This is a genomic window from Pseudovibrio sp. W64 (genome assembly GCF_001623145.1).
Lineage (GTDB): Bacteria > Pseudomonadota > Alphaproteobacteria > Rhizobiales > Stappiaceae > Pseudovibrio.
Window position 1 is genome coordinate 656465 of the sequence record NZ_LMCI01000038.1, and the last position, 57017, is coordinate 713481.

The window sequence follows — 57017 nt, forward strand, 5'->3', positions numbered from 1 at the left end:
GGGATACTTCTGTTGTAGTTGGGGCACAACGGAGGTGAAGATATCCTGACCCAGCTCAGCAGGAGCAACGATCTGTTTATTAATGTCAGCTTCGATTGTGGCGACCTGATCGCCGTTTCTGCGGTGCACGTATCCGGGCACATAACGCGCTTCGATGTTGGCGACTGATTGCAGCGTGACCCAGTTGTCGTTGGCCCCGCGCAGACGGGACTGCAACAGGTCCTCAATGGCATCACGTGCATCCAGCGTGTTGCGAACAATCACGCGAACCTCTGAATCTCCACGTTGGATGCGCTGTGCCTCCCCGTCACCAAACTGGTGCGCCACCTGACTTGCCAGTCGCTCTGGTGTGAAACCGAGATGACGTGCTTCCGGTTTCAGCGTCAGGCGAAGTTCTGGCTGACTTGCTTTGAACGTGTCGCGCAGGTTGCTGACACCGGCCCGTTTGCCAAGCTCTGCCATGAGCTCTTCACTTACCAGTCGCAACTGCTCAGAGTTTTCGCCGAACAAACGGATCTTGAACCCACCACCGATCTCTTCAAAGCCCGAGAAGGTGAGTTTGGAAACACCTTCCAAAGTACCGGTGCGGTTCTGCCAGTCGCGCAAAATGTCACTTGTCTTTGCATCCCCGCGCTCGTCCAATGGGCGCAGCTCAGCATAAATGGTGGCATTTGTGCTGTCGGATACGATGCGGAAGATGTTTTGGAACACACCGCCCACGTCCGGCTGCTGCTCGGCATATTGCCGGTCAACAGCATTTGCGATGTTTTCAATCGTGGAGATGTTGTTCTGTGTCAGATCGAACGGTGCGCGTGGATCCATCTCCATGTTCACCACGATGTACTGACCGGGAATCTCCGGAAAGAATACAGAGTGGATTTTGCCCTTCCACATCAGGCCGAACACGAGCACTGCCACAGAAATGAAGCCAACCAGAACTGCATAACGTTGCCGGATGGCCCATCTAAGCACCGGGAAATAGATGGTGTCGCAGAACCAGAACAAGCCACCGCGCGCCACGCCCTGCACCTTGCCCCAGCCTCGCGAGAAGATGTTCTGCTTCTTATCCTCCAAAGAGATGTAAGCGAGGTGAGCGGGCAGAATGAACTTGCTCTCGAAAAGGGAGAACAACAGAGCCAGAATAACAATGCCTGAGAAGCTGCCGAGGATCTTACCCAGCTCACTGTTCATCAGAAGCATCGGGAAGAATGCCGCCGTGGTTGTCAGCACGCCAAATATCGTCGCAACGGCTACTTTATGCACGCCTGCCGCCGTACCTTTGCGCGGGTCCGCATAGCGTTTGCGTTGTTCAAAGACGCTTTCACCAACCACCACGGCATCATCAACGAGAATACCAAGTGCGATGATGAGGCCGAACGTGGTGATGTCGTTGAGTGAATAATCGACCCAGCCAGTCGTCGCCACAGCAAACGCACCAGCCAGAGAGATTGGAATGCCCATGGCGACCCAGAAGGCCAGCTTAATGTTGAGGAACAGCGACAGGATCAACACCACCAGAGCCAGACCCTGAAACGCGTTGGAGCTAAGAAGGCTCAGGCGATCCTCGATGTAATCACTGGAGTTGCCCCAAATCCCCACCTGTACACCAGTCGGCAGAGTTGTGCGGAAGTCAGCTATGATGGCCTGCACATCCTCTGAGACATGAATAAGGTTGTCTTTGCGGCCAATCAGCACTTCCAGTCCAACGGACTCTTTGCCGTTGAAGCGTGCTTCCATATCAATGTCAGCAAAGGCGTCCTCCACCTTGGCAATGTCGCCAAGAGTGGTTGTGGTGCCGTCTTCCCACTCAATGATCGGAATGCGCTCAAAGTCGGCTTTATAATAGGCCTGAGTATCTGCGCGCAAAGAGATATAGCCGCCTTCGGTCTTCAGCGTTCCGCCCTGATAGTAAAGAGAAGACTCGCGGATACGGTTCATGACCTGCTCAGGGGTCAGGTTCAGACGTTCCAGCGTATATGGCTCTAAACCGATCTTGATCTGTTCGGTCTGCAAACCCCATTGCTTGAGACGGGAAACTTCTGGGCTGGCCAGCAGCTTGTTGCGCAATTGGCGGGCGATGCGTTGCAGGGTTTTAAAATCCGCATCGCCGTAGACCTGCACAAACATGGCTGGCATATCCATGCTCTGTTTTTCAATGACAGGCCGTTCCGCTTTCTTCGGCAGATTGTAGATGCCATCAATTTTCAAGCGGATGTCATCCAGCAGGGTGGAGAGTTTGGTATCGCTTGTCTTTTGGACGGAAACAACAGACGAACCTGGTTGTGAAATTGAGCTGATGTTCTTGACGCCGCTCAGGCCTTCCAGCGCCTTTTCCACCTTGCGGGTGATTTGCTTATCAACCTGCTCCGTGTAGCCGTTGGGCAGTTCGGTCGTGATTGTCACGGTATCCGCAGGCAGCTTGGGAAAGCCCTCAATGCGGATGTTCATGAGAGAGGATACCCCGACAATCAGGATGAACGCCATGATGAGGTTTGCTGCGACCGGGTTTCGAATAAACCAGTTTGTGAGCCACGCCATGTGCTAGTGCCCCGCTGGAGTTGGGGCGACGTGCTGGCCCGGTAAGAACGCGGCCATCGGCAGCTGAACAACGCGCTTCTCATCCATCTCTTGCAGCTCATTCGGCATCTTCACGATGATGTCTGTATCATTGCGGAACACGACAGAAGCTTCAAAGCGCTGCAGCTCGTCCTTGTTGTTTAAGAACCAGATGAACCCTTCCTGAGTGAGCACAGTCGCAGGCAATTTCAGGCTGTCGTTGACTGTTTTACTCTGCAGTTCAACTTTCACGAACTCGCCCGGCAAAACAGTGGTTTCCGGTGATTTCACGATCTCGAGGAAGAGCTGATAACGGCGCGATTTAGGGTCAAGGAAGCCGCCACCGCGCTGGATTCTGGCAAGCCCGACCAGTTCCTTGTCAGCATTATAGATCTTCGCCGGAAATTCCTGCCACGCCTTTTCCAGCAGGTTCCATTGGGCTTGGTCCAGAGAGACGGTGATGTCCAACTGCTCAGCGTCCAACAGGGTGAACAAGGTATCGCCTACAGAGATGCTTTGGCCGATGCTCACATGGCGTTTTGTCACAAACCCGCTGAAGGGGGCCTTGATGGTGGTCGTGTTCACATCATACTGCGCGACTTTTACCTTCTGGACAGCAGCTTCCAATGCTTTTTCTGCAACGCGCAGTTCCGGAATATGGACGGCCATTTCCGGTGGGGCTTCCTTCGGGTTCACTGCGCGCCAGTTTTTCAGCGCAAGCACATGCTTGTTCTGCTTTTTCTTCAGATTGAATTCTGCAGTCGACTGCTGGTATTTGGCATCTTCCAGCTGGGCTTCGTAAGTGTGCTTTTCCAGCTGCGCCATCACCTCATTCTTGGAGACTTTCTTACCTTCAAGGGCCTGAGGAGCCACGGACAACAGCTTGCCAGAGACCTGCGCCTTTAGATCCGCAGTCCAACGTGGGCGCACTTCGGCAAAAACAGAAATATGTCCGGTGTTATCGGCTGCCTGCGCAGTCACATAGCTGACCACAGGCAGAACAACGTCCTTTTCTCCGATGTCGACATCACTTGTGTCTTCAAGCGAAAGAACATAGGTACCGACAGTTCCCAGTAGCACCAATGCCGCTGACAACCACACAATCCGTTTGGACATTCAGTGCTCCTGAGCAATATGTTTAATTGAGGCAGGTTTCAGAGTTTGGTTTAGGCCTACGGAATGCCCGATTATCGCTGAGTGAACGCCTCTAGATCATCTCTGATCTTGATTTATGAGACGGTTGTGTATCATAATAATTATATGTGAGACAAGTGCGTCTCATAAAATGAGGGTGAAATGTTAATGCGTGATAAAAGGGCTGTTAAGTCCCGCAGAGCCCTGATTGAAGCTGGCCTGGCAGAATTGCCAGTGAATCCAATGGCTTCATTAACGGAGATCGCTGAGGTTGCCGGGATTGGTCGCGCCACGCTGTATCGACATTTTGCGTCTCGGGAAGCGTTGATTGAGGAGGTCCTGAAGGTCAGCTTTGAGGATATTATTAACGCGCTGACGCCTATTGAGAAAGAAAACCTTCGCGGGAAGCAAGCGATGATGCGGGCTGTTGAGCTGATGCTTCCGCTCGCTGACCGGCTGCGTTTCCTCTCATCCTTCTGGCTGGATGGGGAACGCGTTTTGAGCAAAGATCCACGCTATGCCTTTATGGAAAAAGAGACAATCATTACGGTTGAGCAGGCGAAAGAAGATGGTGACATTCGTAAGGAACTACCGACGCGGTGGGTGATGAACACCTACGACGCACTGCTTTTTTCTGCCTGGGATATGATTGTGAAAGAAGAGGCGGATATCCGCGATGTCACGGCATTGCTCATGACGACCTTCTTTGACGGCGTCGGACCAAAGCCTCGCGAGACTCAGGAGTGATCAAGCCGCATCTCGCGCTGTGGTGCGCGTTTGAAAGGGCCGGTGGCTGTTGCGATCAGTTGATCGTTCTCGTCAAACAACTGTGCTTCTGCAAAGAGCGTTGATTTACCGCCGCCAACAACTTTGCCCTTCGCAACCAACCGCTTGCAGATGGCAGGTGCGATGAAGTTGACTGTCAGTGACAGCGTCACAAACGGTTGCTTACCAGTAGGATCCACCGTTGCGCTGCAAGATCCACCGCAGGCATTGTCCAGCAACATGGTCACAATCGCCCCATGCACAAACCCACTGCGGTTGGCAAACCTGGCATCAATATCCAACGCACATGTCGCCGTGCCATCCTTAGGGAAAAGCTCCAGCTCATACCCAATAAACCGCTGAAATTCGGTCTCATCACGAATGGATATGGAGTTGTCGGTGTTGGATGAGTACGTCACAGCGGCCTTGTTCCTCCCTACAGGTGCAAGGCATATCAGTAACTTACTCCTCCCAAGAAATCTATTTGGCCTTCTGGCTACGGTGTCAGCATTTCCATACGCTTATGGAAGGCGTTCCAGTTGCGGGTGAAGCCAATCAGAGAATAGTTGAGGGCCAGCTGTTTTCTGTCGCCTGCCTTGCGAACGAGGATCGACATTTTGTCTCCCCGCTTCAGAAAATCCACCACCGTCTGGTTTGCAGTAAAGGCAGCTTCGCACCCATCAGGATTGCAGGTGATCAGCTTGGCCTGAATGATTGCCGCTTCGTCAATGCCGATGTTGATGCCGCTTGGGATGTGAATACCGAGGGGTAGCTTAAGGATGCCCGCGTATGTGGTGGCATTGAGTTTGCGAAACGCGATGTTGTTAAACAAGGTGCCGTTTTGCAGCCGGATCTCGGCGTACATTTGGCATTGTTGCCTGCTGCATTGAACAGACCATTCCTCTTTTGCCTGAGCTGAGGAAGGTGCGAGAACACCCCCGCCATGGAAAACCATGGCGAAGGCTACGAAGAAAAATGAAAGAAGTCGGCTCATGTGCCTCTCCTTGAAAACTTAGAATGAGAAACCGAGACCCGCGCCAGCGGCGACGTTGTCATCAAAGTCGGTTGCGACGGAGGCGGTGATCGCCATGTTGTCCATTGGCATGAAAGCAGCTTTCATTGAACCTGCAGACTTGCCTTTGAAGTGCCCGAAACCACCAGAGAGGGAGAGGCCGTTGTAACCGCCCTGAATGATCGGCGCGTTGGCAATCGCGATTGCCATGGCAACACCGGACTGCAGCTCATCAACGTCCTCTTCCAATGAAACGATGCGGGAGCTGTTGTCAGAAATAGCTGCGCTGTTGGCAGTAATACGCTCAGCATTGCTGTTGACTGCTGCCACAACACTGTTGCGAGCTGTGCCGGTAAAGGTGGAGTTCAGATCAGCCAGAGAGCCGACCTTCTCGTTGAGCTTGGTCACAGCCGAAACAACGGTGGTGTCTGCCGGAGTTGGTGCCTGCAGATCGCTTGGCAGTGTGCTGATGTCGCCAATCTTAGCATCTACCGCGTTGAAGGATGCCAGAATGCCATTCGCTAAGCCTTCGCCGCTTTCCAGTGCCTGAGCTGTTGCACGGCCAGATGCATTGGCGCCATTGGCCGTGGTGAAGGTGCTGTAGTTCTCGTGTGGTAACTGCTCCGCCGCGTAGTTGTCTACTGCAGTATCAAGCGTACCCAGATCTGCCGCCATGTTCGCAGGCAGAGCGCCGCTCGTGAAGTCAGCCGCCGCTGGATCTGTCGGAGCATCCATAGTGATCTCTTCGCCAGCAGCAGCTTTTGCCTCTACGTGGTCCAGGTAAGCTTTCCACTCGGTTTTGGCTGTTGTGCCATCTTTGAGTGCAGCTTCAATATCGCGGACTTCCTCCAGAGGCGTGCCTGTGTTGTTCTTCAGCGGATCTTTAACACCATCAGAGATTGCCGCTGGTGCTGTTGTCTGCACTGTTCCAAACAGGGTCTCAAAGTCGGAAATAGTTTGGCTGTTACTGGCAATATCTGCGGCGTTGCCTTTGATTTCATTTGCGAAAATGCGATCAACGTCTGCGCTGTCGGCAATACCGGTTTGCGATGTCTCAACAAGGGCTGTGTCAGCGTTGTCTGACGAGCCTGTGTAATGAGTCACCACATTGCTGCCATCTGTGGTGATAGTAATTGTGCCTGCGTGTGCCATGCCTGCACTCGCCAGCAAGGCGACCAAAGCACATGAATATTTGAGATGAGTCATAGTATAAACCCTGTTTTAAACAATAGAAACTGAGCTAAATACTGCTGCCGGAAACTGTGTAATTGGCATGCAGAAATTGTTCTGTCGCGTCAGGCGAGCAGTTGTTTGTATGCAATTTGTGTTTGTGTGAAAGAAGCCTGCGATCAATGGGCTTCATCATGTGCTTACTTATATTCTCTGGAATTCGTGAAGAATATTAGTGAAACTGAGCCCGTAATATTCAACGTTATTAAAAGTCGGGAATGAGAAGCCAGAGATATCTTGGTTTTCACTGGTGTGATCCTGCAAAAAATATCTGCAGACTGGGGTTTTCCACCTTTTCTAATCCGCCTGAATCAAGGGGGTATAGCTGACAATAACTAAGGGAAGCTGGTCTGGATCTTTGGCGCTACATATGAAAAAGACAAAATAAAAACCCCGCCTCATAAAGAGACGGGGCTTTTTGAGTGTGCGAGCGCCACATGAACACGTGCCCGTGTGGGGCCTATTATTGTTATTGTTCGTTCTTATTGTTTTTATTTGGCTCTAAATGGCTTCACCCATGGCAAAGCCGCTTAGATTAGTCGCTCGCAGGAAAGTTTTTCTGCACGTTGTCCAAGTCGAGGACGGTTGGCAGAGAGGCCTCGTTGCCGAGGAACTGAATGGCATGTGCGGAAGCCGCACGAGCCAGTTTGAAATGGTCTTCCCAGGTCCCCTGAGGGTCTGCCAGGTAGCCGTAAACATAGGCGCCGTGGAAGGTATCACCCGCACCGTTGGTGTCGATGACGCGTTCTTTTGGCACTTTCAGAGCTGGCAAACGCTTGATTGGGCACTTGTCTTCGTACCACAGCAGGCCCTTTTCGCCCTGAGTGACACCACCGACCTTCACGCCTTTGGCACGCAGGTATTCCAGTGTGTCTTCCGGGGATTTTTCCAGCTGCTCACAGAACAGCTCAGAAACGATCGCCACATCAATGTAGTCGAGCAGTTCCTCGGTGTTCTCACGAACGGCACCGCCATCCAGAGACGTCAGGATGCCATGTTTGCGGCATAGCTTTGCGTAATGCAGAGCAGCGTGTGGGATGTGACCATCGACGTGCAGCGCCTGACAACCTGCGAGGTTGAGTTCAGGAACCGGATGCAGGAAGTCGTTATCACGGCAACGCACGATGGCACGCTTGCCATCCTTTGGCATGATGAAGGAGAGGGAACTTTCCTTCACTTTAGCGCCGTGGATCGGAATGGAATACTTGGCCGCCATGTCGCGGAACATGCGAGACAGCCAGTCGTCTGCCATGGAGCACAGCAGGTCAGGTGAGATGCCCAGCTTTGCGCAGACGAAAGCCGCGGTGACAGCGTTGCCACCAAAGCTGACGGCGTAATCCTGAGCAATTGCCTTCTCATCACCTTCCGGCATGGTCTCTGACAAAAAGGTCACGTCAATATAGGACTGGCCAATAAATAGCGCTTTCATCCTGTACTCCATTAAAGTCCAGGCCACACCCCCAACGTGTGGCCTGTGAGGTCATTCTTACTGCGCCAGGGATTTACCAGTGCTGCGAAGGTCTTCAAAGGCTTCTGTCAAACGAGTGACGATTCCTTTTTCACCTTCACGCAGCAACTTGCGCGGATCGTAGACCTTCTTATAAGGGACACCGGTCTCTGGGTCGATCTGGTGTTTGAACGCATTTGGCGTTTCGAACACATAAGCGCCCGCCTGTTCGGAGAATGCGAACTGGGTGTCGGTGTCGATGTTCATTTTGAACACGCCGTAGCCCAGGCTTTCTGCGATTTTTGCTTTTTCAGAGCCGGAACCACCGTGGAACACGAGTGGCAGTGGGTTTTCACCCAGACCGTGGGTTTCGCGAACCAGTTTCTGGCTTTCACGAAGAATCTCAGGGCGCAGCTTCACGTTGCCTGGCTTGTACACGCCGTGCACGTTGCCGAAGGATGCTGCCACAGAGAAGTGGCCCAGTGGGTCGAGGCGGTTGTACGCTTCCAGTACGTCTTCTGGCTGGGTGTACAGTTTCGGATTGTCAGATCCGATGTCGTCGTCGGAACCAACGCCGTCTTCTTCACCACCGGTGCAGCCGAGTTCAATCTCAAGGCTCATCTGCAGTGGAGCCATGCGTTTCAGCAGGCGTTCACTTTCCGACAGGTTGTCTTCCAGAGTTTCCTCAGAAAGGTCCAGCATGTGAGACGTGAAGAGTGGACGACCATTTGCACGGAAGTAGTCTTCACCGTGCGAGATAAGAGCTTCCAGCCAAGGCACCAGCTTACGGTTTGCGTGGTCTGTGTGGAGCACAACGCAAACACCGTAGTGTTTTGCCAGCAGGTGCACGTGTTGGGCTGCGGAAACCGCGCCAAGAACACGGGCCTGGAAGCTATCCGGCAAGGCTGCTCCAGCATAGAACTGTGCGCCGCCGTTTGAGAGCTGTACGATTACGTCGGATTTGTTGGCTGCTGCAGCTTCGAGCACTGCGTTGATTGAGTTGGAGCCAACTACGTTTACTGCTGGAAGAGCGTACTGCCCTTCGCGTGCTGCCTGAATGAGGGTTTTGTATTCTTCGCCAAAAATGACGCCTGGACGCAGCTTCGTCACCTTAAAGGTCTCCCGATCGCATGTTGAGTGAGTAAAAAGCGAAGCCCGGGAGGAGGGAATGCTGTCTATAACAGCAGGGAACGGACTTCGCTTTTACTCATGTGGTTCGGTTGTTACGCACCAGCTAAAAGGGGGTATAGCTGGCAGTAAGGCCCCGAATTAGGCTTGCCGAGGGTGGCGGCAAACCTTGCAGGTGAAAAACTTTTCACCGGGTGCAAAAAGATTTGAAGGGAAAGTGCATCGAAACGCGTTGGAATGAAATAAGTAGGAATACGTAGTTGATGCAATCGCACGAAAGCGTGGTTTGACCACGTTATAACGATTTAAAATTCCCTCAAATGACAAATCACAAACTAACTGAGGGGAACGTGCGGGTTAGTTGCAATATTATTTGTACCAAAGCGCTTTGGCGAGACATATATCAGTATTACCTCGAGTAATAGGTATTGAACCCCATGACAGATTGTCGCCGAATATTGTGCGCTTAAGGGGAAAACCCGGGTGATTTTTAGGTTTTGCAGGCATTTTGCCGGGACACTACAGAAAAACCACCCGAATTGACGATTAGGTCAACTTGATGAGACGCTTACTTTATTCGTTTAAACGACTCGTATTCTCCGCGTGTTTGCAGTGATAAAGTAACAGGGCTGTTAGTTCTGTTACGCCAGAACCAACCATGGTTGCCATCAAATGCCGCTGTAATCTGTCCTTCATCTTGCGGCACACCGCGCCCTTTCACGTAGGAGATGGAGCGACCACCCCCGTCACCGTGTGTGTCGAAGTTCAATGTGCCTCCGTTTGCCGTCCAGCGAAACGCTGCACTCTTGCCGGCCTTCATCACCAGCTTCACCTCAACACCCTGACCGGGATCAAGTTGAATGGTGGTCTGATCGCTTTTGATGGCAGGTGTCGGGGCAACAGGTTGAGCCGCGGGTACTGCAGCAACAGTTTTCGCTGGTGCAACAGTCTTTGTGTCAACTCGGCGGGAGGTGGCAGTCACACGCTCGCGCAACTGCTGTTTCAGCATCACCTCAGCCAGCTTGCGTTCAATCTCGTCAACGCGGTTGGTCAGTTCCGGTGAAGTGGTTGCCGCTGGCTGAGTGAAGGCTGTCGGTGCAGAAGCCGCAGTTGCAGCTGCATCGGCTGCACTTTCCTCTGCCAGCTGGGATTTGATCTCACCCATCTCTGTCAGGCCCAGAACGCGGCCCATGCCGGTGGCATCTACCCCGTATTCAGAGGGCAGGATAACTATGATGAGAAGAGCCAGAGCAGACAACGCTGCGATAATGGTGGAGCGTTTCAGCTGCGCGGAAGATGGCAGCTCAGTGCGCTTTGGTGGAGTTGTATTATGCATGGTGCCTCACATTAAAAAGATAGAATGAGGCCCGTGAGCTGGTATCCTACCAACGCAAAGCCTGCTGTCATCATGGTGGTGTTCAGGGAATAGGCGTAACGCCAGAAGGTCTGCGTGCGCCGCCAATAGCCCATGACAATGAGAATGCCGCTCAAGGCCAGTAACTGACCCAGCTCGACGCCCACATTGAAGGCGATGAGGTTTGGCACCAGACCATCCGGTGAGATCTCGTATTCGAGGATCTTGGTGGACAGCCCAAAGCCATGAAAGAACCCGAAGACCAGTGTGGTGAGGCGGGTGTTGGGCTGATACTTAAACCAGACCCGGAAGGCACCCATATTATCAAGCGCTTTATAGACCACTGAGAAGCCAATGATGGCGTCAATGATGTAGGCGTTGATGCCAATGTTGAAGTAGACTCCAAGCAGCATCGTGGTGGAGTGGCCGATCGCGAACAGGCTCACATAAACGCCGATGTCTTTGGTCTTGTAGAGGAAGAACACGATCCCAAGCAGGAACAGGATGTGGTCGTACCCCGTGACCATGTGCTTGGCCCCCAGATACATGAAGGGGATGATGTTGATCCCGGAGATCTCTTGAATATAGCCCTTGTCACCGGTCGCGATGCCATGGGCTGCCGCAGGCAACGTGAGTGCCAGCAGCAGGATGCAGGAAAGCAGCAGCAAACGCGCGGGCGTCCACCGCTCAGCGCCTGCGCGCTGAAGAGGAAATGTCATGGAAAATCCATCTGTAGTTTATAGGATTGGTGCTACAGAAGGAATGGTCGGGGAGGGCGCTCCAGCCTTGAAGCGAGGTCATATCGCAAGCTTTTGACGGGCTGCGCTACATGCTTGCCAACCTCAGCAGAAATCACAGGACGCGTGAAACGTGCTTCAGCCGGTGCTTCATGAGAGTGATCAGCAGAATTATGTCCGTGCAGATGTCCGGAGATTTGCAGGTCATCTTCAAGCACGTCGTGGCTGTGGCCTGCTTCCTGATCATGCGTGTCCGTAACCACATGCTGCTGATAGGTAGTTTGCGCCAGAGCACCCAGATCATGCGAAGGCGTTGACCGGCCCATGACAGAAAACACGAGCATCAGAGTGATGCACGTGAGCAGGGCAGATCTCAGCAATGTCACAACACGAAACGGCATGCAGCTGTCGGTCAACTCTCAAACATGGAATACGCTGAATAGTCAGAGGACTATGGCAATACCATGGACCTTGGCAGAGAAAAAGACAGGAAAGTTGAGTGCCTTGGAAAACCCATGCTACCACGATAGCTTATCAATGATTCTCGTATTTATTGCCAAGAAAAAGTTAGAAGCTTCATGCCCAAAATAAACAATACCGATGCCGTTGCGGCCAGCAAGTACCTAAGTTTCATCCTTCGACATAAGCCAGAGGAAATCGGTTTGCAGCTTGACCCGGAAGGTTGGGCAAACATCAACGAGTTGATCGAACGTGCAAAACCTCAGGTCGAGCTGACATTTGAAATGATTGAGCAAGTGGTGATTGAAAGCGACAAGCAACGTTTTAAGCTGTCAGATGATAAAATTCACATCCGCGCAAATCAGGTACATTCCGTCAAAGTGGATCTGAAACTTATCCCCGTGACGCCGCCAGGCGTCCTTTATCATGGTACAGCTGAGCAAAACTGGGACTCAATTATGAAGCAAGGCCTGAAGGCCCAATCGCGTCATCACGTTCACCTTTCCCAAGACAGAGCGACAGCGATCAAAGTTGGTCAACGCCATGGCAAGCCCATTGTGCTTCTGATCGATTCAGAACGAATGCATCATAGCGGTGTGCAGTTCTATCAATCCGACAACGGGGTATGGCTGACAGATGTTGTCATACCCGAGTTTATCTCGAGATAACCTTCGCTTAGGGTCTCTATTCATCGCCTGACTGACGTTGTATGCATAGGGGGTATTACTGACTCGCGTTTCAGTTCTTGCGCTTGGCGATGATGCCAGAGCGTAGGTGATTGAGCGTGGAGGTCACTCCTTCTCACCAGATTTCAGCCGGTACCCAATGAGCAAACCAAACATTCTGATATTTATGGTCGATCAGTTGAACGGAACTCTGTTTCCTGATGGTCCGGCTGATTGGCTGCATGCGCCGAACCTTAAGAAGCTGGCGGAGCGTTCGACCCGTTTTAAGAATGCCTATACGGCTTCTCCACTTTGTGCGCCGGGACGGGCTTCGTTTATGTCAGGTCAGTTGCCAAGTGCGACTGGTGTTTATGATAATGCGGCAGAGTTTGCATCCTCCTTGCCGACGTATGCGCATCACCTGCGCAGGGCAGGGTATCAGACCTGTTTATCGGGTAAGATGCATTTTGTTGGCCCCGATCAGCTTCATGGATTTGAAGAGCGGTTGACCACAGATGTTTATCCGCCTGACTTTGGTTGGACGCCTGACTACCGCAAGCCCGGTGAGCGGATTGACTGGTGGTATCACAACATGGGGTCTGTAACCGGATCTGGCACCGCCGAGATCACCAATCAGCTGGAATATGATGATGAGGTCGCCTACAACGCCACGCGTAAGGTTTATGATCTGGCGCGGGGCAATGATGAGCGGCCATGGTGCCTGACGGTATCATTCACTCATCCGCATGACCCTTATGTGGCACGGAAGAAATATTGGGATCTCTATGAGGATTGTGAGCATCTTCTGCCAGAGGTTCCTGCAATGCCTTACGAGGAGCACGATGCGCATTCAAAGCGTATCTTTGATGCCAATGACTGGCGTTCCTTTGATATCAAAGAGGAAGACATCCGCCGGTCCCGCCGCGCTTATTTTGCGAATATCTCGTATATCGACGATAAAATCGGTGAGGTGATGACTGCGCTGGAGAGCACGCGGCAAGAAGCGATCATCCTGTTTGTCTCAGACCATGGCGATATGCTGGGTGAGCGCGGTTTGTGGTTCAAAATGTCGTTCTTTGAAGGCTCCGCACGCGTGCCCTTGATGGTTTCTGCTCCACAGATGGAACCCGGTTTGGTGACGACACCCGTAAGCAACATTGATGTGTGCCCGACGTTGTGTGACTTGGCGGGCATCAGCATGGCAGAGGTGATGCCGTGGACCACCGGAGAAACGCTGGTTGGCTTGGGGCAGGGTGAAACGCGCACATCTCCTGTTGCGATGGAATATGCGGCAGAAGCGTCTTATGCACCCATGGTGTCACTGCGCGAGGGCCGTTGGAAGTTCAACAAATGCCTGCTGGATGAAGATCAGTTGTTTGATCTGGAAGCAGACCCCCATGAACTTCACAATCTGGCTCAAGACCCTGAACATCAAAGTGTCGCAGACGAGTTCCGCACAAAAGCCGCCGCACGCTGGGATCTGGACCGTTTTGATGCAGATGTTCGTGCCAGTCAGGCGCGTCGATGGGTCGTTTATGAAGCGCTTCGTCAGGGCGGACATTACCCTTGGGATTACCAGCCCCTGCAAAAAGCCTCCGAACGCTACATGCGCAACCACATGGATTTGAACATTTTAGAAGAAAGCCAGCGCTTCCCAAGAGGCGAATAGTTTTAGTTGGAGGGGGTGATTGAGGTCCTACAGAAACGACCTCAATTGACTTCAATAGTTTCGCTGAGCTCCAGCTTTTGCGTAGAAGCAAGTACAGCATGTATTTGCAGCAAGAGAAGCCCGAAGCAACTGATGGCGAAGACGAACCAATAGTAGTTTGAGGCCGGAAACCCCACGATGAGCAGGGAGAGCAGGAAACCGAAGAGGGTTCGCTGGACGTAGGTCAGGGAGCTGATGACAGAGAGGTAGCTGCCAAAAATATCCTTTTCAACCTTGCTCATAACATATGTGTTGAAAGCGACGCGATTGGCTGACCCCATAGCACCAAGTATTCCCATGCCAATTACAATGGTTGGAAGAGTTGGGAACAGGCTGATTGTGAGCAGCGCAAGACTGAAGACCGTTAGGCAAATGCGCATTATCCTTATGGCGGACCCTGTTGAAACGAACCGGCTGATGAGAAAGCCGGAGAGGGCTGCTCCTAAGCCATAGGAAATAGAGAGTTTTGCAAGGGCGGATACATCCAGTTTGAGTACACCGCTCAAATAGATGGGATGCACTAGGTTGAGCATCATAACAGCCACGAATGTAATGTTGGCGCAAACTCCCAGCAGTACCAAATCCTTCCGTTTGAAGATACTGCGGAAGACGGTGCGGGAAACGCGTGCACGGGCCGGTCTTGCTTGCTGTGTGTAAGGAATGAAGCAAAACAGTAGGGCGGAAAGCAGCATCAGGCCGCTGTTCAACTGCAACAGGAACTGGAAGTCGTTGCTGTTCACAGCGTAGATCATCAACAGACCCACCACAAAGGTGGAGGCCTGCATTTCCACCTGCATCCAGCCATTGACTTTTCCGCGCTCACCTTCCGCAAACACTTCCTGAATGAACGCTGTCAGGGCGTTGTAGAAGAACAGAAAGAAGACCTGTGAGGCGAAGTAGAACGTGCTTAAACTGGCGATTTTAAGAAATGAGTTGCCATAGGCGACGGATGCAATCTGTAAGACACCTGCCATTATCGCGATGCAAATCATCAGGGTTGAGCGACGTGAGAACCTGTCCACCACTCTGCCGGAGACTGGTGCGAGAAAGATCAGCAAAGCAGTGGCATAGGTTGCTGTAAAGGCAAGGACTTTCTCACCGCCAAGAGACCTTGACAGTTCCCAGGGGACGATGGTCAGCGCGATCCCCATGGCAATGGATGCAATAAAATTTGCGAACACCAAAACAGACAGTTTCATCCCGTTTCCCCCTTGCAGTTCAATGGAGCATATTTAGAAAGAAAAAACTATCTTTATTTAATTGGGCAGGTATCACGCCGCTATTATCACTCGAATAACTGTTCTATATTTCTCAAGAGTTGGTGAGTTCGCAGACTGTTCAGCCTCAAGAAACCTATGGAGCATATAGGGCTTTGTCCGTATGCTGGATGTGTTGGATTGAGGATAAATCAAAATGGAACTCTGGATTCCAATCACCATTGCAGCGGCGTTTAGCCAGAACCTGCGGTCGGCACTGCAAAAGCACCTAAAAGGCAAAATTGGAACCACAGGAGCCACGTTTATTCGTTTCGGCTTTGGCTTCCCTATTGCGGTGTTTTACCTTGCTGTGATCCTCAAGCTAACAGGAGAATCCGTTCCCGATGTGGGGACAACATTCTACTGGGCTGCTGCGTTTGGCGGTTTGGCGCAGATAATTGCCACCTTCCTGCTCGTACACCTGTTCTCTTACCGCAATTTTGCTGTCGGTACGGCCTATTCCAAAACTGAGCCGGTTCAGGCGGCACTCTTTGGCTTTATCTTGCTGGGAGAGCAACTGACACCGCTAGGCATGGGCGCGATTGCGCTAGGGATCATCGGGGTGTTGTTCATCAGCTTTGGGAAGCAACGTCCAACAGGGGCTATGGTGCTGTCCACTCTGGTTGGGAAACCAGCATTGATTGGTCTGGCATCGGCAGCGTTCTTTGGGGCATCCGCCGCGTTCTACCGCACAGCTTCGCTTTCCGTTGAGGCTGACTCTTTCTTGCTGCAGGCGGCGTTTACGCTGGTGTGTGTGACGGCCTTTCAGACCGTTGTCATGGGCAGTTGGATGACTGTGACGTGTCCTGCAGAGTTACGCGCAGCGATCCGGAACTGGCGCTTGTCCGGTCTGGTTGGGCTTGCGGGTATTGCCGGGTCCATCGGTTGGTTTACAGCAATGACATTGCAGCAAGTGGCGTATGTGCGTGCACTGGCTCAGATTGAGCTGGTGTTTACGCTGGCTGCATCATGGATGTTCTTCCGCGAGAAGATTACGCCGATTGAGCTGGCAGGGTGCGTGCTTGTTGCCCTCGGTGGGGTAGGCATCGTCATGGCTGCCAGCTAAGAGGCTTTAACTGCCTGAACGACCAACGGCGTTGGTTGGTGTGCCCTTCTGGAAGCTTTCCATGTGAGAGATCAGCTGGTCCCAAAGGGTCTGCATGGCTTCTTCTGATGCCCAGGCCACATGCGGGGTTACGATCACGTTCGAGCGCTCCAGAATGCTGAGAAGGGGATTATCCTCCTGCGGTGGTTCTGTGGTGAGCACGTCAAATCCCGCTGCTGCGATCTGGTCGTTGTTGAGCGCCTCCACGAGTGCAGCTTCATCCACCAATCCACCACGAGACGTGTTGATGAGGATTGGCTTTTGATGCATCGCGTCAAACTCAGGCGTGGAGATGATACCGCGTGTTTCTGGAGTTAGCGGCGTGTGCAGGGAGATGACATCACTGGTCGTAATCACCTCTTGCCAGGCGGTGTAGCCAGAGCGGACATCTGTTGCTCCCTTGCGCTCGGCAAATACAACGTCCATACCCAGAGCTTCGCCGATCCGCGCGGTGCCCTTGCCCAATGTACCTGAGCCAATGATGCCCAGGCGCGAGCCGGACAGATCTTTGATCGGGTGGTTGAAGAAGCAGAATTTGCCTGACTTCTGCCATTCGCCATTGACCACGTCCTCGCGGTATCCCACCAGCGAACGACGCAGAGCGAAGATGAGAGCGAAGGCATGTTCCGGAACGGTATTGACCGCGTAACCGTGCACATTGGACACCACGATGCCCAGCTCGTCACAGGTCGCGATGTCCACCTTGTCGTAGCCTGTTGCTGCAATGCAGATCAGCTTCAGGTCTGGCAGCTGCTTCAGCACATCGGCGGAAAGAGGCACCTTGTTGGTGATGCAGATCTGAACCCCGTGCAGCTTCTCCAGCACTTCCTCAGGAGAGGTGTTGTCATGTTCCACCCAGTCATGCGGAAAGGTTGGTTTGGAGATGTGGACGCTCGGTCCAATAGTGCTGCGGTCCAGAAAAGCAATCTTCATAAGGTTACCCTGAAAATGTTGGAAGCAATGCGTCAAAGATGGAGGATGGTTCGGCACTCTCATCATCCACGCCATTGCGGGCCTGCCCCCAATCGCTCAGGGCATTGAGAACCGGAATAAGCGAAAGGCCGTCTTTGGTCAGCGAATATTCCACGCGCACGGGCACTTCAGCAAACACCTCACGGCGGACGATGAAGTGCTCTTCCAGTTCTCGTAGAGAACGGGTGAGCATCCTGTCGGAGGCGCCGGGCATGAGCTTCTTCAACTCGGAAAAACGCTTGGAACCGGTTACGAGATGGTAGAGCAGGATCGGTTTCCACTTGCCGCCGATGATTGCTACGGTGGTGGCGACTGCTTCTATTGAGCCGATATGAGCTGCACTGTCACTTGTCATTTTTGCTTACACGCTTGTTCGTATCACTCGTCATGCGGGTAGGACGCACACTTACAGGTGCTATATCAGCTTTTAATCAAAATCAAACGAAGTTTCAGTGAGCTAGAGCTGAATATGCTCAGCCTAACAGTTAGCCTTGCGTAAGGCTTGAGCCCGCTCAAAACGCTCTGGACACGCCTTCAGGTTCCCGCCAATATCCGTAGCTTCGATTTATATGATTTGAGTTGGATGGTCTTTTGGCGAGATACCCGGAAATTTTCGTGCTTCGGCATGGTCAAACAGAATGGAACGTAGCGGGCAGATTTCAGGGGCACCAGAATTCTCCACTCACGGAGAAGGGCAAAGAGCAAGCTCTGCTGCAAAACAAGCTGCTCTCAGGTGTTGAAGCCCTGCCGTCTACTGCGTTCGTCAGCCCGCAACCCCGCACAGTGCACACGGCGCAGTTGGCACTGGGGCCAGAGATTGAGCAGAAGCTGGATGACCGGCTGAAGGAGATCTACTTTGGCGCCTGGGAAGGGCTAACCAAGGACGAAGTAAAAAATCTGGTCGGAGATGACTACGAAAGCGGCCTCTGGCATTTTCAGAGCCCGCAGGGTGAAACCTTTGAGGCGATCTCAGGCCGCGTTCAGCACTTTCTGGAGGAGCTGACCGAGCCTGCCGTTGTTGTCACACACGGCATCACCTCCATCATCCTGCGCGGACTCTACATGGGCCTCAACACACTGGAACTCCTGCAACTCCCCCGCAAACAAGGCTGCATCTATCACCTTTCCAACGGGTCAGAGCAGGTGCTGGAATAAGAACCAACTTATCAGAGAGCGTTATGCATGGCTGTGAAATCAAAGCTGTCGTGCTTGCTCTCCCAATTCAGCTCTTGTTTCGCATAACTGGGGTCGTAAACGCGGTCGATTGACCTTGGCAATGTCCAGCCTTGCGATTGAAATAGTTTTACAATCGCGGGGGATCTCCGGGCGATAACGGCAGGTGCATCTGTTTTGAGCTCCTCTGCGTCTTCGGGCAGGAAGGGTGTTTGGCCGGAGATGATGACGCGGCCAAAATCGTTGCCGTCATCAGTGAGTGCAGCCACGTGCGCTGTGGCAACGTCGCGTTTATCGATACCTCTGTGAAGCCGATAAGCTGCCATCAGGACGGGGTCCTCTGGAAAGCATCGTGACATGCGCAGGGCTCTCACCTTGAACCTACCGCTTGCCAGTAGTGCCAAATGGTTTTCGGCTTCTAATTTGGTGCGGTGATAGATCGTGCGTGGCTGTGGTTCCACCTGCTCTGTGATCCAGGCTGCTTTGTCTGCAAGCGTGTTGGCCTGTCCGTAAAGAGCTGTGGTGCTGGTGAAAATGAAACGCTGAACACCTTCCGCACGCGCCATGCGAGCCAGCGCAACTGTACCCTTTAAATTGATCCGGTGAAATTCATCCTCCGAGAACACGCCTACATGTGGGGCATGCAAGGCTGCTGAGTGGACCACCGCGACTGCTCCCTGACAGAGGCGCTGCAGAGTGTCTGCATCAGAAATGTCAGCAATGTGTGTTGTTGTTGATGCAGCGAGGCGGTCTATACCGACGACATCGTAAGTTGGCTTGAGAGCTAAGACGATCTCGCTGCCAATGCGACCGGAACTTCCTGTGACAATGACCTTCTGCATTTCTGAGGCTCCTGAGACTTACCGCACCATCAAATAAGCGCCGGAGATCAGCAGCATGGCGGCGAGGGCGCGGCTGAGGTCTATGGAGCGAATGGGCAGATTGAAGAGGCCGAAGTGGTCGATGACCATGCCAGCCATTAACTGCCCGACGATGATGAGCAGCACAGCAGAGGTTGCGCCCAACTTTGGCAGGGTTTGTGTGATGGTGAGATAGAGGATGAGGCCAAAGACACCGCTGGCCAGCATGTACCACGGAATGGTGCGCCACTCACTGATCTGCTCACCCTTGCGCGCAAACAGCAGGGCAAGCGATGCAATCAGGCCGCCTGCATGAATGATGACACTGGCGGCAGCTCCGCCAACGCGTTGGCCCATAATACCGCCCATAGGCGCTTGCAGGCCAACGGCGACACCGCCCAGCAGACCGATAAAGCAAATCGCGAGTAGTTCCAGCACAGATAGAGATCCGATTCTTGTAGAGATTAGAGCAGCTAATCCCCTCTGTATCGGTCTCCACCTGCTCTGCCTATGCAGAAATGCTGATCAAACCCTATAGGTTCGCTAAACTGCCGAAGCGGGTTGCTTGCCTGTTTTCCACGCGGCCTGGCCGTGAAGGCTTGGTCAGATACCGGATGTTGGACTTCCGGTGTTTCTGAACAGCCTTTATCTTCTTGCTCAGCTGAATGTGAACGATCTCCAACAGCAAACCAAAGGCCATCGCAAAGTAGACATAGCCCTTGTTGATGTGGATCTCGAAGCCCTCAGCCATGAGAAGACCACCGAGCAAAATAAGGAACAGCAGGGCCAGCGCTTTTAGGCCCGGGTGCTTTGTGACGAGCTGGTTGATTGCACCAGCTGTCAGCACCATGACAACGGCAGATGCCAGAATTGCGGCGACCATGATTGGCAAATCATCCGTCAAACCAACAGCGGTGATCACCGAGTCCATGGAGAACACGGCGTCCATCGCCACGATTTGCAGCAGCACGACTGTCATGCCGTTTGCCAGGTGAGGTGCGTGCTCAGTATCACTCGCCACCAACAGGTGTTTCAACTCCGCCACGCTCTTGGCCAGCAGGAATGCGCCGCCGCCAATAAGGATCAGGTCACGACCGCTGATATCAACGGTGCTGACCTGAAACAGCGAGTAGGTGAGGGACATCACCCAGCTGATGGAGAACACAAGCCCCACACGGGCAAGCACGGCCAGTCCGATACCAAGGTTTCGGGCAATCGCGCGTTGGTGTGCAGGAAGGCGCTCACACAGAACCGAAATGAACACGACGTTATCAACGCCCAAAATCAGCTCTAGTCCAAACAGGGTAAGAAAGATTAGCCAAACCTGTGGCTCAAGGAGAAGCTCTATCATTGGTAAGGCTCCCTGATCAGAACCTCACCGGTGATCGGTCGACAACCAGAAGCGTCGTCCATTGTTTTTTGTACCTCGACAAAGGAAGATAGCCGTATCCGCTGGCATTGGGGGCTATCACCTTATGCTTCACTTGCCAGCGGCGGGCATTTTGACGGAAATTTACTCACTCATAAATAGGTGTAAGTACTTATTTTGCGAGATGTGATGCATGTAAAGGCTTCGCATAAATGGCAGAAATGCCTAAGATTTTTATGGATTCGGGGTGCTATGTCACATTGTGCAACCTGAAGTGAATATGAGTATGATAGATCTATAATTTTGGAATAGATTTTTATGGAGGTAATTATGACTGCTCAGGAAACAAAACTGCTTCTGGTATGCGGAAAGATTGCTTCCGGCAAATCCACTCTTCTCACGCATCTGGTGAATGATCATCATGCGGTGCTGATCAGCGAAGATCATTGGAACGCGACGCTCTTTCCCGATGAGTTGAATACGCTGGAGGATTACGTGAAGTATTCTGCCCGCGTGAAAAAAGCGCTTGGCCCGCACATTGTGGGCCTGCTGCAGCATGGTGTTTCTGTTGCGTTGGACTTTCAGGCCAACACGGTGCGGGATCGCAAGTGGATGAAGAGCTTGTTTGAGGCTGCTAATGTCGCCCACGAGCTGCATTACCTCTCCGTGCCTGATGAGGTGTGCAAGGAACGCCTTTGGGTGCGCAATGAGGCAGGCGAGCATCAGTTTACGGTCAGTGAAGCTCAGTTTGAGCAGTTCACCAAATACTTTCAGGCGCCAACCGTTGATGAAGGTTTCAATGTCATCCTGCACGACTTTCAGGCCGCCTGACGAAAAAGGCCCCTCGGCAAAGAGGGGCCAGTTTTGCAAAAGTCGTTGAGACAACAGTTTATGCTGCTTGGCGTTTTTGTAGGGTCGACTTTTACGTTGTCAGTAAAGCCTTAAGCCGTTGCTTCCAGCTCTTGTGGTTGAGTGGCCGGAGCCTTGCCCCAGCGCAGGGATGCTTCCGCAATGCGCTTGCCAAAGGATTCTGCCGTGCGATGATCTGCATTTGGTGGCGCCACATCTGGCCCTTCATCCACGTTAGCTTGTGCCATCATGCCCAGATAAGAACCGAGGCGGTTGATGTCTTCAACGGAGCCAGCACTGGAGTTATTACCTGCCATATCGTTGGCGCCAACCCAAATCATACCCTGCTGAGCTGCAAAGACAGACATCTGCACGAGAGTAGTCATCTTATCGCCAGACTGTGAAGCCGATACCGTGAAGCCAGCCGCCAGCTTATTTTGCCAACCACGGTCAAACCAGACCTTGGAGGTTTCATCCATGAACATCTTAAAGGGACCGCTGACAGAGCCCAGATAGGTTGGTGAACCGAAAATGATGGCATCAGCGTTGTTCAAAATGGCAAAGTCGCCGTTTAAACCAGTGACATCGACCAGCACACCATCTGCGTTTTCAATTGAATTGATGCCATTGACGACAGACTTCGCCAGCGTTTCGGTGTGACCAAAACCAGAGTGGTAGGCAACAGCGACAGAAACTCTCTTATCCTGCATATTTTGTTCCTTTGAAATTGAGAGTGTGCGTTCTGCCGATACATGAGGGGCTGGCTTAATGAATACAAATGCATTAATTCAATAAGAACTATGCAGAAAATGAATTATTTAGGTCTTGATGGCCGCGCCCTGATGATGTTGAAGCTGATCCATGAAAGCGGATCAGTGACGCAGGCTGCGCAGATGATGGGCGTAAACCAGTCCACCGTCAGCCATGGATTGGAGCGGGTGCGGGGTCTTTTGGGAGATCCGCTGTTCGTCAAAGCAGGCCGCAATGTGGTGCCGACAGAGCGTATGGATGCTCTGATGCCCATGGTGGAAGAGCTGCTGCAAACGCTGGCGTTGATCGGTGAACCGTCAAAGTTTGATCCGTCCACCGCAACCAACCGCTTTGTGATTGACTGCCGTGATGAAGATCATAACCTGCTGATCCCCTCAGTAATCAAGCGCTTACGGCAGGAGGCTCCTGGCGTAACTCTCCGTTGTCGCCTGTCTCATCGTCACGAGGTCGCTTCACTGGTGGATGGCGATGCCGACCTGCTGTTCACCCCCCTGCAACCACCAGACTCCCATGAGTTTGTTGCGCAAACGCTGTTTGATGATGAGTTTGTGGTGTTCTACGATCCTAAAACACGAGATGCTCCGGACACGCTGGAAAAATATGTCGCCGCACCGCATGCCAACATGCTGGTAACTGCTGATGAAGTGACGTTCATTGACCGCGCATTGGCTGAGTTGGGCCACAAACGCCAGACGGTTTATTCCGCCCCCAGCTTCAACGCCCTTGCTGCGACATTGCCAGGCACAGACCTGATTGCGACCATGCCCCGCAAACTGATCTGCGGTGGCATAAAGTCCGGCCTCGCCTCCTGCAAGTGCCCAGCCCCTGTCGTCGACGTTGGCATCAGCGCCATCTGGCACATCCGCAACCGAACCTCTCCCGCCCACAAATGGTTCCGCGACCTCATCCTGTCTCAGGCACAAGCGCTGTTTGGCGGTTAAATCCTTCCACCGTTCTGCTTTTGATCACCAGCATGGCGCCCGTGTTGCAGATGAACTAAAACAGACTTGCTTGGCTAAGAGATAAAGTGATTGATATGACCCTGACAACAATCGGTTTCACCAAAACAACAGCAGAGAACTTCTTTGGCCGCTTGCAAAGTGCGGGCGTCAAGAAGGTGATTGATGTGCGCCTCAATAACACTTCTCAGCTGGCTGGTTTTGCCAAGTCTAATGATCTGGCCTTCTTTTTGGAAGCCATTGGCGGCATTGGCTATGAGCACGAGCCATTGCTGGCACCGGATCAGGATATGTTCAAAGCCTTCAAGAAAGAGAAGGGCGACTGGACCATCTTCAAAGACCGCTTCATGGGCCTGCTCTCCCAGCGCAAGGTAGAGAGCAAGTTCAAGGCAGATATGTTCGAGGGCGCCTGTCTCCTCTGCTCCGAACACCTCCCCCACGAATGCCACCGCTCCCTCGTCGCCAACTACCTCAACAGCCGCTGGGGCGGAGCGCTGAAGGTGACGCACCTTTGACTTAGGGGTAGTTGGTCGGTTTCAGATTTCGTAAGAGTACTAGGCAACCCAGTAGTCAGAGAATCGATTTCTGCTAATTGCGACCGATGAGAAATATTTATCCAAAACTCCAAAAATAAAACTTGATTATATTACTCATGTTTTATAGGTAGAGGGCAGCCGCAAGCCAATACCTCTTTCTATAAACATCGGTAAAATAATGAAGTTCTCTCCGAGGCCGGAGCAGGCTTGCAGCACCTTTGTGCTTGTTGCCTGCGCCCTTTCGCTATCTGTGCAATCTGCTCAAGCTCAATCCAATAAATCGAAAGAAAGCGAAGACGTAGACGCGCTGGATCCAATCGTGGTGACTGGGTCTACGGACAACAAAGACACTATTGCGCAGTCCGAAATCACAAGTGACCTGATTGACCGCACTCAGTCTGCGACGATTCCTGGCTTGCTCTCCAGCCTCCCTGGTATTGAGTTGATCGGTAACAGCCGCGTTCTGGGGCAATCCATCAACATGATGGCTTTTGGCGACACTGAAGATATTGAAATCACCATTGATGGCGCTCAAAAGTCCTTTGAGAAGTACCAGCAGGGATCGGTCTTTATCGACCCTGAACTGCTTAAGGTCATCGATATCACCAAGGGTACTTTTTCCGCCGAAAAGTATGGTGCATTCGGAGGCTCTGTTGAGATGACAACTAAGAGCGCTTCGGACATGTTGCGTGATGGCCAGTCGTATGGCGCTTTTGCGAAAGTCGGCTTTGCTTCCAACGGCAATGAACTCGTAAAATCAGCTGCCACCTTTGCCCGCTCGGAGGAGCAAGGCTTTGAAGTGTTGGTTGCCGGAACACACCGCACCAATGATGACTACTCAGTTGCAGGGAATGACGAAGATCTGACTCTTTCTGCGGGTAGCATGTTGACAGGCCACTTCAAAGCAAACCTGGAGCGTGAAGATCATTTTTTCGAGTTTAGCGGAATGTACTCTTACAGTGACGATTTCAAGCCCTGGGCTGCCAGACGTGGTTTGATCAAGCCTAAGCAAACGTCATTAAGCAAGTACGGGTCTTTAGATGAATACCTGAAAACACAGGCTGTTGATCGCGAAATGAAGGACACTTCGTTGAGTGGGACTTATGAATACAACCCAGACAGCGATCTTATTGATTTGGCATTCAAGGCTTCTTATTCCAAGACAGCCCAGCATGACACGCGCCGGGTTCCACTCGCTAATCCTGACTATAGTGCAGACCTTTATGTTGGTGGTGATGACAGTACGCTAGACTATTCCATTTACAAACTGGACCTCCAAAACACCTCTGCTTTTAATTGGGGTGAATTTGAAAATACGCTGAAATATGGCGTGCAAATGCGTCATGAAATTCGTGACAGTATGGCTTTTAAGAAGAGCTATGTCGGCGACCCTGATTACAATAACGGATACTTGCAGCCCTATAACATTCCGAGTGGAACGCAGACAATTTGGTCAGCCTGGGGCGAATACACTATTGGGTACGGTGGCTTGGAGCTTACTCCGGGGCTGCGTTACGACTACATCCATACCAAAGGTGAAGCCAACCTTGCATCTAAATACAACGATCCAGAGATAAACCATGATTACGGCACCGTAGAGCGCTTTGGCTTTTCTCCAAGCATTAGTGCTGTTTATTCTCTGACACCCAACATTAAGCTCTTTGGTGATTACGCCTATAAGCTTCGTGCCCCACTGGTTGACGAACTCTATGACGTAGGTAGCACTCGCGCGACGGCCACTCAGTTACAAAATGAGAGAGTTTCTGCAAAGCGCATTGGAGTCGCGTCGACCTACACGAACGTGCTGATGCAGAATGATACGATCACTGGTCGTATGTCAATCTACCGCAATGATGTCTCCAACAACATCTATCGATTGTTGAGTGATAATAAGGGAAGCTATGACGCTCCTGCGCCAACATATGGCAATCTTGCTGGCTACTATACACAGGGCTTTGAAGCTGAATTGTATTATGACAGTGAGCAGTTCTTTGGCAGCATTGCGTATTCCAGAATGCAGGGTAAGCATCATGGGACACTTAAAAACGACAATGCAACGACGGACCAGTATGTGTCTGAAGTTGCACCAACAAAGTTGATCGTTAGCCTGGGTTACAAGGTGCCAGAGGCGGATATCACATTTGGTTGGAAAGGTCGTTTTGTTGATGCTCAGGACCGGGTGCCAGATAACTACACCAGCCTTTATAGTCCGAGCAAAGGCTATGCGGTTCATGATGTGTTTCTGACATGGACTCCAAAAGAGGGGCGTTTTGAGGGATTGGAGGCCCGTGCTTCTATTGAGAATATGTTCAACAAGAACTACCGCCCTTACTTTGCTGATGGAGCCGCGCCTGAGAAAGGTATCAACTTCAAAAGCTCAGTGAGTTACAAGTTCTAAGCGTTTCGAGAGCGGAGGTGATGAGCCTCCGCTTTTTGCTTCACCTTCACACCCTCACCGTTTCCCCCAACACAACCTCTCTCGTCACCCCAACATTCTCCAGAAATGCCGTGTCGTGGCTGACTATGAGGAGGGCGCCGTTGTAGGTGGTGAGGGCGGATTCTATGGCCTCAATAGCAGTAAGGTCCAGGTGGTTGGTGGGTTCGTCCAGGATGAGCAGTTTGGGGGGCTGGGCTGCGCCGAGGACGCAGGCTAGGCCAGCGCGCAACATCATGCCACCACTGAGGGTTTGGACTTGCTGTGTGGAGGCATCTCCGCGGAAAAGAAAACGGGCGAGGATAGCACGGCAAGTGTTTTCATCCTGCTCCGGGTTCAACAGGCGGAAGTTTTCCAGCACCGACAGGTCTGGGTTCAACAGGCTGACACTTTGGTCCAACACGCGGGCAGAGGGGTGCAGCTGGCAAGTGCCGGACAGGGGCGGGAGCTTACCCGTTATCGTCTTCAGCAGCGTTGTTTTGCCAGACCCATTCGCGCCTTTGATGGCAATACGTTCTGGCCCTGTTATCACGAGTGAAAAATTGCGGAGCAAGGGCTGATTTTTGTCATAGCCAACACTCAGTCCGTTGGCTGCCAGCACTCGTTGGCCGTTTGCAATGCCAGAGGAGGCGATGCTGATGCTCAGCTGTTCCAGCACCTCGATCTTCTCGCGGGCGGCTTTGGAACTTTGCTCTGCCTCCTCGCGCATTCGAGATGCAAGATTGGCGTTTTCTCCAAGGCTGTTTTCAGCTTTGTTGCGCATGGCGTTGAGGAGGATTTTGGGCTGGTCGCGTTTGGCACGCGCACGGTGGCCTGCACCATCCTTGCGGGCTTTGCGCTCAGTGACACTCTGGATCTTGCGGTTAAGGTCGCCAATGCGCTTTTCAGCAGATGCCAGATCTTGTTCAGCAGCAGCCAGTTCCAATGCTTTTTGCGCCTTGTAGAAGCTGTAGTTGCCGCCAAACACTGAGGCTCCCAGTGTGGTCAGCTCAACGATGCAGTCCATCTGCTCCAGCAAGGCACGGTCATGGCTGACGATGATCGCACCCTTGCGCCACTTGGCGAGGAAGGTGCCTAGGGCCTCCCGGCCATCTGCATCCAGATTGTTGGTGGGCTCATCCAGCAGCAGAAAATCAGCATCATGAAACTGAAGTGCCGCCAACCTGCAACGGGTGATCTGCCCGCCGGAGAGAGCGGAGAGTGGGTGATCAGCGGAGATTTCCAGCCCCATCTGGGCAAGGGCCGCTTCCATGCGACTTTCCAGCGTCCAGTCTGCGTGAGCCAACTCGTCCATACCGGCAGTTCCTGCCTCAGCCTTTTGCAGGACGCGCAGAGCTTCGGTGATGCCAAACAGGTCTGCAAGTGTTTCTTCTGGTCCGCTTTGCAGCTGCTGCTTTAGCAAGCCGATGGACCCTTGCACGGAAACTGAGCCGGAAGCAGGTGTCAGCGCACCGCTGATGAGGTTCAGCAGTGTTGTTTTGCCAGTGCCGTTGCGGCCAATCAGGCCAGTGCGGTGTTGAGCAAACTGAAGGTTGAGATCAGAAAAAAGTGCAGTACCGTCAGGACGTGCGCAAGACAGATGATTGAGTGAGATAGATAAAGGCATGGTGATGAACTCTTACAGAAACAGGGCAGGTTGAATGTGTTGTCCTGTTCTTGTTCATCGCTTTATCTCCTCGCGTTTTGATCGGGCCAGAGATTATGCGGTTTGCACGGGAAGTCAAGGCACATACAGCTTGCCCGTCATTGCCCCGCATCCTGTGTTGCTTTTGCCTCACTCCGCCGTGCGCTTAGCGCAAGCAACAGGAGGAAGGAGATGAAGAGCACCACAACACCGGGAATGATGGAGGCGCTGGACAGGCTGAGGGTGGTGATCAACACGCCAGTTATAAGGCTGCCAACAGGAGCACCGCCTTCATCACCCAGATACATGACGCTGAGCACGCGGGATTTGTGGGTTGAGGGCGCATGTTCCTGCAAGATGGTGCGACTCATGTTGAGGCAGATGCCATCGCCAACGCCCCAAAAGAAGATGCTGCCAAGAAAAACCCAGTAAGGTGGAGACATCGCCCAAAACAGCAGTGCAAAGCCGCCCATACTGTAACCCACAACAAGCGGTGGGACTGGATTTCTGATTGCTCCCAGTTTGAGGAGCAAGCCGCTGGAGCATGCGCCGCCAACCATGAAGACAGCGAAGGCAAACGCAAAGTCAAAACCTGTGGCGTGATAGGTATCCCGTAACATAAGCGGTACCAGAACGGCATAGGGACCGCCCAGTATGAGGCCGGCTGAACTCATCAGAAACACAGGCAATCTTAGGGTTTTGGAAGACAGCACCAAAGCCAGTCCCTCACGAATTTCGCTAAGGATGCTGGGTCTTTCTTTTGCCGCAAGTGCTGGCGTGTCTGGCAAACGCAGGCTTGTTGTAATGCCAACCAGAAAGAGCGTGCTGGAGATGGCAAGCAGCGGTGCAACACCAACCCACTCCACACTGCTGGCAAGTGCAAAGCCTGCCAGCGTGACGAGGTAGAGCATCCCCACGGAAAGCGTCACGCTGCGCCCGATGTGCATGGATGAGATGTGATTGAGCATACCATCCAGCGTAGGCTGAACGAATGCCAGTGTGGGGCCAGAGAGCAGTGCAAAGAGGAGCAGGCCTTCAAACCCGACAAAGCCGAGATGAAGCAGCACAGTCAACGCTATTACGGGGACCGCATTGGCGATGTGTAGCAAAACAAGCAGCTTGCGCTTGTTGAAGCGATCAGCGACGGCCCCGGCAAACAGCAGCACAAACAGGTTGGGCAGCATAGAAGCCGTCATTGCATAGCTCACCCGTTCCGGGCTCTCAGCAAGGTAGACAGTTACAAGGTAGGGAAACAGCACACCCAGCATGGCACGGGGGAACTGAAAGCTGGTGAGGCTGAGTTGATAAAACAGGATGGGGCGTGAAACAGACATCAAAAAAAATGACCCTGAGCAAAGAATCGTTAAGCTTCACGGTAGGCCCGCAGAGTATTTGTTTTAAACTTGGAGAATGGTGTTTTCGTAGAAGAGAAAAAACATGTATGAAGCGTAGTTCCTCTTCAAATTTGTGAATGAAAATAATATTTTCCCTGAAAGAACAACTGTAGGTTACTGAAATGAATTTTAGAACAGACCACTTGTATCGACTCGAGGCAGAATCTATTGATATCCTTCGCGAAGTGGCAGCTGAATTCAATAACCCGGTGATGTTGTATTCCATCGGTAAAGACTCCTCCGTAATGCTTCATCTTGCACGTAAAGCCTTTTACCCAGCTCCCCCACCATTTCCTCTTTTACATGTAGATACGACTTGGAAATTTCGTGAAATGATCGAGTTTCGAGACCGTATGGCCAAAGAAGCTGGGATGGAGCTTATAACGCACACTAACCCAAATGGATTGAAGGATAATGTAAATCCATTTGATCATGGTTCCAGCTTGTATACGCATGTGATGAAAACTGAAGCACTCAAGCAAGCATTGGATATGCATGGTTTCGATGCGGCATTTGGTGGTGCACGACGAGATGAAGAAAAATCTCGCGCAAAAGAACGTATATTTTCATTTCGGACAAAAACGCATGGATGGGACCCAAAAAATCAACGGCCTGAGCTTTGGTCAATATTCAATACGCGAGTTAAGTCTGGTGAATCTATACGTGTGTTTCCGCTTTCCAATTGGACAGAACTTGATATCTGGCAATACATTCTTTCAGAAAGTATTTCGATGGTACCTCTATATTTTGCGAAAGAGCGTCCAGTCGTAACACGTGATGGGCAGTTAATCTTGGTAGATGATGAGAGATTGCCACTGAACGATGGGGAGATTCCTGAAAAGCGCATGGTACGTTTCCGTACGTTGGGTTGTTACCCGCTTACTAGTGCATTTGAATCATCCGCAGCAACACTCGAGGATATTGTTGAAGAAATGTTGATCGCGCGGACTAGCGAACGTGCGGGACGTTTGATCGATCACGATGAAGCTGCTTCTATGGAAAAGAAGAAAAAAGAGGGGTATTTTTGATGGAACAGGTATTAATTACCCCCAAAACAACTGTATCAGAATACTTGCAACAGCAGAGTAATAAATCGTTACTTAGATTCATAACATGCGGTAGTGTAGATGATGGTAAATCAACACTTATCGGGCGATTACTTTATGATTCAAAGCTGTTGTTTGATGATCAACTTGCTACGCTGGAGCGTGAGTCGAAAAGACGAAGCTCAGGTGGTGAAGATATTGATTTTTCACTACTCGTAGATGGATTGGAAGCCGAGAGAGAGCAGGGCATCACGATTGATGTTGCTTACCGTTTTTTTACAACGGACAAGCGGAAATTTATCGTTGCAGATACGCCAGGGCACGAGCAATACACTCGAAACATGGCAACCGGAGCGTCATCAGCTGACCTTGCCGTTATTTTGGTTGACGCTCGCAAGGGTATTTTGCAACAAACTAGACGACATTCATTTATTGCATCCCTTCTCGGCGTTCAACACGTAGTGCTTGCAATAAATAAAATTGATCTTATTGATTTTTCTGAGCGACGGTTCGCAGAAATCCTCGAGGATTACAAGACATTTAGTTCTGGATTCGACTTCTCCACGTTTCAAGCGATTCCAATTTCCGCTAAGTGCGGAGACAATGTGACTTTGCCTTCTGAGAACATGCATTGGTATTCTGGTCCCACATTACTAGACCATCTGGAGCACGTGTCAGTTGATATGAATCGTAATGCAGGACCATTTCGGATGCCTGTGCAATGGGTGAATCGTCCCAACTTAGATTTCCGTGGGTTTGCAGGTACCGTTGCTGGTGGAACAGTGCGGCCAGGAGATGAAATCGTTGTCGCTAAGTCTGGAAAAACCTCACGAATAGCTTCAATTGTTTCGATGGATGGCGATTTACCGGTTGCGGTCGCTGGTGACGCCGTCACACTCACATTAGTAGATGAAATTGATGCCAGTCGAGGCGATATGTTTGCTTCTCCTCAGCATCGTCCGGAGGTCGCTGATCAATTTGCAGCGCATCTTATCTGGATGGAAGAACAGGCCATGCATCCTGGCAGGTCATATTTGTTGAAGATTGGCCGTAAAACAGTTACTGCAACCGTTACTGAGATTAAACATAAAGTTGATGTCAACACCTTCCAAAATCTGGCTGCTAAGAATTTGGAGTTAAATGAAATAGCTTTTTGCTCGTTTTCTCTATCGGAACCAGTAGCGTTTGATCCGTATGAAGCCAACAAGCAGACTGGTTCTTTTATTTTGATTGACCGCTTCACTAATCAGACTGTGGGAGCGGGGATGATTTGGTTTGCACTGCGGCGCTCGTCCAATATTCATTGGCAAGCGCTAGATGTAGACAAGCAAGCTCGCTCAATGCAAAAGCAACAAAAACCCGTAGTCCTTTGGTTTACAGGCCTGAGTGGTTCAGGAAAGTCTACAGTCGCCAATCTGGTTGAAAAACGGCTGTGCGAAATGGATAAACACACGATGTTGCTTGATGGCGACAACGTTCGGCACGGTTTAAATCGTGATCTCGGATTTACTGACAGTGATCGTGTGGAAAACATCCGGCGAGTTGCAGAAGTCTCTAAGTTGTTTGTTGAAGCAGGTTTAATAACACTTGTGTCTTTCATCTCTCCTTTTAAGTCAGAGCGGAAAATGGCTCGAGAGATACTTGAAGCTGGCGAGTTTGTAGAAATTTTCGTCAATACTTCAATCGAGGAATGCCGTAAGCGTGATCCGAAGGGTCTTTACGCAAAAGCTGATCGAGGCGAGTTGAAAAATTTCACTGGCGTTGATGCTACGTATGAACGTCCGGAGAGTGCTGAAGTCGTACTATATGGCGATGAAGGAAGACCAGAAGCGCTAGCAGACCAAGTTTTCAATTATCTAGAGCAAAAGGGTTACTTGTAGTTTGGATGTTGGTTAAGAGGATGAGTTAATGTTCGTATAGTTGTAAGAACTAGATGAACTTAGAACTGATGTCCCTTCCAGCTATCCGCTAATAAAATTACTCTCAATTCGGCTTTTTGTGATGCCTTTTTCTTTTAAGCCATCCAATGAGCGAAGTGGGTAGATGCTCTCAAGCCATAAGAATAAAATAGCTTACGAAGGTGTGAAATGAGAATTTTGATTTGGACCTCTCCTTGGATTTTGCAGGGCGGTACTGTTTTTTTTGCCAAAAATTCTTACGAAAATCATTTATTGAAACAAGCAAATACACTTGCCCAATTTGGGCACGATGTCTATTTGCTCGTACCAGATGCGTACAAGCCCCTTCGTACAGTTATTAATTCTAAAGTGAAAATGATTGACGTTTCTGTACAGGATGGCATTCGTAAAGTAGGAGGGTGGTTCGACCCTTCTCAAAGTTTGTATGAAGGTAATGATGAACTCTCACAGAAGCTGCAAAATTGGGTTGAGAGTATTTTACCTGAGAGCTTAGATGTTGTTCTTACTTGGGAAACGCCGGTTCCCTTTCTGAGGTCATTGTACCCAAATGCGCTAGTTGTTGAACAGATGCCTGGTGCATTTGCACGTTCTCCGTACCCTCACACGGTTGTCTTTGATCCAAATGGTCTATATCGAAAATCAAGTCTTAGTGCCTTTACTGATCAGTTGGTGTCACGTGAAGAATATAACCAAGAGCTAGTTTCAGATTTTAGAAGAAAAGCAATTCAATCATTCAAAGAGATGACGTATCGGTCAAAGGATGATCTGAGAGTTGCAACGAGGTCAGATAAAGTTTGCTTGTTGCCATTGCAAATATCAGATCATTACGCCTTTAAAGCTGACACAAAGTTAAACAGTCAACGTGAATATATCTTCAAAGTTTTGGAAAATACACCTGAAGATATTGGTATATACTTTACTGAATACAGCTCTAAGCATGCATCTGAATTGTTGTTTGATGATGAATATATATCGTTTTTAAAGCGTTATAAAGAAAATATAGCATTTGAGAGAACTTCACGAGAACTGTCTGCTGTATCCCAGCACCTTCTTCAAAGCGTAGATATGCTAACTGTTGCGACTAGTGGTTTAGCGCTTCAAGGTTTGATTTGGGATTTGGATATTTGCTCCTTTGGAAACACAAATTATCAAAAATTAGATTACCGAAATGAGCTTACTAGAAAGTGCAAAGATAAAGTGTTGTCATTTGCTCTCGAGCGAAATCAGCCTCTAGCATCAAAGGTTACTCTAGATGGTACTTTCATCACATCTATGTTGGAAGAGCTTGTTTCGAGGCGTTCAAAAATTCAAGATCTTGAACTACCCAGATTTTCAGACATTGAGCAAGATTATAACTCAGAATTATTGGGTAGCTTTAAGCATAAAGAAGCAAAGGGTATCTTTTTGCGTAAAGGATTTACATCGAAGCAAAATAAAGCGGATCAGTTTTCTGATCATATTGAACAACGTAAGCCTAAATTAATTTCCTTTGATCTTTTTGATACGCTGATATCGAGGCCTTTTGAACAGCCTGCTGATGTCTATCGATATCTTGAGAAACGCATTTCTGGAACTGAACTTCAGCAATTTAATTTTGCTGAAAAACGGTTACTAGCAGAAGTTGAAGCTCGGAAAAAATCATCCAGGGATGAGATTACGCTTGATGATATCTACGATGAGCTTCGCCCAATAACGGGATTGTCCTACCAGCAATTGAACTTAATCAAAGAAGTTGAGATTGAGATCGAAATTGAAATTTCGATGCCTCGTAAAATCGGTAGGCAATTGTGGGATGCCGCTGTCGCATCCGGATCGACGATTGTAATTACAAGTGACATGTATTTGCCTGAACATGCGATCTTGAAGCTTATCGAGAAACATAGATACACTCGTTTTGATCAGCTTTTGTTGTCATCTTCTCTTATGAAAACTAAGAAGTCTGGGACTTTGTTTACTCATCTCCTAGCAGAATACAATCTTAGCGGTTCTGATGTTATTCATGTTGGAGATAATCCTAAAACTGATGTTAAGCCAGCCCAGGACAAGGGTATAACAGCATTTCACCTTCCTAGATCTGAAACGTACCTTTGGGAGAATACCCAATATAAAAAGTTATTTAGAGGTCGGAAACCGATTGAATCTCTAGCGAGAAGCACGATGTGCTCAATGGTTGCAAAACGAGCATTTGTAGATCCTAAAAATGTTTCAAAAGACACCCTCTTTAACTCGGATCCATTCAACATAGGATATTGCGCACTCGGACCGCTGATGTTCTCCTTCACGCATTGGATTAGAGAAGAGTGCATTAAAAACGATCAAAATGACGTCTACTTCCTTTCAAGGGAAGGGAAAATAATTTCGGACTTGTTCGAAATTATGGAAGATTATCAAAATACAGGAATTAAGCATACCTACCTCTACGCGTCGAGGAGAGCGACACGCATACCGCAATTATTTGGATTTGAAGACATCCATGATGTAGCGAAAGCCGTTGTTGACCGAAGCGCTACAGTTCGGAGCTTGTTGGAAAATCGTTTCGGATTATTTGTTGGTGCAGAGACAGCTAAAAAGGCACGCACTTGTGGTTTAGCTAATATAGATAGCCGCATTTCCGAAAGAAACATGTCAAATGTCATGGCTCTTCTTAAGTTGTTGCAGGATGATATACTTTCAAACGCTGAGATAGAACGTGAAAACTATCAGGCCTATTTGAAATCTGTCGGTTTTGGGCATCACGGCGATCCTACAGTAGTAGATGTAGGTTGGAATGCAAATATGCAGGGTGCGCTTTCGAAAATCTCTGGTGGAGTTGTTAATGGGCTATATTTTGCGACCCTAGATAAAGCGCAGCTCTGGAGCTTCGCTGGCCTGAAGGTCAATGCCTTTCTTCGGAATTTTGCGAATATCACAAAGGATAGCCCTATTTTGTCAAATAGGCTTCTTTTTGAATACATGCTGTGTGACACAACGCCTTCAGTTAAAAATGTTACAAAAAATGACGAAGGGATGTTTGACCCTGTATTCGTAGATTCCACTGAAGCAGCATCACGTAATAGCTATGTATCCCAAATCCATAAGGGGATTTTGGAGTATGCGTTGGACTATTTAGAAATCTTTGGAACTGAAGCATTTGATTTTTGCAACGACAAGGAAGTTTCGCAAAGTATCTTGAATTTATTTCTTTCTGATCCGGCAAGAGGCGATGCTACCCTTTTTGAAGGACATAGCGTGGAAGATTTGTTTTCCGGATCGGAAGGCATCCCGTTGGTTAAAAATAGTATTTCCAGCCCGGGTTATTGGCGAGCAGGCAGTGCGACATTAGCGAACCCGCGTCCTAAAAAGAAAATTGCGAAGATTCAAAAAGTAAAACCGCTGCGGACTAAACTTGTACTTGCAGTTGCCACGCCAGTACTTTCTCGATATCTCGCGCCGAAGCAAGCGAGCGAATTGAGAGAAGATCCTGACGCGTTCTTTGAAAATGCTCGTCATCCAGTAAATATAAATATTGGCAAGTTGGCTGGAATTATATCGTAGGGTGAAGACGTTTTGGAAGAAAAAATCACAGATACAACGCGTCTGGTTGAAGAAGGTATCGAACTTCAAAAGCTATCGCGCATTGAAGATAGATTGACTACAGAGGCGCCGGTCCGTCTGACAAACGCAGGTATTCAGGGCTCTTGCAGTGTCGGTGCGTTCACTTACTTCTGCCCCGATGGGGAGTTCAGAAATACTGATATCGGTCGTTTCTGCTCTATTGCGCGTAATGTCGCCATCGCTCCTTCGGAACATCCATTGGATTGGGTCTCCACACATCCATTCCAATACAACGGAATACCTTGGTTTGATAAGCATCCTAATTGGCCAGCCTATGCAGGGAGCAACCTTGAGTGGGACGGAAGATGCCTGAGAACAACCATTGGCAATGATGTTTGGATAGGCCGCAACGTTGTTATTCGAGAAGGTGTTACAATTGGCGATGGTGCTGTGATTGGTGCTAATAGTTTCGTTAACGAGAATATCGGCCCTTATTGCATCGCAGTAGGTCAACCAGCAAAAGTTGTTCGAAAACGCTTTAGTGACTCTTTGATTTCTGAATTGCTGAGGATTGGATGGTGGAACTTGGTTCCGCCAGAAAATATCAAGAATTCATATAACAACATCAGAAGCTTCATTGATACATTTGATAGAGATCACCGAGATGGAAACAATTGGCCAATTCTATCTGTAATGCGTTATGAAATTTTGCGGAGCGGTAATGGTTATCGTTTGAAATCTCTAATAAGTTTAGGTGTATAGTTTATTGGTTCTGTTTTTTTTGAAGGCGTCAATCTTTAAGTAGGCTGATGCCTTCAAACATGGCTGCTGCGATTCAGGCTCAATTTTGGCGAAGATTGTCGAACGCTTTGCCGATCAGCTTAGGAATAGACGGTCCGTCCTTTTCTTCAGACGTATAGCCAAACTCTTTGGAACTGTGTTCAGGGATGAAATCTGCAAATAGTCTCATGTTGCTATCATGATGAGTTTTCATAATAGCACTAGCGAGAATTTTGGGCATTTTACTTGAGTCTTTACCTCGGCTAGCTAAAACAGTGTTTTGAATTTGCTTCATTGTGGAGCCATTTGCTCTCATTGCCATGGCATCTAACATTGTTGTTAAATCTAAGCTGACATTTGAATTGCCGACGTTGGCTAGATTAGGCAACTTTGTGCCTGGTAAAGACTTCTCTAGAATGTCTTGAAAAAACTTTGTGCCACCTCTAGTTTTTATCTTTTCGTAAGGTGTAACCGACAACTTCCTACCTGCGACTTTTTGAATACGTTTCGACAAATCGTGCCAATCTGCATCTTTTGGCCTGGCTCTCTCTAGAAATTCCTCGAGCAATAATGGTCGACCAAGCTGGTACATTTGCTTGTAGCAAGACCAAAGGAAGGTGTCTTGTCGCCGAGTAACTAGAGAGATTGAGATACTTTTTGGCTTCAGTTCATCCAATATTGCTTCTAAGATATTATGGCAATGGGGATAAAAGCCGATCATTTGTCCAGGCATGTCACCTAATATGGCTTCATCTGATAGAAAAATAGTGTTTGTTTTATCTTCATTGCAAACTGCTTGAATAGCGCTTGCTGCTGCTTTCCCCAAAAGGCGTATTTCATTCCCTGAGTAGGCTCGTTTTAGAAGAGGAGCAGTTTTGGAGTAGTATAGCTCCTGACCATTCTTCTTTGAGCGTTTGCCGATAACGCTAACGCCAGCCTCTTTCAGTTCACGTGAACTGGCACGTAGTGAACGCTGAAATGAGGTCGTTGCGGTTTTGTGTGCGCCGATATGAAATGCAAAATGCACGTTTTTTCCAATGTTGTCCGAAGGCTGTTTTCTAATGCAAGTCCGCTATACAACTTAATAATTTTTAAGTCAAAATTCTAGTGATTTAAAATCATTAATGTCATCTATATACTTCAGTTATACTCTGATCAAAGGCGTGTTTATTTCTGAGTAGTAATAAATAAATTACGTAGCTTCAAAGAAGATTGATATATATTAAATGTTAGTCTTTCTCAAAGTGCCAATTACATGTGAAGGATTGATTGGTCACTAGAGCGCAAAATGTGGCTTATAAATCAAATGTAGCAAGTCAATGCTCGAGATGCTGGAGCGTTTGGGCTGCTTTAGAGCATGATACATTTAAATATCATGCTCTAATTCAATTCTTTCATGCGTATCCTTATGCAAAAGTCAGACCTTTTGGGGGATGTGATTTAGACGCTGGATTCCACAGCAATCGTGAAGTTCGGCGGGATTACGTCTGTGCGAAGGTGTTTGATTGCCTGATATTCAGGGGAGTTCCAGAGCGTCATGAGGGCTTCCATACTTGGGAACCTGAAAAGCGTCAGTTGCGCGTTTGTGTTCCATACGCCTTCCAGATGTTCAAAAGGCTGATCGGGTCCGCCAAAGATGATGCATTCCCCGCCTGCCGCTTCGAATAGTGGGACGGCTTTTTCGCCGTATGCGTCTATTGAGCCATGGTCTTTTGGCATAAAGCTGCTGGCAACAAGGTAGGCGGCTTTGGGTTCACTCATGTCATTACTCCGGTTTAGTCAGGTGAGGCAAAAGCGTAAAATTGCGCCAATTTGGGGGAACAGCCTCAGCCCGCTTGTGATGAGATGACACTCAAGTACTTCCTCAAGTTAAGTTGAGGTCAAGCACTTTTTCGGGAGAATTGAAAAATCTGGTGCGCATAAATGTCACGCTGTCCTACGCAGGAGATTACAACAGTTTAACTTGAAACTGCCGTAATATGCCCTTAGGTTGCAGCCATGTTTCGTGTGCTGATCATATTATTGACGCTGTTCGTCACCACGCCCTATGCCATGAGCATGCAGGGCGAGATGGCGACTAACAGTGCAGCACAAAAACTCGCTCTGGCTGAGCAGAATGCGTCAGCCATGGAGCATATGATCTCTGACAAATCATTCTGTTGTTGCTGTGAAACTGAGGCAGCCATGGCAACAAGCATGACCGCCTGCCTGACGACACTTGGGCTGCTGGATCTGACGAATGCAGTCTCTCCTTTGTATCGCAGTACCAGCATATCTGTACCGGCTTTGCTGCCAGTGTATTCTGCCCAGATCAGCGGCATAGACAGGCCTCCAATCCATTTAGTTGCTTAGATCTCAAAACTCTAACTGACTGAAATAAATAATAAACTGGATTGGATAGACTCATGATCTCCAAAACTAATCTGTTTGCTGGTGTGTTCTCTGCTGTTCTTGGTGCAAGCGCTATAATGCTGCCTGCGCATGCTGAAGGTGAAAAGGACGTAACCCTTTACAAATCTCCGAGTTGCGGGTGTTGCACAGCTTGGGGGGATGCGCTTGAAGATGCGGGCTTCAATGTGACTGTGAAGAAGACGGATGATCTTTACCGCGTCAAACAGCAGGTGGGCGTGCCTGAAAATCTTGAGGCGTGCCATACCGCTATCGTGGATGGATATGTGATTGAAGGGCACGTGCCGCTGGATGCTGTAAACCGCATGCTGACGGAGCGTCCGGACATCAAAGGCCTCTCAGTTCCGGGCATGCCAATGGGCTCTCTGGGCATGGGTGAACCGGATGAGGACACTCAGTACACCGTTTTTGCGCTGCCTAAAGTGACTGGCGGCAAGCCTGCCGTTTACCAGAAGGTCGGCAACTAATCTTTTGCGACTACAGGCAGGAGCGGCGTGCTTCTGCCTGTTTCTATGACGGCATCCCTCCTACAAATCCCAATGGAAATTGGGGAGATTGCGCTTGTCTCTCGCCTGTTTGACTCTTCCAAAATCGCCAAATCAAAAGGATGCGAATTATGGATGAGAACTGGCTCCCAACGCTGCAAACAGCCAACCCGCAAGAGGGCTATGAGCTTGCAGTCAAACTGTCCCGTATGGCGATCAAATTTATGCAGCCGGATGCCGAAGTCCGCTCTGCCATGCGCTTGATGTATGAATATGATTCAGAGTCTCTGATCGCAGCTTCACAAACCATCGCTGAGCACTTCAGCACTGTCGCTGCGGCCAACAACTACTGGAAATAAGCTCAGTTTTTCTGCGCTGAAATACATCCCCGATGGCCCAAAGGTTTTCGGGGAGATGCTCTGTCACGCTCCCACGAGGGCCGGGGATTTCAGCTCACACAGGTTGCCATCCGGATCGGTAAAGGCTGCGATTGTGCCCCAGTCGAATGTTTGAGGCTGAACATCCAGTCCTTTGGCGTTCAGGAGCTCAATGGCTGTGTCCATGTCGTCTGTGTTGAACCGCAGGACGCAGGGGTTCTGCCTCCGCGGTTTTTGTGTGGGGCTGCCGTGCCCGCCGCGCTCAACCATAAGATAGCTGCTACCAAAACGAAAACTGACCAGATCCGGCGTGCGTTCAATAACTTGCAGGCCCAGAGTGTGCTCATAGAACTGCACACAGGCCTCAAAGTTTTCCGTAAACAGGATCACGCCAAACTCTGCTGTCAGCTCAGAAATGCTGGTGGGTTTCATCTCAAAATCACCTTGTTCAAACAACTTGCCGGCGCATGATGCGCCTGAAAATACAGGCGGTCATGCTAAGCCAGCTGATAATCCTGAGCAAGAAAGCCGATTGCACACCGCTTGAAGAGGTGCGTGCAACCGGCTGAACTGCTGCCAAAGAGGCGCGCGATCCAAGCGATTAGCTCAGGGGTTTGAAGATGAAACCATCGCCGTCCTGCGTGACATGGCCCATGCCGGGATAGCTCAGGTGTGTGGCTGCCAGTGGGGTGCCGCTTTCTGCAAGGCGAGTGAGCAGTTTTCTGCGTGTTTTGATGGCTTGCTGTGGATCGATATCGAGACCGTATGTGATCTCAGGGTTCCTGAACTGCAAAACCTCCGAGATGATGGCGTCGCCGATGATCCAGAGTTCCTTGCCGCCACCAGCAATGCGCAGACCGCTGTGTCCTGGTGTGTGGCCGGGAAGTGGCACAAGCACCAGTCCGTCCCCTAAATCTGTTTCACCTTGATAGGTCATAACGCGATCTTTGATAGGCGCTGCGATCGTTTGGGCGACTTCGACGAGGGGTTTCATTTCATCTGGAACGCGTTTTGCCAATGCCGGGTCTGTCCAGAAGGTCCATTCAGCCTCTGCCATATGGATTTTTGCATTGCTGAAACCACCGGCATTCGGACCCAGCAATCCACCAATATGATCAGCGTGCATGTGGGTGATGACGATATCGGTGATTTCATCCTGCTTGATGCCCTGTGCGGCGAGCAAGGCATCCAATTTACCAACATTTGGGTCTGTCTCAGCAAAAACGACACCTGATCCCGTATCAACCAGCACCAGCCGTTTTCCCGCGCGGATCAGCCAAACATTGGCGCCAACAACAACAGGGTCACCTGCTGTTGCGAGGATTTCCGCATTCGCATTGCCAAACCAGTTGTTGGGCAGGTTAAAGTAACCATCTGAGAAGGTGGAAAGTTCCAACCCACCAAGCTTCATGGTGGCCAACTCACCTGCAAAACTGATGGGTGGCAGCATGGTGCTGGCAGCCGTGGCAGCCAAGGTCAGCATCACGCGCCGGCGGGTCATTGTGTACGGTGTCATTTTGATCTCCTGTTGTCTTGTGGGTGAGATGAGTGGCGGTTACGCACGCCAGCTTTCTGAAAAGGCCAGAGCGCCGGTGGTGAAGGGGTGACCATCCAGATCCATAGGCCAGATTTGGCCGCGGGCCTGTTGTCCATTCACTGTGAACACTGCCTTTTCCGCCGGGATCATCACCGCGCTCACGCCATAAGGGCGGAGCGGCAGATCGCTGACAGTCTCGTCGCTGACGAGCAGAGGCTGGTGCATATCGAACCATGACATCACGATCTCATCTTCTGCGCTGCGGATGGTCTGGCTCCATGTTTTTTGGGTGTCTCCGCTTCGGTCAAACTCGGCGTTGATGGTTGGGATGCTCTGGTCTTTGGTGTCTGGCCCCAGCATGCCCTGCACAGTGGATTGCAGCCAGCGGGTCATCTCCACATTGTCGGTGTAGATGCGCCATTCATCGTTGGTCAGTTCACTCTTGATGAACAGAGCGTGGCCAGCCCCTTTGGGGGAATATGTGATGGTCCAGAGACTTGCCTCGGATGTGCTTGGGCCGTCTTTGGTCTCGCTCAGCCAGATGAAAGGATTTTCGCCGTTGAGTATGACAGTGCCGGGATTGACTGATGGCATGATGTAAAACCTTGAGAATGTTGAATGAGAAGCCCACCCCGCTTGCGGGATGGGCGAGCATGTCTAAGCCGCTATCAGGACGCGCGAGGCAGCCTGATCTGGTTCATGCCTCCATCCGCCTGCACATCTGCGCCGCGCATGAAGGAAGACTCTGAGGAGGCGAGGAACACAGCGACGGCTGCCATCTCCTCTGGCTGTCCAACGCGGCCTGCGGCCAGAAGGTTGCCAAAGGCTTCGTTTGTGGCCTTCACCTGCTCGTCTGTAAGCCCGCCGTTGGAAAGAGCAGGCGTATCAATGGGGCCGGGGCTGAGAACGTTGATGCGTGCGCCAATCTCAAAAAGGTCTGGCGTCAACGTGCGGGCGAGGGAGCGCACCGCAGCTTTGGAGGCGGCATAGGCTGAGTAACCCGCTGTGCCCATTTCGCTGATGCAGGAGCCCACGAGCACCACGGAGGCCTCAGGTGCCAAAAGCGGCAATGCGTACTGTACGGTGAAGAAAGCGCCTTTGAAGTTGACGTCGAACACACGGTCCAGCTGTTCGGCGCCGGTTTCAATCAGCGGGGTGGCCGGTGCAACACCCGCATTGGCAAAGACAACATCAATTCGGCCATAGACTTCTTTGACTTGCTCAAAGGCTCTGCGCAGAGAAGGTAAATCGGCTACATCACCAACAACACCCATTGCGTTTTTACCAATTTTGGCGACTGCCTGATCCACTTTCGCCTGTGTGCGGGCCAAAATGACGACGTTTGCACCTTCAGCCACAAAGGCCTTCGCGGTGGCAAGCCCTATCCCGCTGTTGCCTCCGGTGATGAAGGCAACTTTGTTTGCCAGACGATTGCTCATAAGAATTCTCCAGTGAGGTTCAAAAAGAAGGCGAAACCGCCATGAGCGCATGCTTTCAGGCTCCGGCGCGACCAGAGAGCGGAGGAACCTCTGCTCCGCCACGGTGTTGACTTAGGGGCGTCCCCTAAGTCGCTCATTGGAAGGGAAGTCTTGCTATCAGCTGTCCAGCGGCTGCATAAAGATTGCTTCGCGCAGCACTTGCCAGCGACCATCTTCAAAGCGCCATTCAATGTTGCAGAGCAGCTTCATTTCTTCGTTGTTCATGCCGCTGTGTTTGCGGGTTAGCACAGAAACGCCGGTGTCACCGAGAATATGGAAATCGTGCCATTCTGCCCATGTGTTCAGCTGGTGCTTGCCTGCTTCAGCCTGTTTGCGGAAGTGCTCGATAAACTCTTGCTTGTTGAAGGTGGTCACGCTGCTGTCTGGCGCAACAAGCGTGGTGTGGAAGTCATCGTGATAGATGGTTTGCAAGGCGTCAATGTCATAGTTGGTGGCGCGGTCGATCAGGTGATCCATTGCTGCGCGGATGGCTTCTGCGGTGTGTGTTGCCTTTGTCATTTTCTTATCTTTCTTCGTCTTTTCACGACCAGCAGAGTGTTATCGAGTGTTCCCAGACCTTGTTGCGGCTGAGTTAAGTCGTCATATAGAGCAGTGTGTTAGTTGAGTTTTACGAGGTTGGCAGTTACAGAAAACGGCTCAAAAAACCTCGGATTTACTTAAACGTGCCACGCACTGGATACGCGTTGGCGGGGCTGCGGATAAACTCCAGCCCACCCAGCAACGATCCAAGATCTGGCCGTGTAAACGGGGCGTTGGAGATGTCTACCAACTGCAGCTCCTGCTTGTCGTTCACCACAAAAAGGGCAGGCTCCGCAAAGGGGGCTTCAGCTTCCAAAGGTGAGCGAGGCTTGGAGATGTAAACGCCCAGTTCCTGCATCTGCTCAAGGCTCAGACCGTACCCGACCGGAAACTCCGGCTGCACATCTGCCAGTTGGCGCTGTGCTCTTTCAAGGCTGTCTGCCGAAACCGCCAGCGCCTCAATGCCAAGGCGATGCAAGTCACTCAGCTTTTCGTTGAGCTGCTTCAGGTAACGGGTGCAAAGTGGGCAATGAGCCCCGCGATACACCACAATCAGCTGCCAGTCGAAGCCAGCATCAGGTGTGCCGAGCGAGAGTTCGCCGCCACCAACAGCCTTCACTGTAAGCTGCGGAAACGGCTGTCCCGCTGCTAATGCTGTATGTTTCACAAAAGCCTCCTTGAGTTTTGTAATGAACGTTATTAAACTCGAATTCAAACAAGAGTCAATCATTTTGTAATGAATGGTACAAAATAAATGGGACGCCCAAGAAACTTTAACCGAGACGAAGCCCTGCAAGCTGCCATCAATGTGTTCTGGAAAAAAGGCTACGACGGAGCCTCCATGAAGGACCTGACGACAGCCATGGGCATCAACAGCCCAAGCCTGTATTCGGTGTTTGGAGATAAGCATCAGCTCTATCTGGAAGCGATCGACCGCTATTCCAATGATGACGGATGCGCACCGCTGGTCGCGTTTGAAACAGAGCCGGATATTAAAAAGGCAGTGGTCGCCTTCATGCGCTCAACCATTGATTACGCTAGCAACCACGAAAGCGGCAGCAAGGGCTGTTTTCTGGGTAACTGCGTTTCAACAACAGTGGGTCAGGTGGAAGGCACCACCGAGCGCCTTCAAGGGGCGATCACCGGAGCTGATGAGCGTCTCGCTTCCCGCTTTGACAAGGAAAAAGAGCTGGGCAACCTGCCCGCTGACTTTCCCTCATTAGAACGTGCCCGCCTTATGTTCGACCTGCGCCAGGGCCAGGTCCTCCGCGCCCGCGCCGAACTCGACCAGGACACCACAGAAGCCGGCCTCGCCTTCCGCGCAAAGATGATATTGGCGGTGTGAGGGGAGATTGAGCGCAGCGGCTAAAGTGCTGCTGCGGGTTTCTTTACTTGCTGGTTCGAAATTCTGAGTTTTAACAGATAAAGTTTAGTTTGCTGGGCGTTGTCATGAAAGCTTTGGAAACTGAGGGTATGGTTTTTGAAGTGCTGTCGAGTCTCTTTTCAAGAGCTATACTGTGAATTGTAAAAAATATAAATATCACAACACGTTACCGCATAACTGTGCCGTTACCTAGCTTATGAGATTTTACCGCTAATATACCTTCCTCTTCGGGCCAACGAGATCTTATGTTATCTGCCAAAAAGCCATTTACGCTTGTTATTTTTTTGTCTGTTTCGGCCTGTGCAAGTCATCAGGATAAGCATGGGTTGTTTGATAGTCCTTCGCACAATGAAGTTGCTGCCAGTGATGTGATGCCGGAGCAATCAGCGAAGCGTCCGGCTGCGTTTAAAAAGCTCGAAGAGCCGCCGAAGTACTTTGCAGCGGCAGATGTTTTGTCTGTGCCGCTACGGAGCGAAAACTACACAATCAGCGAGGCGGCGCCGAGCAATGGGCGGTATTTGACTTTCGCAATCAAAACGGAAGATGGCGCCTACACCGTGCAGGGCAAGCAGTTTATGGAAGATCATGTCCATGAGCTGAACGCACTGGCAGCACTGCGCGAAAAAAACAAGGCAGTCACCTTTGCCAGAAGCGCAGGAACAGCCGTCATCACGCCAATCAAGTCGGTCTACACAACGGTGACCGCCCCAGTCACCGCAGCCAAGAACGTGTATGGCAATGCCAAGGGCATGGTGAAATCCGTGCGCAAAGGCGTGGGCAAAGCGGCGACCTTTGTGAAAACGCGCGGGAACATGCCGCCGGAAACAGCGGAGCGTGAAGAAGACGGGTTCATCAGCGGCTTTTTTGGTCGTCCGGAGGCGATCCGCAAGCTGGCTTTTGAGATGAAGGTGGATCCGTACACCCACTTCACTCCGTTGCGTGATGAGCTGACGGAGCTGGCGAACTATCATGCCGCGGGGCAGTTTGGCGTGGATCAGGGGCTGAGCTTTGTGCCCGGTGTGGGCAGCATCATTATCAGCAGCCTTAAGACGGCGGACAGTCTGACCAGAAAAACACTGCTGAAGACACCCGACGAGATGGCCGATATCAACCGTGAGCGACTGGCGGAAGCTGGCATTTCCAAGGAAAGCACTGAGGGCGTTCTGCTGAACGCACACTTTACACCCACGGAGAAGACCATCTTCACGGGCCTTGTGATTGAGGCGAAAGACCTTGAGGGCATTGAAGTTCTCATGAAGCATGCCTCCGGTGCGCAGTCCCGCCCGCAGGCGTTTTCTGCGCTGATGCTGGTGGAGATGCTGGGGCGTTTGCATGATGACAGCAAGATTGAGAAGGTGGAAGTGCATCACGATGTGGTGGTGGCTTACCAGGCTGACAGCACGGCGAACATCGTTCTGCCCTACGACTATCTGAGCTGGACCTCCTACAACGCAAAGACCGTCTGGAACGTGACCAGAAGCCTTGCGGCCAAGGATGTTAAGACCAGAAACGTGCGGTTTGTGCTGGCGGGTGATCTTTCTGAAAACAGCCGCAAAGCTTTGGAGACTCGCAGGTGGGGTGTGCGGAGAAATCTGATGGCAGACGTCCTTTGACCTAAGCCCCCAATGCCCCTCTCACAAATCCATCAAACGCGGTGATCTTGAGATTGCCGCGATTTGAGGGGTGGTAGAGCAGCCACAAGTCGGTCTGGTAGATGGCAGGTTGCTCTCCGACATCACGCAGGCCATCAAGAAGCGTCGGTATGTCGGGCAAGATGCCAACGCCCAGACCACAGCGGATACCATCCGCCAGCAGGCTCATGCTGTCATAGCGGATGAGGCTGGCCGGTGAAGGGACCTTGTCGCGAAACCAGTCATTTGCCGGATGCGCTTGCAGGCTGTCACCGGGGATCAGCCATGTGAGTTCCTGAAAATCAAGCTCGCCCAACCCATCCAGATATTCTGGCGCACCAACCAGCTTGTAGTCGATGGTGCCCAGCCTGAGACCGATCATATCATCCGGCGGCTGGCTGGTGGGGCGCAGGGCCACATCATAGCGCCGCTCGCTCAGGTTCTCGAAGCTGTTGGTGACGTTGAATTCCAGCTGCAGGTTTGGGTGGGCGTTGCGAAACGCTGCAAGACGGGGGTGGATCACGCTTTGCAACAGCAGGTCGGTGGTTGTTACCCGCAGTGGACCAGTTAGCCCGACATCTTCACCACCCAGCAGGGCATCAGCGGCGGAAAGCCCTGCATGGATCTGCTCGGCCTGCTCACACAGCGCCAAACCCAGAGGCAGGGGCTTGAAACCAGCGCGAGAGCGGGTGAACAGCGGCTCGCCCACCTTGGCTTCTATGCGCTTGATCCCGCGAAAAACAGAGGAGGTGTCCTTGCCAAGCGCGAGGGCGGCGTTCTCCAGCGTTCGCTCGCGGGTCAGGTGCATAATCACCAGAAGATCGTCTGCGTTCAGTTTCATATGCATGTCCGCCCTTGTTCGCTGCAACTATGCATATTTCACAGGATCAGGGCAATCGCTAGTCTCAGCCTCACACCGAGAGCACATCTCTTTGCGCTCATGAAAACAGAGAGTTACAAGGATTAGCCATGTTTAAGACAGCCCTGAAAGCCATCAGCACCGCAGCCTTGATTGCCATGTCCACCGCCGCTTTTGCTGGTGGAGATGATGACCATATGACCCAGCTGAAAGACATTGAGTGGACCCAGTTTGGCAACACGCCGATCCACATTTCTGTGTTGTGGGGCGACCGTGATACCGGCCCTTATGGCATGTACCTGAAGATGCCAGGCGGCTTTCACGTGGGGGAGCATGGCCACTCCAACGACTACAACGCCATCACTGTGCAGGGACAGTGGGAACACACCCGCGCTGACAAAAAAGAAGTGCTGCCGGTGGGCTCGCACGTGACGCAGCCGGGGCAGGAGTTCCACGATGACGCCTGCGTCGGCCCAAAAGACTGCATCCTGCTGGTCGTCCAAAACGGCAAAGGCGACGTTCTGCTGCCGCAGTAAGGCGGACTATGCTGTAAATGCTTGAATTTTCGATCAGAAATGGGGCCTTTCGGGCTCCATTTTTGTGTGTTGTCCGGTGTGCTGAGCCTAGCCGAAACTGCCGTAGTGGATTGCTGAAGTCTCAAGGAAATCAGAGGCTTCAGGGCGTTCAGTTTGGGTATCTGTTGTATTCAAAGGGATTATTGTACATCCGCTGATATTTCATGCAGTATGGGTCTACGTAATAGCGAGTAGGCCGCACCTTATAATCAAATCTCCAAAAAATCTTGGGTCTTTTCATCGCAGATAATTTCCTGCCGCACCCCGGCAACGCCAGACATTTGTGAGAGTTACCTGATGGTTTCTGAAGAAAAAAGCAGTGTGCCGACCCCGTCCAAGAGCCACAACGCCCCGTCGCTGGATGACAAGTACACGCAGACCAGCGGTGTTGTCTTTCTCACAGGCAATCAGGCACTGGTGCGCCTTCCGTTGCAGCAGCGCATGCGTGATGAGCTGGCGGGGCTGAATACGGGCGCTTTTATCTCCGGTTACCGCGGCTCTCCGCTTGGGCGTTACGATATGGAGCTGTGGCGGGCGCAGTTGCATCTGGATAAGCACAGCATTGTATTCCAGCCGGGGGTGAATGAGGATCTGGCGGCAACGGCGATCTGGGGCTCACAGCACGTGGGCAACATGAAGATGCGCAACAAGGATGGGGTGGTCGGCTTCTGGTACGGCAAAACGCCGGGGGTGGACCGCTCTGGCGATGCGTTCCGCCATGCCAACTTTGCAGGCACCCACCCCAAGGGCGGTGTTGTGGCGCTGTGTGGGGATGACCACGCGGCCAAGTCCTCCACCGTGGCAGGCCAGTCGGACCATGCGTTGATTGCCTCTGGCATTCCGGTGCTTTACCCCGCCAACCCGCAGGACATTCTGGATTACGGCATTCTGGCCGTGGAGATGAGCCGTTACAGCGGATGCTGGGTGGGCGTAAAACTGGTGACGGATGTGGTGGAAAGCGCCTCCACCGTGGAGGTGGATCTGGACCGCATTGAGGTGGTAAAGCCGGACAGACAAGACCCGCAGGGCGGCGTCTGGATTCGTGAGATCGACCTGCCCGTGCAGCAGGAAAAGCGACTGCTGGAAGAGAAGATTCCACGCGCGCTGGCGTTTGCGCAAGCCAACAACATCAACCAGATCACCCACGATGCCCATGAACCGGAAGTCGGCATCATCGCCTCGGGCAAATCTTATTCTGACCTGCGCCAAGCCATGAACGAGCTGGGCCTTACGTCTCTTGAAACGGAAAAGCGCCGCATTCGCATCCTGAAGATCGGCATGGTGTGGCCGCTAGACCCAAAGATCATCGAGGCGTTCTCTAAGGGCCTCAAGAAAATCCTTGTGGTGGAAGAAAAGCGCCCTGTTGTTGAGGATCAGCTGAAAACCATCCTGTTTGATGCGGGCATTTCGCTGAAGGTGCAGGGCAAGGGTCTGTTGCCGAACTCTGGCGTGCTTGCCGCCAATCAGGTGGCCTCTGCCATTGCAGAGTTTTTGGAGGATGACGGGCTCAAGGCCAAAGTGCCGGTGCCGATCAAGCTGAAGCCGGGGCCGGTGCGTCGTCCCTCGTTCTGCTCCGGTTGCCCGCACAACACCTCCACCAAGGTACCGGATGGTAGCCGCGCATTGGCAGGTATTGGCTGCCACACCATTGCGTATTTCAATGACCCGGTGAAGACCAAGGCCCCTTCCCAAATGGGCGGCGAGGGCATGCACTGGGTGGGGCAGGCGCCGTTTACCGATGAGCCGCACGTGTTCGCCAATATGGGCGATGGCACTTATTTTCACTCCGGCTTTCTGGCCATGCGTCAGGCTGTGGCGGCTGATGCAACCATGACATACAAACTGCTGGTCAACGGCTTTGTTTCCATGACAGGCGGACAGCCCGTTGACGGCGAGCAATCCGTGCCCCAGCTCATCACCGCCGCGCTGAATGAGGGTGTGAAGAAGGTGGTTGTGGTGACCGAGGATGTGGAGCGGGTGCAGGCTCAATCCATTCCGGCAGGCGTTGAGGTGCACCACCGCCGGGAGCTGGAAGCGGTGCAGCGAGACCTGCGTGAGATACCGGGTGTGACGGTGCTGATTTACGATCAGGCCTGCGCCACCGAGCGCCGCCGCTTGCGCAAGCGCGGCAAGTGGGAGGACCCGAAGGTTCGCACCTACATTCACCCGGACATCTGTGAGGGATGTGGCGATTGTGGTGAGAAGTCTGGCTGCCTTTCCATTGAGCCGCTGGAAACGTCTCTGGGTCGCAAACGGCAGATCAACCAATCCAGCTGCAATAAAGATTTCTCCTGTGTTGAAGGCTTCTGTCCAAGCTTTGTGACCATTCACGGTGCAGAGCCGAAGAAGGCCACCACACCTGCGGAGCGTCAGGTGGAAAGCGTGGGCGATGAGTTGTTGGCAGAGCCGGAACTACCCGCCATCAACGGCGCGACTGGGCTGCTGGTAACGGGTATTGGCGGCACAGGTGTTGTCACCATCGGCGCGATCCTGTCCATGGCTGCGCATCTGGATGGCAGCCGCGTTTCTACACTGGACCTGACGGGTCTTGCGCAAAAGTACGGGGCGGTGATGACGCATATGCGCATCGCCAAGTCCGCCGATGGCCTGCAAAGTGCACGGCTGGCGGTTGGCGAAGCGGATGTGGTGATCGGTTGCGACTTGGTGGTGACAGCAGGCGACGAGACGCTGACAACGCTGCGCAAGGGGTCCGCTCAGGTGGTGGTGAACACCGAAGAAGTGCCGACCATTGACTTTTCCAAGAACCCGGATTGGGACATCAACACGCCCAGCCTTCAGGCGCGGTTGAGCGAGGCGGTTGGTGACCGATTGGATTACTTCAACACCACGCAGGCCGCGAAAGACCTTTGCGGCGATGCGGTGATGGCGAATATGATGCTGTTCGGTGCCGCCTGGCAGCGCGGTCTCATTCCGGTATCTCTCGGCTCCATCCGTCAGGCCATTGAGTTGAACGGTGTGGCCCGCGACAAGAACTTCGAGGCCTTCAACTGGGGCCGCCTGATGGTGCTGGACCCGGAGCGGGTCGCCAAAGCACGGGCACCGGTTGCGACTGTAGTGAAGCTCGACCGCCCGTTGCCGCTGGAAGAGCTGATTGAGGACAGGGTGAACCGCCTCAAGGAGTATCAAGGCAGCAGCCTTGGCAGGTTTTACCGTCAAAAGCTGGTTGCGCTGAAAAAGGCCGGAGCGGGCGAACTGATACTTCGCACCGCCGCGACGCAATATTTCCGTCTGCTGGCGCATAAGGACGAATTTGAAGTCGCGCGCCTGTTCTCACAGCCATCCTTCAAGCAGAGCCTTGCGGAGACATTCGAGGGCGATCTGGAAGTGCGCTTCCATATCGGCGGCGGTCCCTTTGCGAAAAAGGACCGTGTGACCGGCCTGCCAGTGAAGACTGAGTTCGGGCCGTGGATGATGAAGTTATTCTCGGTCCTCTCCAGCCTCAAAGGTCTGCGCGGTTCGTTCCTTGATCCCTTCCGCAACAATGAGGAGCGCGTTCTCGCAAATGAAATGCGTTCATCATATGAGGCAGACATGGATCTGGTCTGCACTCGTTTGGCGGAGGCTGGTGAGAAAGCTGCGCATGATCTGTTGAGCTGGCCAGTGAAAGTGCGCGGGTACGGCCACGTACGAGCGGGCAATGCGGAAAAAGCTCTGAGGCTGCGCGAGCGACGCAAAACAGCGCTTAGCAACGCACAAAACAACGCAAAGCCGGAGAAGGTGCCTGCGTAAGTGTAACGTAATGATATCATTGATGGAATTGTGGTGAGGCCTACGGGTTTCACCCCGTTTTGGTTTTGGGGCTTACATAGCAACGCAAACGGGCTCAGCGATTTTTTGTAGAAAATTGGCCCCCTCTGCAGGATCGCACAAGATCATGCAGTTACTCCCTCAGTTCAAGACATGCAGCGGAGTTGTGGCGGCAACCTGCCGTTGATGAGATGCCCTGAGTGAAAGATATAGGTACTAGTACCGCCTTAGTTTTGAGTTTTTCCAAGATTAATTCCAAAATGTGTATTATGCACTTATGGATAAACCCTAATAGTGATCCCAGTTCTATTTTAGTAGTCTCCAATAAAACGGGTTCTCTGTCAGGGGTATAAACTGATTTAAGCTTATCTCTATTATGTATTGTGATGATAAATTCAGTTAAATATTAACAAAACTATAATAATAGTGACTGTTGTATTTACGCAAGGAGAGGGTTAATCAACCAGAGGTGGTTGAAACCAGCATCATATGAGTGAGAGATGGCGGAACCCGTACTGATTTCTACAGTATGGCGAAGCAGAAAATGAAACTAAGTCATCGCATTGTCAGCGCATCAGCAGCGGTTCTTCTCGTTGCCTCATCGCTCGTAATTTCGATCGGAACCTACCTCAGCATGCAAACGGCTGAGCAAGACAGCCGCGCATTATTCAACTCGGTTGCATCCGGACTGGCTGTCACAGCGCAGGATCTTTTAAAAGAGTCGCAGGTAATTTCCACAACACTTGCACGCACTTACGGCGCTGAGATCGACAGCGGAGACGCTTCGCGCACCAACATCGCGCTCATGACAGAAGCAGCCCTGCGCGGCACAACCGACATCCTCGGCATCGCCGTCTTCCTGCAGCCGGATGTTGCAGGCAAAGATGCTGATTACGTTGGCAAGAAGTACGCTTCTGACACAGGCCAGTTCGTTCCCTACTTCTACATAGAAAATGGCAGTGTTCAGTCCCTGACAGCAGACATTGGCCGTGCTGATGTTCAGCGGCGTATGCGCAGGACGATACAGCAGAAAAGCCAATTTGTGACCGAGCCTTACACCTTTGATGTTGAAGGCAAAAAAATCCTCTCGGCTTCCGTTCTGGACCCAATCCTGAACGCAAAAGGCGAGGCCGTTGGTGTTGTGGTGATCGATGTTGATTTCGACAAGCTGCAAGAAAAAATGGGTGCCGCCAACTTCTATGACACTGGCCGTCTGGCAGTGGTCAGCGAAGACGGGCTCTGGGTCAGCCACAGCGACCGCTCTATTTTAGGCGAGAAAGTCCGTCCGGTTATTGAGAACATCATGAACGGCGTCCGCGACAAAGCGAACGTGCAAGAAGTCGGTGACCGCCTGTTTATTTTTGAGAAGTTTCAACTGGGTACGACGGATCAGTACTGGTTTGCCGGTATGTCCGTCACCACTGAAGAGCTGACAGCTGGTGCCCGTAACACCCGCGATATGGCGTTGATCGCCGCAGTGGTTTCCGGCCTGATTGGTTGCATCATCTTATGGTTCATCGGCAATTCCATTGCCCGCCCAATCGTCAACCTGACACACCGCATGCAGTCTCTTGCTGATGGCAATGTTTCCGATGAGGTGCAGTACACTGGCCGCTCTGACGAAATCGGCCAGATGGCTAACGCATTGAAAGTGTTTGTAACTGCGGTCTCTGAACGCCAGAGCTTGCAGTCCGAGGCCGAGAAAGAGCATTTGCGCGAGGCGGAGCGTCAGAAGCAATCGGCCAAGCTGATTGAGGCATTCTCCGGCACTGCAGAAAACGCTCTGACGATCATTCACGGCCGGTTTGACGAGCTGGAGCAGACCTCTAAAGAACTGGCGGATATTGCCGAAAACACAACCGTCCAAACCACAGCAACCTCTGCAGCCTCAGAAGAGGCAACGGCGAATGTGCAAACGGTGGCCTCTGCTTCTGAGGAGCTTTCAACCTCCATTGAAGAGATCGCACAGCAGATCGCCCGCACCAACAAGGTGATCACCCAAACCAACGATGCAGTGCAGGCAACCAACACCAAGGTGCTGGATCTGGACGGCACGGCGCAACGCATTGGCGAGGTGGTCAATCTCATTCAGGATATTGCCGAGCAAACCAACTTGCTGGCGCTCAACGCGACTATTGAAGCGGCCCGTGCGGGTGAGATGGGTAAGGGTTTTGCCGTTGTGGCAACCGAAGTGAAGGAGCTGGCGAGCCAGACCTCAAAGGCGACTGAAGAGATCTCCCAGCAGATTGCGGAGATTCAGGGTTCTTCCAAGGATGCCGTTGAAGCTATTCAGGAAATCACCTCCAGCATCCGGCAGGTCAACGAGTTTGCATCCAACATTGCGGCCTCTGTTGAGCAACAGGGCGCGGCCACTGCTGAGATCACTGAAAACGTGCATCAGGCAGCGACGGGCACGCAGAACGTTTCTGAAAACATGGTGCTGGTAGCGCAAGCAGCAGAGAAGACCAACCAGTCCTCTGATCTTGTCTCCAAAACCGCATTGTCCGTGCGGCAAGAGGTTGTTGACCTGCGCGAGCAGATCGACGACTTCCTGTACAAGGTACAGTCCGTATAAGGCTGTAACCTAACGATAAATCAGGCTGGTGAAGTTACACGCTTTGCCAGCCTTTTTTTATGCCGGGATATAGCGGCTTGCACCTATCCCTCGCTTCATCTGCGATGTGAGGTCATCTCGTGAAATAGCCTGACTTCACAACGCTTTCTGTTTCCGAATGACCCGGGATAACGGTCGCAAATCCCTCGATGACCTGGCTGCTGAACTTTCTAAGCTCGATCATTTCTTCTGAATTGTAGAAGGTCACAGCAGCCTCAAAACTCTCGAACCTGTACATCACCATATTCGTGTAGGATGTTGGCCCCGCAAGGGTTTTCATTGGGCTTGCGACGATCAACTCGCCACCATATTTTTCGATAATAGGAAGGGATCTGGGGCCGAGTTCCTCAATGCGCGACCTGTCGATAATATTGTAGTGGTGAAGAACATAACCAGCCATTTAAAGTATCCTGAAATTATAAAGTGAGGCGACGCCTACATAACTGCGCCTGTTAAGCAAATCTCGCCCATCTAAATGGTGTCGACCAGAACGGTGACTGTCTCTTCCAGCTCTGCCAAGGGCGTGCCACCGCGCACCATGACGCGCAGGCCGAAGTAACCTGCAGCCAATAGAATGGACTTTTGCTTTCGCAAAGCATCATCACTCTTGTATGGCTCGGAGACGGCCAAAGCAGTGTTGAACAGGTCTTGCGTGCTCTGGATACCTTCCTGCGCGTTGAGCTGGATCTGCTGATCATCATGGGCGTGCTCAATTGCGGAGTTGCACAGGAAGCAACCGCTGCGGTCGCCGTTGCGCACTGGCTCCAGCACAGCCTCAAACAAATCTAGAAACCGTTGTTTTGCGTTGGGTGCCCGGCAGATGACCTGTGCCAGATGGGTGATATCTCGCTCGTGGTAGAGCTTCAGCGCCCGCGCGTACATGGCGTCTTTATTACCAAACTCCCGGTAGAGCGACTGCTTCTTCAGCTCGGTTATCCTCTCCAGGTCCTGCATGGAGGTGCCATGATAGCCTTTTTCCCAAAAAGCTCTCTGTATTCTGTCCAACGCAGTTTGGGGGTCAAATTCCCGAGGTCTCGCCATCACATTAATTCCCGCTCACAACAATGTTACCGATCGGTCCGTAATTCATTATGGACACATCGGTCCGTAATACATATACCTAAGTGCACAGGCTGGCAAGACCCGCCGCAACACACTACCAAATTCAACACAGGAGGTTGAAATGACTGATCTTACTCACGCGCCTGCCACTCAATCAGATGACAACGCTGCCCTGGGTGCTTTGTTCTCCGATATTGCGAAAAACGGAATCTTCGCCGCCCTTATTCTCGTGTTCCTTTGGTTTGGTGGCATGAAGTTTACGGCTTATGAGGCCGGAGCAATTCGCGGACTGGTCGAGAATTCTCCCTTTCTTGGATGGCTTTACTCATTCCTGTCCGAAGGAGCTGTGTCCAAACTCATCGGACTTACCGAGCTGACCATCGCGGCTTTACTCACCACCCGCTTCTTCGCGCCTAAATTCGCGGTCTTCGGTGCGCTTGGTGCTATCGGCACGTTTCTGTTGACCTTCAGCTTCTTCTTTTCCACGCCGGGCGTGTTCATTCCGGACACTGGCGTGCTGGCGATCTCCGTTATTCCGGGGCAGTTCCTTTTGAAAGATATTGTCCTGCTGTTCGCATCCGTGTTCGCCCTGGGCAATGCCCTCAGTGCAACTGCAAAATAAAGATACACTCCTCACTGTGCACTGAAATGGGGGCGTCAATGACGCCTCCATTGGGCTACCTACAAAACGCTGGCAAGTACCGGCTTTTACCGCCCACCTGTCTTCATTCTACTCCCCAAAGCTTCCAGTGAAACCTCGATAAGTTTGAAGATCTTCTCCTCGGGCATGCCGAACTTTACCATCTCGTAGAGCCCTTCAAAAATGAGCATAAAGTACCCGGTTAGCAGCTCGATCTCGCCCGGTCCTTTGAGTTCATTCTGGCATTGAACGAGCTTGTCGCGGATCTGATCTTCCCAATTGAACTGCAGCCCCTGAAACTGCTCCCAGAGCTCTTTATCCACGTAGCCAAGATCGATAAGCGTCAGCCAGAAGAGGCCTTTCTCCGCTTTGATGTAAATCGGCCTTCCAGAGCGGCAAGAGAAACGCCCACCGCCTCCGACACGTCTTTCATCGTGGCAGCTTTAATCCCCTTTTCCAAAAACACACGAATGCTCGTATCAAAAAGGCTTTCGAGTTCGGGAATTGGAATGTCCGGTTCAACTGGTTCGTCCGAGCTCATTTTGAAACTATAGATTATTCAAAAATGCCCTCAACACAGATGCTCGGCTTTAGAAAAAGAAACGCAAATCCAATGAGTTGGATACATTTCAATTTATGCCGATTCCGTTGAAATCCACCAGACAGGCTGCACAATAGGGCAGTTTTGTGCTGTTTGTCTTTAAATATTCAAAATGTAAAAATCTGTCTGTTGTTCTGTTCGTCTATGTTTATCATAGGTTGACTTAAGGTTATTGTGCATACGTAGGGTTATAATATTTCGTAGGCGGCTAAGTATAGCACCCAATTTACTTGCGGCTGTTTGGGGCCAACTATCACTCTATGAGGCGGGAAGGGTATTCT

Annotated in this window: 54 protein-coding genes (1 of these 54 cut by a window edge); 22 read left to right on the forward strand and 32 right to left on the reverse strand. The window is 51.3% G+C overall.

The window, feature by feature from the left end; translation table 11 throughout:
• Both PsW64_RS19610 and PsW64_RS19615 read right to left on the reverse strand, forming a co-directional pair.
• A protein-coding gene (locus PsW64_RS19610) for an efflux RND transporter permease subunit (protein ID WP_063304658.1) crosses the window boundary here: on the reverse strand, nt 1–2538 show its 5' portion. 693 nt of this gene lie to the left of the window's left edge; 2538 of the gene's 3231 nt are visible here — the first part of the coding sequence; it begins with the start codon at nt 2536–2538; its stop codon lies beyond the left edge, outside the window.
• Nucleotides 2539–2541: 3 nt separating this feature from the next.
• Nucleotides 2542–3672 (reverse strand): efflux RND transporter periplasmic adaptor subunit, encoded by a 1131-nt coding sequence (locus tag PsW64_RS19615; RefSeq protein WP_063292967.1) that lies wholly within the window; start codon nt 3670–3672, stop codon nt 2542–2544.
• 186 nt (nt 3673–3858) lie between these two features.
• On the opposite strand from PsW64_RS19615, the gene PsW64_RS19620 reads away from it, so the two are divergent.
• Nucleotides 3859–4437 carry a TetR/AcrR family transcriptional regulator gene (locus PsW64_RS19620; protein ID WP_244277309.1) on the forward strand — a complete coding sequence of 193 codons (579 nt, stop codon included), beginning with the start codon at nt 3859–3861 and terminating at the stop codon, nt 4435–4437.
• Here PsW64_RS19620 and PsW64_RS19625 read toward each other — a convergent pair.
• From PsW64_RS19625 to PsW64_RS19660, 8 genes are all read right to left on the reverse strand, one after another.
• Nucleotides 4428–4874 carry a PaaI family thioesterase gene (locus PsW64_RS19625; RefSeq protein ID WP_063304660.1) on the reverse strand — a complete coding sequence of 149 codons (447 nt, stop codon included), beginning with the start codon at nt 4872–4874 and terminating at the stop codon, nt 4428–4430. The two genes, PsW64_RS19620 and PsW64_RS19625, sit on opposite strands and share 10 nt — an antisense overlap.
• Nucleotides 4875–4951: 77 nt before the next feature.
• Complete coding sequence (locus PsW64_RS19630; RefSeq protein WP_208860638.1) at nt 4952–5449, reverse strand: invasion associated locus B family protein; 498 nt, start codon at nt 5447–5449, stop codon at nt 4952–4954.
• A gap of 18 nt (nt 5450–5467) precedes the next feature.
• On the reverse strand, nt 5468–6673 hold the full coding sequence (locus tag PsW64_RS19635; protein WP_063304661.1) for a YadA C-terminal domain-containing protein: 1206 nt from the start codon (nt 6671–6673) through the stop codon (nt 5468–5470).
• Nucleotides 6674–7232: 559 nt separating this feature from the next.
• Nucleotides 7233–8126 (reverse strand): sugar kinase, encoded by an 894-nt coding sequence (locus PsW64_RS19640; protein WP_063292963.1) that lies wholly within the window; start codon nt 8124–8126, stop codon nt 7233–7235.
• Nucleotides 8127–8183: 57 nt separating this feature from the next.
• Nucleotides 8184–9254 (reverse strand): class II fructose-bisphosphate aldolase, encoded by a 1071-nt coding sequence (gene fbaA / locus PsW64_RS19645; RefSeq protein WP_057462099.1) that lies wholly within the window; start codon nt 9252–9254, stop codon nt 8184–8186.
• A gap of 586 nt (nt 9255–9840) precedes the next feature.
• A complete protein-coding gene (locus PsW64_RS19650; protein ID WP_063304662.1) occupies nt 9841–10608 on the reverse strand; it encodes a hypothetical protein in 768 nt (255 codons plus the stop codon).
• Nucleotides 10609–10619: 11 nt separating this feature from the next.
• On the reverse strand, nt 10620–11345 hold the full coding sequence (locus tag PsW64_RS19655) for a HupE/UreJ family protein (RefSeq protein WP_063304663.1): 726 nt from the start codon (nt 11343–11345) through the stop codon (nt 10620–10622).
• A gap of 32 nt (nt 11346–11377) precedes the next feature.
• Nucleotides 11378–11764 (reverse strand): hypothetical protein, encoded by a 387-nt coding sequence (locus tag PsW64_RS19660; protein WP_208980891.1) that lies wholly within the window; start codon nt 11762–11764, stop codon nt 11378–11380.
• Nucleotides 11765–11941: 177 nt separating this feature from the next.
• On the opposite strand from PsW64_RS19660, the gene PsW64_RS19670 reads away from it, so the two are divergent.
• Both PsW64_RS19670 and betC read left to right on the forward strand, forming a co-directional pair.
• Nucleotides 11942–12490, forward strand: coding sequence for an RNA 2'-phosphotransferase (locus PsW64_RS19670; RefSeq protein WP_063304665.1), 549 nt, complete (start codon nt 11942–11944; stop codon nt 12488–12490).
• A 157-nt stretch (nt 12491–12647) separates the two neighbouring features.
• A complete protein-coding gene (gene betC / locus PsW64_RS19675) occupies nt 12648–14156 on the forward strand; it encodes a choline-sulfatase (protein WP_063287893.1) in 1509 nt (502 codons plus the stop codon).
• A 41-nt stretch (nt 14157–14197) separates the two neighbouring features.
• Here the strand turns inward: betC and PsW64_RS19680 are convergent, their stop codons facing one another.
• A complete protein-coding gene (locus PsW64_RS19680) occupies nt 14198–15394 on the reverse strand; it encodes an MFS transporter (RefSeq protein WP_063304666.1) in 1197 nt (398 codons plus the stop codon).
• 214 nt (nt 15395–15608) lie between these two features.
• Between PsW64_RS19680 and PsW64_RS19685 the strand changes: the two genes are divergently transcribed.
• Nucleotides 15609–16517: a DMT family transporter gene (locus PsW64_RS19685; RefSeq protein WP_057462075.1), complete on the forward strand. Its 909-nt coding sequence runs from the start codon at nt 15609–15611 to the stop codon at nt 16515–16517.
• Nucleotides 16518–16523: 6 nt separating this feature from the next.
• On the opposite strand, the gene PsW64_RS19690 is transcribed toward PsW64_RS19685, so the two are convergent.
• Both PsW64_RS19690 and PsW64_RS19695 read right to left on the reverse strand, forming a co-directional pair.
• Nucleotides 16524–17489 (reverse strand): D-2-hydroxyacid dehydrogenase, encoded by a 966-nt coding sequence (locus PsW64_RS19690; protein WP_063304667.1) that lies wholly within the window; start codon nt 17487–17489, stop codon nt 16524–16526.
• A 4-nt stretch (nt 17490–17493) separates the two neighbouring features.
• Complete coding sequence (locus tag PsW64_RS19695; RefSeq protein WP_057462073.1) at nt 17494–17883, reverse strand: winged helix-turn-helix transcriptional regulator; 390 nt, start codon at nt 17881–17883, stop codon at nt 17494–17496.
• A gap of 260 nt (nt 17884–18143) precedes the next feature.
• Here PsW64_RS19695 and PsW64_RS19700 point away from each other — a divergent pair, with 260 nt between their 5' ends.
• Nucleotides 18144–18683 carry a histidine phosphatase family protein gene (locus PsW64_RS19700; RefSeq protein WP_208980892.1) on the forward strand — a complete coding sequence of 180 codons (540 nt, stop codon included), beginning with the start codon at nt 18144–18146 and terminating at the stop codon, nt 18681–18683.
• Between the two features lie 11 nt (nt 18684–18694).
• On the opposite strand, the gene PsW64_RS19705 is transcribed toward PsW64_RS19700, so the two are convergent.
• From PsW64_RS19705 to PsW64_RS19715, 3 genes are all read right to left on the reverse strand, one after another.
• Nucleotides 18695–19543, reverse strand: coding sequence for an NAD-dependent epimerase/dehydratase family protein (locus PsW64_RS19705; protein ID WP_063304669.1), 849 nt, complete (start codon nt 19541–19543; stop codon nt 18695–18697).
• Between the two features lie 18 nt (nt 19544–19561).
• Nucleotides 19562–19999, reverse strand: a complete 438-nt coding sequence (locus PsW64_RS19710; RefSeq protein WP_082596634.1) for a DMT family transporter — start codon at nt 19997–19999, stop codon at nt 19562–19564.
• A gap of 94 nt (nt 20000–20093) precedes the next feature.
• Nucleotides 20094–20912, reverse strand: a complete 819-nt coding sequence (locus PsW64_RS19715; protein WP_063304670.1) for a TerC family protein — start codon at nt 20910–20912, stop codon at nt 20094–20096.
• A 348-nt stretch (nt 20913–21260) separates the two neighbouring features.
• Here PsW64_RS19715 and PsW64_RS19720 point away from each other — a divergent pair, with 348 nt between their 5' ends.
• Entirely contained in the window at nt 21261–21761 is a 501-nt protein-coding gene (locus PsW64_RS19720; protein ID WP_057462069.1) for an AAA family ATPase, read from the forward strand.
• A 110-nt stretch (nt 21762–21871) separates the two neighbouring features.
• On the opposite strand, the gene PsW64_RS19725 is transcribed toward PsW64_RS19720, so the two are convergent.
• Nucleotides 21872–22489, reverse strand: a complete 618-nt coding sequence (locus PsW64_RS19725; protein WP_063287900.1) for a flavodoxin family protein — start codon at nt 22487–22489, stop codon at nt 21872–21874.
• Between the two features lie 99 nt (nt 22490–22588).
• Here PsW64_RS19725 and PsW64_RS19730 point away from each other — a divergent pair, with 99 nt between their 5' ends.
• From PsW64_RS19730 to PsW64_RS19740, 3 genes are all read left to right on the forward strand, one after another.
• Nucleotides 22589–23491, forward strand: coding sequence for a LysR family transcriptional regulator (locus PsW64_RS19730; protein WP_208980893.1), 903 nt, complete (start codon nt 22589–22591; stop codon nt 23489–23491).
• 95 nt (nt 23492–23586) lie between these two features.
• Nucleotides 23587–24024, forward strand: a complete 438-nt coding sequence (locus tag PsW64_RS19735; protein WP_063304995.1) for a DUF488 domain-containing protein — start codon at nt 23587–23589, stop codon at nt 24022–24024.
• A gap of 199 nt (nt 24025–24223) precedes the next feature.
• Nucleotides 24224–26443 (forward strand): TonB-dependent receptor domain-containing protein, encoded by a 2220-nt coding sequence (locus tag PsW64_RS19740; protein WP_063304672.1) that lies wholly within the window; start codon nt 24224–24226, stop codon nt 26441–26443.
• Nucleotides 26444–26489: 46 nt separating this feature from the next.
• Here PsW64_RS19740 and PsW64_RS19745 read toward each other — a convergent pair whose 3' ends face one another.
• Together PsW64_RS19745 and PsW64_RS19750 are read right to left on the reverse strand one after the other, a co-directional pair.
• On the reverse strand, nt 26490–28085 hold the full coding sequence (locus PsW64_RS19745; RefSeq protein ID WP_063304673.1) for an ABC-F family ATP-binding cassette domain-containing protein: 1596 nt from the start codon (nt 28083–28085) through the stop codon (nt 26490–26492).
• Nucleotides 28086–28222: 137 nt separating this feature from the next.
• On the reverse strand, nt 28223–29437 hold the full coding sequence (locus tag PsW64_RS19750; protein WP_063304674.1) for an MFS transporter: 1215 nt from the start codon (nt 29435–29437) through the stop codon (nt 28223–28225).
• 182 nt (nt 29438–29619) lie between these two features.
• Between PsW64_RS19750 and cysD the strand changes: the two genes are divergently transcribed.
• The 4 genes from cysD to PsW64_RS19770 all read left to right on the forward strand — a co-directional run bounded on the left by cysD (nt 29620) and on the right by PsW64_RS19770 (nt 36758).
• The gene (gene cysD, locus PsW64_RS19755) at nt 29620–30525 is read left to right on the forward strand and encodes a sulfate adenylyltransferase subunit CysD (RefSeq protein WP_063304675.1); all 906 of its coding nucleotides are present in this window, start codon (nt 29620–29622) and stop codon (nt 30523–30525) included.
• Nucleotides 30525–32423, forward strand: coding sequence for a sulfate adenylyltransferase subunit CysN (gene cysN / locus PsW64_RS19760; protein ID WP_063304676.1), 1899 nt, complete (start codon nt 30525–30527; stop codon nt 32421–32423). The genes cysD and cysN overlap by 1 nt, the downstream gene beginning before the upstream one ends.
• Before the next feature lie 207 nt (nt 32424–32630).
• On the forward strand, nt 32631–35996 hold the full coding sequence (locus PsW64_RS19765; protein ID WP_063304677.1) for an HAD family hydrolase: 3366 nt from the start codon (nt 32631–32633) through the stop codon (nt 35994–35996).
• Nucleotides 35997–36008: 12 nt separating this feature from the next.
• Complete coding sequence (locus PsW64_RS19770; RefSeq protein WP_063304678.1) at nt 36009–36758, forward strand: CatB-related O-acetyltransferase; 750 nt, start codon at nt 36009–36011, stop codon at nt 36756–36758.
• Between the two features lie 79 nt (nt 36759–36837).
• On the opposite strand, the gene PsW64_RS19775 is transcribed toward PsW64_RS19770, so the two are convergent.
• On the reverse strand, nt 36838–37803 hold the full coding sequence (locus PsW64_RS19775) for a hypothetical protein (RefSeq protein ID WP_063304679.1): 966 nt from the start codon (nt 37801–37803) through the stop codon (nt 36838–36840).
• Between the two features lie 413 nt (nt 37804–38216).
• Nucleotides 38217–38537 carry a DUF1330 domain-containing protein gene (locus PsW64_RS19780; RefSeq protein WP_063304680.1) on the reverse strand — a complete coding sequence of 107 codons (321 nt, stop codon included), beginning with the start codon at nt 38535–38537 and terminating at the stop codon, nt 38217–38219.
• A gap of 237 nt (nt 38538–38774) precedes the next feature.
• Here PsW64_RS19780 and PsW64_RS19785 point away from each other — a divergent pair, with 237 nt between their 5' ends.
• The 3 genes from PsW64_RS19785 (at nt 38775) to PsW64_RS19795 (ending at nt 40029) form a co-directional block, all read left to right on the forward strand.
• On the forward strand, nt 38775–39128 hold the full coding sequence (locus PsW64_RS19785; RefSeq protein WP_063304681.1) for a hypothetical protein: 354 nt from the start codon (nt 38775–38777) through the stop codon (nt 39126–39128).
• A gap of 53 nt (nt 39129–39181) precedes the next feature.
• Complete coding sequence (locus tag PsW64_RS19790; RefSeq protein WP_063304682.1) at nt 39182–39652, forward strand: DUF411 domain-containing protein; 471 nt, start codon at nt 39182–39184, stop codon at nt 39650–39652.
• A gap of 149 nt (nt 39653–39801) precedes the next feature.
• Complete coding sequence (locus PsW64_RS19795; RefSeq protein WP_057462294.1) at nt 39802–40029, forward strand: hexameric tyrosine-coordinated heme protein; 228 nt, start codon at nt 39802–39804, stop codon at nt 40027–40029.
• A 63-nt stretch (nt 40030–40092) separates the two neighbouring features.
• On the opposite strand, the gene PsW64_RS19800 is transcribed toward PsW64_RS19795, so the two are convergent.
• The 6 genes from PsW64_RS19800 to PsW64_RS19825 form a co-directional block, all read right to left on the reverse strand.
• The gene (locus tag PsW64_RS19800) at nt 40093–40479 is read right to left on the reverse strand and encodes a VOC family protein (RefSeq protein ID WP_063304996.1); all 387 of its coding nucleotides are present in this window, start codon (nt 40477–40479) and stop codon (nt 40093–40095) included.
• Nucleotides 40480–40648: 169 nt separating this feature from the next.
• Entirely contained in the window at nt 40649–41563 is a 915-nt protein-coding gene (locus tag PsW64_RS19805; RefSeq protein ID WP_208980894.1) for an MBL fold metallo-hydrolase, read from the reverse strand.
• 39 nt (nt 41564–41602) lie between these two features.
• Complete coding sequence (locus PsW64_RS19810) at nt 41603–42178, reverse strand: hypothetical protein (RefSeq protein ID WP_063304684.1); 576 nt, start codon at nt 42176–42178, stop codon at nt 41603–41605.
• A 74-nt stretch (nt 42179–42252) separates the two neighbouring features.
• A complete protein-coding gene (locus tag PsW64_RS19815; RefSeq protein WP_063304685.1) occupies nt 42253–43023 on the reverse strand; it encodes an SDR family oxidoreductase in 771 nt (256 codons plus the stop codon).
• Between the two features lie 156 nt (nt 43024–43179).
• Nucleotides 43180–43581, reverse strand: coding sequence for a nuclear transport factor 2 family protein (locus tag PsW64_RS19820; RefSeq protein WP_063304686.1), 402 nt, complete (start codon nt 43579–43581; stop codon nt 43180–43182).
• A 154-nt stretch (nt 43582–43735) separates the two neighbouring features.
• Nucleotides 43736–44269 (reverse strand): redoxin domain-containing protein, encoded by a 534-nt coding sequence (locus tag PsW64_RS19825; RefSeq protein ID WP_063304687.1) that lies wholly within the window; start codon nt 44267–44269, stop codon nt 43736–43738.
• A gap of 87 nt (nt 44270–44356) precedes the next feature.
• Here PsW64_RS19825 and PsW64_RS19830 point away from each other — a divergent pair, with 87 nt between their 5' ends.
• Entirely contained in the window at nt 44357–44947 is a 591-nt protein-coding gene (locus PsW64_RS19830) for a TetR/AcrR family transcriptional regulator (protein WP_057462301.1), read from the forward strand.
• 284 nt (nt 44948–45231) lie between these two features.
• Nucleotides 45232–46599, forward strand: coding sequence for a hypothetical protein (locus PsW64_RS19835; RefSeq protein WP_063304688.1), 1368 nt, complete (start codon nt 45232–45234; stop codon nt 46597–46599).
• Between the two features lies 1 nt (nt 46600).
• On the opposite strand, the gene PsW64_RS19840 is transcribed toward PsW64_RS19835, so the two are convergent.
• A complete protein-coding gene (locus PsW64_RS19840; protein ID WP_208980895.1) occupies nt 46601–47458 on the reverse strand; it encodes a LysR family transcriptional regulator in 858 nt (285 codons plus the stop codon).
• Between the two features lie 128 nt (nt 47459–47586).
• On the opposite strand from PsW64_RS19840, the gene PsW64_RS19845 reads away from it, so the two are divergent.
• From PsW64_RS19845 to PsW64_RS19855, 3 genes are all read left to right on the forward strand, one after another.
• Nucleotides 47587–48012: a cupin domain-containing protein gene (locus PsW64_RS19845; RefSeq protein WP_063287917.1), complete on the forward strand. Its 426-nt coding sequence runs from the start codon at nt 47587–47589 to the stop codon at nt 48010–48012.
• A gap of 336 nt (nt 48013–48348) precedes the next feature.
• Complete coding sequence (locus PsW64_RS19850) at nt 48349–51801, forward strand: indolepyruvate ferredoxin oxidoreductase family protein (RefSeq protein ID WP_063304690.1); 3453 nt, start codon at nt 48349–48351, stop codon at nt 51799–51801.
• 562 nt (nt 51802–52363) lie between these two features.
• Complete coding sequence (locus tag PsW64_RS19855; protein WP_208980896.1) at nt 52364–54394, forward strand: methyl-accepting chemotaxis protein; 2031 nt, start codon at nt 52364–52366, stop codon at nt 54392–54394.
• A 112-nt stretch (nt 54395–54506) separates the two neighbouring features.
• Here the strand turns inward: PsW64_RS19855 and PsW64_RS19860 are convergent, their stop codons facing one another.
• The gene (locus PsW64_RS19860) at nt 54507–54833 is read right to left on the reverse strand and encodes a DUF1330 domain-containing protein (RefSeq protein ID WP_063304692.1); all 327 of its coding nucleotides are present in this window, start codon (nt 54831–54833) and stop codon (nt 54507–54509) included.
• 71 nt (nt 54834–54904) lie between these two features.
• Nucleotides 54905–55474 (reverse strand): TetR/AcrR family transcriptional regulator, encoded by a 570-nt coding sequence (locus tag PsW64_RS19865; RefSeq protein WP_208980897.1) that lies wholly within the window; start codon nt 55472–55474, stop codon nt 54905–54907.
• Nucleotides 55475–55616: 142 nt separating this feature from the next.
• On the opposite strand from PsW64_RS19865, the gene PsW64_RS19870 reads away from it, so the two are divergent.
• On the forward strand, nt 55617–56117 hold the full coding sequence (locus PsW64_RS19870; protein WP_063287922.1) for a DUF417 family protein: 501 nt from the start codon (nt 55617–55619) through the stop codon (nt 56115–56117).
• Between the two features lie 86 nt (nt 56118–56203).
• On the opposite strand, the gene PsW64_RS28005 is transcribed toward PsW64_RS19870, so the two are convergent.
• Both PsW64_RS28005 and PsW64_RS28010 read right to left on the reverse strand, forming a co-directional pair.
• Nucleotides 56204–56458, reverse strand: a complete 255-nt coding sequence (locus PsW64_RS28005) for a hypothetical protein (RefSeq protein WP_208980898.1) — start codon at nt 56456–56458, stop codon at nt 56204–56206.
• A gap of 20 nt (nt 56459–56478) precedes the next feature.
• On the reverse strand, nt 56479–56676 hold the full coding sequence (locus PsW64_RS28010) for a helix-turn-helix domain-containing protein (protein ID WP_208980899.1): 198 nt from the start codon (nt 56674–56676) through the stop codon (nt 56479–56481).
• Nucleotides 56677–57017: the final 341 nt, after the last annotated feature.

Bases quoted from the DNA above. Each gene is read 5' to 3' on its own strand.
- PsW64_RS19615 (WP_063292967.1), bottom strand. From the start codon at position 3,672: ATGTCCAAACGGATTGTGTGGTTGTCAGCGGCATTGGTGCTACTGGGA.
- PsW64_RS19620 (WP_244277309.1), top strand. From the start codon at position 3,859: ATGCGTGATAAAAGGGCTGTTAAGTCCCGCAGAGCCCTGATTGAAGCT.
- PsW64_RS19630 (WP_208860638.1), bottom strand. From the start codon at position 5,449: ATGAGCCGACTTCTTTCATTTTTCTTCGTAGCCTTCGCCATGGTTTTC.
- PsW64_RS19635 (WP_063304661.1), bottom strand. From the start codon at position 6,673: ATGACTCATCTCAAATATTCATGTGCTTTGGTCGCCTTGCTGGCGAGT.
- PsW64_RS19640 (WP_063292963.1), bottom strand. From the start codon at position 8,126: ATGAAAGCGCTATTTATTGGCCAGTCCTATATTGACGTGACCTTTTTG.
- PsW64_RS19650 (WP_063304662.1), bottom strand. From the start codon at position 10,608: ATGCATAATACAACTCCACCAAAGCGCACTGAGCTGCCATCTTCCGCG.
- PsW64_RS19655 (WP_063304663.1), bottom strand. From the start codon at position 11,345: ATGACATTTCCTCTTCAGCGCGCAGGCGCTGAGCGGTGGACGCCCGCG.
- PsW64_RS19660 (WP_208980891.1), bottom strand. From the start codon at position 11,764: ATGCCGTTTCGTGTTGTGACATTGCTGAGATCTGCCCTGCTCACGTGC.
- PsW64_RS19670 (WP_063304665.1), top strand. From the start codon at position 11,942: ATGCCCAAAATAAACAATACCGATGCCGTTGCGGCCAGCAAGTACCTA.
- betC (WP_063287893.1), top strand. From the start codon at position 12,648: ATGAGCAAACCAAACATTCTGATATTTATGGTCGATCAGTTGAACGGA.
- PsW64_RS19680 (WP_063304666.1), bottom strand. From the start codon at position 15,394: ATGAAACTGTCTGTTTTGGTGTTCGCAAATTTTATTGCATCCATTGCC.
- PsW64_RS19685 (WP_057462075.1), top strand. From the start codon at position 15,609: ATGGAACTCTGGATTCCAATCACCATTGCAGCGGCGTTTAGCCAGAAC.
- PsW64_RS19690 (WP_063304667.1), bottom strand. From the start codon at position 17,489: ATGAAGATTGCTTTTCTGGACCGCAGCACTATTGGACCGAGCGTCCAC.
- PsW64_RS19695 (WP_057462073.1), bottom strand. From the start codon at position 17,883: ATGACAAGTGACAGTGCAGCTCATATCGGCTCAATAGAAGCAGTCGCC.
- PsW64_RS19705 (WP_063304669.1), bottom strand. From the start codon at position 19,543: ATGCAGAAGGTCATTGTCACAGGAAGTTCCGGTCGCATTGGCAGCGAG.
- PsW64_RS19715 (WP_063304670.1), bottom strand. From the start codon at position 20,912: ATGATAGAGCTTCTCCTTGAGCCACAGGTTTGGCTAATCTTTCTTACC.
- PsW64_RS19720 (WP_057462069.1), top strand. From the start codon at position 21,261: ATGACTGCTCAGGAAACAAAACTGCTTCTGGTATGCGGAAAGATTGCT.
- PsW64_RS19725 (WP_063287900.1), bottom strand. From the start codon at position 22,489: ATGCAGGATAAGAGAGTTTCTGTCGCTGTTGCCTACCACTCTGGTTTT.
- PsW64_RS19730 (WP_208980893.1), top strand. From the start codon at position 22,589: ATGAATTATTTAGGTCTTGATGGCCGCGCCCTGATGATGTTGAAGCTG.
- PsW64_RS19735 (WP_063304995.1), top strand. From the start codon at position 23,587: ATGACCCTGACAACAATCGGTTTCACCAAAACAACAGCAGAGAACTTC.
- PsW64_RS19740 (WP_063304672.1), top strand. From the start codon at position 24,224: ATGAAGTTCTCTCCGAGGCCGGAGCAGGCTTGCAGCACCTTTGTGCTT.
- PsW64_RS19745 (WP_063304673.1), bottom strand. From the start codon at position 28,085: ATGCCTTTATCTATCTCACTCAATCATCTGTCTTGCGCACGTCCTGAC.
- PsW64_RS19750 (WP_063304674.1), bottom strand. From the start codon at position 29,437: ATGTCTGTTTCACGCCCCATCCTGTTTTATCAACTCAGCCTCACCAGC.
- cysD (WP_063304675.1), top strand. From the start codon at position 29,620: ATGAATTTTAGAACAGACCACTTGTATCGACTCGAGGCAGAATCTATT.
- cysN (WP_063304676.1), top strand. From the start codon at position 30,525: ATGGAACAGGTATTAATTACCCCCAAAACAACTGTATCAGAATACTTG.
- PsW64_RS19765 (WP_063304677.1), top strand. From the start codon at position 32,631: ATGAGAATTTTGATTTGGACCTCTCCTTGGATTTTGCAGGGCGGTACT.
- PsW64_RS19780 (WP_063304680.1), bottom strand. From the start codon at position 38,537: ATGAGTGAACCCAAAGCCGCCTACCTTGTTGCCAGCAGCTTTATGCCA.
- PsW64_RS19785 (WP_063304681.1), top strand. From the start codon at position 38,775: ATGTTTCGTGTGCTGATCATATTATTGACGCTGTTCGTCACCACGCCC.
- PsW64_RS19790 (WP_063304682.1), top strand. From the start codon at position 39,182: ATGATCTCCAAAACTAATCTGTTTGCTGGTGTGTTCTCTGCTGTTCTT.
- PsW64_RS19795 (WP_057462294.1), top strand. From the start codon at position 39,802: ATGGATGAGAACTGGCTCCCAACGCTGCAAACAGCCAACCCGCAAGAG.
- PsW64_RS19800 (WP_063304996.1), bottom strand. From the start codon at position 40,479: ATGAAACCCACCAGCATTTCTGAGCTGACAGCAGAGTTTGGCGTGATC.
- PsW64_RS19805 (WP_208980894.1), bottom strand. From the start codon at position 41,563: ATGACACCGTACACAATGACCCGCCGGCGCGTGATGCTGACCTTGGCT.
- PsW64_RS19810 (WP_063304684.1), bottom strand. From the start codon at position 42,178: ATGCCATCAGTCAATCCCGGCACTGTCATACTCAACGGCGAAAATCCT.
- PsW64_RS19815 (WP_063304685.1), bottom strand. From the start codon at position 43,023: ATGAGCAATCGTCTGGCAAACAAAGTTGCCTTCATCACCGGAGGCAAC.
- PsW64_RS19820 (WP_063304686.1), bottom strand. From the start codon at position 43,581: ATGACAAAGGCAACACACACCGCAGAAGCCATCCGCGCAGCAATGGAT.
- PsW64_RS19830 (WP_057462301.1), top strand. From the start codon at position 44,357: ATGGGACGCCCAAGAAACTTTAACCGAGACGAAGCCCTGCAAGCTGCC.
- PsW64_RS19835 (WP_063304688.1), top strand. From the start codon at position 45,232: ATGTTATCTGCCAAAAAGCCATTTACGCTTGTTATTTTTTTGTCTGTT.
- PsW64_RS19840 (WP_208980895.1), bottom strand. From the start codon at position 47,458: ATGAAACTGAACGCAGACGATCTTCTGGTGATTATGCACCTGACCCGC.
- PsW64_RS19845 (WP_063287917.1), top strand. From the start codon at position 47,587: ATGTTTAAGACAGCCCTGAAAGCCATCAGCACCGCAGCCTTGATTGCC.
- PsW64_RS19850 (WP_063304690.1), top strand. From the start codon at position 48,349: ATGGTTTCTGAAGAAAAAAGCAGTGTGCCGACCCCGTCCAAGAGCCAC.
- PsW64_RS19855 (WP_208980896.1), top strand. From the start codon at position 52,364: ATGAAACTAAGTCATCGCATTGTCAGCGCATCAGCAGCGGTTCTTCTC.
- PsW64_RS19860 (WP_063304692.1), bottom strand. From the start codon at position 54,833: ATGGCTGGTTATGTTCTTCACCACTACAATATTATCGACAGGTCGCGC.
- PsW64_RS19865 (WP_208980897.1), bottom strand. From the start codon at position 55,474: ATGGCGAGACCTCGGGAATTTGACCCCCAAACTGCGTTGGACAGAATA.
- PsW64_RS19870 (WP_063287922.1), top strand. From the start codon at position 55,617: ATGACTGATCTTACTCACGCGCCTGCCACTCAATCAGATGACAACGCT.
- PsW64_RS28010 (WP_208980899.1), bottom strand. From the start codon at position 56,676: ATGAGCTCGGACGAACCAGTTGAACCGGACATTCCAATTCCCGAACTC.